69 protein-coding genes and 3 pseudogenes (2 of these 72 only partly in view) are annotated in these 56,394 nt (G+C 33.6%); 19 read left to right on the top strand and 53 right to left on the bottom strand.

The window, feature by feature from the left end; translation table 11 throughout:
• Window positions 1-1,427, top strand: partial view of a MocR-like pyridoxine biosynthesis transcription factor PdxR gene (gene pdxR / locus VF726_RS21190; RefSeq protein ID WP_440171840.1) — the 3' portion only. Its footprint begins 7 nt before the window's first position; 1,427 of the gene's 1,434 nt are visible here — the last part of the coding sequence; its start codon lies beyond the left edge, outside the window; the stop codon is at window positions 1,425-1,427.
• 94 nt (window positions 1,428-1,521) lie between these two features.
• Here pdxR and VF726_RS21185 read toward each other — a convergent pair whose 3' ends face one another.
• On the bottom strand, window positions 1,522-2,448 hold the full coding sequence (locus tag VF726_RS21185) for an NADP-dependent oxidoreductase (RefSeq protein ID WP_440171838.1): 927 nt from the start codon (window positions 2,446-2,448) through the stop codon (window positions 1,522-1,524).
• Window positions 2,449-2,643: 195 nt separating this feature from the next.
• Here VF726_RS21185 and VF726_RS21180 point away from each other — a divergent pair, with 195 nt between their 5' ends.
• Window positions 2,644-3,498, top strand: coding sequence for an alpha/beta fold hydrolase (locus tag VF726_RS21180; protein ID WP_440171836.1), 855 nt, complete (start codon window positions 2,644-2,646; stop codon window positions 3,496-3,498).
• A 120-nt stretch (window positions 3,499-3,618) separates the two neighbouring features.
• Here the strand turns inward: VF726_RS21180 and VF726_RS21175 are convergent, their stop codons facing one another.
• Both VF726_RS21175 and VF726_RS21170 read right to left on the bottom strand, forming a co-directional pair.
• Window positions 3,619-3,954: a hypothetical protein gene (locus VF726_RS21175; RefSeq protein ID WP_061679806.1), complete on the bottom strand. Its 336-nt coding sequence runs from the start codon at window positions 3,952-3,954 to the stop codon at window positions 3,619-3,621.
• Between the two features lie 11 nt (window positions 3,955-3,965).
• Window positions 3,966-5,135, bottom strand: coding sequence for a ParM/StbA family protein (locus VF726_RS21170; RefSeq protein WP_071759329.1), 1,170 nt, complete (start codon window positions 5,133-5,135; stop codon window positions 3,966-3,968).
• A gap of 209 nt (window positions 5,136-5,344) precedes the next feature.
• Here VF726_RS21170 and VF726_RS21165 point away from each other — a divergent pair, with 209 nt between their 5' ends.
• The gene (locus tag VF726_RS21165; RefSeq protein ID WP_440171834.1) at window positions 5,345-5,746 is read left to right on the top strand and encodes a hypothetical protein; all 402 of its coding nucleotides are present in this window, start codon (window positions 5,345-5,347) and stop codon (window positions 5,744-5,746) included.
• Window positions 5,747-5,790: 44 nt separating this feature from the next.
• Here VF726_RS21165 and VF726_RS21160 read toward each other — a convergent pair whose 3' ends face one another.
• From VF726_RS21160 to sleB, 7 genes are all read right to left on the bottom strand, one after another.
• Complete coding sequence (locus VF726_RS21160) at window positions 5,791-6,327, bottom strand: DUF1697 domain-containing protein (protein WP_440171832.1); 537 nt, start codon at window positions 6,325-6,327, stop codon at window positions 5,791-5,793.
• A 120-nt stretch (window positions 6,328-6,447) separates the two neighbouring features.
• Complete coding sequence (locus tag VF726_RS21155; protein ID WP_440171830.1) at window positions 6,448-6,906, bottom strand: GNAT family N-acetyltransferase; 459 nt, start codon at window positions 6,904-6,906, stop codon at window positions 6,448-6,450.
• Window positions 6,907-7,100: 194 nt separating this feature from the next.
• Window positions 7,101-7,598, bottom strand: a complete 498-nt coding sequence (locus VF726_RS21150; RefSeq protein WP_440171828.1) for a GNAT family N-acetyltransferase — start codon at window positions 7,596-7,598, stop codon at window positions 7,101-7,103.
• 24 nt (window positions 7,599-7,622) lie between these two features.
• Window positions 7,623-7,979, bottom strand: coding sequence for a hypothetical protein (locus VF726_RS21145; RefSeq protein WP_440171826.1), 357 nt, complete (start codon window positions 7,977-7,979; stop codon window positions 7,623-7,625).
• 112 nt (window positions 7,980-8,091) lie between these two features.
• Window positions 8,092-8,688 (bottom strand): YhcN/YlaJ family sporulation lipoprotein, encoded by a 597-nt coding sequence (locus VF726_RS21140; RefSeq protein ID WP_440171824.1) that lies wholly within the window; start codon window positions 8,686-8,688, stop codon window positions 8,092-8,094.
• A 26-nt stretch (window positions 8,689-8,714) separates the two neighbouring features.
• A complete protein-coding gene (gene ypeB, locus VF726_RS21135) occupies window positions 8,715-10,055 on the bottom strand; it encodes a germination protein YpeB (protein WP_440171822.1) in 1,341 nt (446 codons plus the stop codon).
• A gap of 15 nt (window positions 10,056-10,070) precedes the next feature.
• Window positions 10,071-10,850, bottom strand: coding sequence for a spore cortex-lytic enzyme (gene sleB / locus VF726_RS21130; protein WP_440171820.1), 780 nt, complete (start codon window positions 10,848-10,850; stop codon window positions 10,071-10,073).
• Window positions 10,851-10,994: 144 nt separating this feature from the next.
• Between sleB and VF726_RS21125 the strand changes: the two genes are divergently transcribed.
• Window positions 10,995-11,327, top strand: a complete 333-nt coding sequence (locus tag VF726_RS21125) for a DUF3889 domain-containing protein (RefSeq protein ID WP_440171818.1) — start codon at window positions 10,995-10,997, stop codon at window positions 11,325-11,327.
• 50 nt (window positions 11,328-11,377) lie between these two features.
• On the opposite strand, the gene VF726_RS21120 is transcribed toward VF726_RS21125, so the two are convergent.
• The 5 genes from VF726_RS21120 to kynU all read right to left on the bottom strand — a co-directional run bounded on the left by VF726_RS21120 (window position 11,378) and on the right by kynU (window position 15,842).
• A complete protein-coding gene (locus tag VF726_RS21120; RefSeq protein WP_440171816.1) occupies window positions 11,378-12,001 on the bottom strand; it encodes a Pr6Pr family membrane protein in 624 nt (207 codons plus the stop codon).
• A 16-nt stretch (window positions 12,002-12,017) separates the two neighbouring features.
• A complete protein-coding gene (locus tag VF726_RS21115; RefSeq protein WP_440171815.1) occupies window positions 12,018-12,935 on the bottom strand; it encodes a serine hydrolase domain-containing protein in 918 nt (305 codons plus the stop codon).
• Between the two features lie 116 nt (window positions 12,936-13,051).
• Window positions 13,052-13,891 carry a tryptophan 2,3-dioxygenase gene (gene kynA / locus VF726_RS21110; protein ID WP_074608709.1) on the bottom strand — a complete coding sequence of 280 codons (840 nt, stop codon included), beginning with the start codon at window positions 13,889-13,891 and terminating at the stop codon, window positions 13,052-13,054.
• 32 nt (window positions 13,892-13,923) lie between these two features.
• Entirely contained in the window at window positions 13,924-14,553 is a 630-nt protein-coding gene (gene kynB / locus VF726_RS21105) for an arylformamidase (RefSeq protein ID WP_440171812.1), read from the bottom strand.
• Between the two features lie 2 nt (window positions 14,554-14,555).
• Entirely contained in the window at window positions 14,556-15,842 is a 1,287-nt protein-coding gene (gene kynU / locus VF726_RS21100; RefSeq protein ID WP_440171810.1) for a kynureninase, read from the bottom strand.
• Window positions 15,843-16,001: 159 nt separating this feature from the next.
• Between kynU and VF726_RS21095 the strand changes: the two genes are divergently transcribed.
• Window positions 16,002-16,613 carry a TetR/AcrR family transcriptional regulator gene (locus VF726_RS21095; RefSeq protein WP_440171808.1) on the top strand — a complete coding sequence of 204 codons (612 nt, stop codon included), beginning with the start codon at window positions 16,002-16,004 and terminating at the stop codon, window positions 16,611-16,613.
• Window positions 16,614-16,648: 35 nt separating this feature from the next.
• Here VF726_RS21095 and VF726_RS21090 read toward each other — a convergent pair.
• Window positions 16,649-17,085: pseudogene (locus tag VF726_RS21090) on the bottom strand (NUDIX domain-containing protein).
• A gap of 96 nt (window positions 17,086-17,181) precedes the next feature.
• Between VF726_RS21090 and VF726_RS21085 the strand changes: the two are divergent.
• Window positions 17,182-17,986 (top strand): annotated as a pseudogene (locus VF726_RS21085) (arylamine N-acetyltransferase).
• A gap of 27 nt (window positions 17,987-18,013) precedes the next feature.
• Here VF726_RS21085 and VF726_RS21080 read toward each other — a convergent pair.
• The 7 genes from VF726_RS21080 to VF726_RS21050 form a co-directional block, all read right to left on the bottom strand.
• On the bottom strand, window positions 18,014-18,472 hold the full coding sequence (locus tag VF726_RS21080; protein ID WP_440171806.1) for an SRPBCC family protein: 459 nt from the start codon (window positions 18,470-18,472) through the stop codon (window positions 18,014-18,016).
• Window positions 18,473-18,621: 149 nt separating this feature from the next.
• Window positions 18,622-18,861 carry a DUF3953 domain-containing protein gene (locus VF726_RS21075; RefSeq protein WP_440171804.1) on the bottom strand — a complete coding sequence of 80 codons (240 nt, stop codon included), beginning with the start codon at window positions 18,859-18,861 and terminating at the stop codon, window positions 18,622-18,624.
• A 137-nt stretch (window positions 18,862-18,998) separates the two neighbouring features.
• Window positions 18,999-19,256: a DUF3977 family protein gene (locus VF726_RS21070; protein WP_103626025.1), complete on the bottom strand. Its 258-nt coding sequence runs from the start codon at window positions 19,254-19,256 to the stop codon at window positions 18,999-19,001.
• 112 nt (window positions 19,257-19,368) lie between these two features.
• A complete protein-coding gene (locus VF726_RS21065; protein WP_440171802.1) occupies window positions 19,369-21,219 on the bottom strand; it encodes a sigma-54-dependent Fis family transcriptional regulator in 1,851 nt (616 codons plus the stop codon).
• Between the two features lie 315 nt (window positions 21,220-21,534).
• The gene (locus VF726_RS21060) at window positions 21,535-21,873 is read right to left on the bottom strand and encodes an NIPSNAP family protein (protein ID WP_103626028.1); all 339 of its coding nucleotides are present in this window, start codon (window positions 21,871-21,873) and stop codon (window positions 21,535-21,537) included.
• Window positions 21,874-21,900: 27 nt separating this feature from the next.
• Window positions 21,901-22,443, bottom strand: coding sequence for an N-acetyltransferase family protein (locus VF726_RS21055; protein ID WP_440171800.1), 543 nt, complete (start codon window positions 22,441-22,443; stop codon window positions 21,901-21,903).
• A gap of 12 nt (window positions 22,444-22,455) precedes the next feature.
• Window positions 22,456-23,226, bottom strand: coding sequence for a DeoR/GlpR family DNA-binding transcription regulator (locus VF726_RS21050; protein WP_440171798.1), 771 nt, complete (start codon window positions 23,224-23,226; stop codon window positions 22,456-22,458).
• Between the two features lie 245 nt (window positions 23,227-23,471).
• Between VF726_RS21050 and VF726_RS21045 the strand changes: the two are divergent.
• A pseudogene (locus VF726_RS21045) lies at window positions 23,472-23,733 on the top strand (hypothetical protein); the annotation flags it as partial.
• A gap of 40 nt (window positions 23,734-23,773) precedes the next feature.
• Here the strand turns inward: VF726_RS21045 and VF726_RS21040 are convergent.
• The gene (locus VF726_RS21040; RefSeq protein ID WP_440171796.1) at window positions 23,774-24,430 is read right to left on the bottom strand and encodes a DUF4085 family protein; all 657 of its coding nucleotides are present in this window, start codon (window positions 24,428-24,430) and stop codon (window positions 23,774-23,776) included.
• A 221-nt stretch (window positions 24,431-24,651) separates the two neighbouring features.
• Here VF726_RS21040 and VF726_RS21035 point away from each other — a divergent pair, with 221 nt between their 5' ends.
• Window positions 24,652-25,248: a hypothetical protein gene (locus VF726_RS21035; RefSeq protein ID WP_000914455.1), complete on the top strand. Its 597-nt coding sequence runs from the start codon at window positions 24,652-24,654 to the stop codon at window positions 25,246-25,248.
• Window positions 25,249-25,330: 82 nt separating this feature from the next.
• Here VF726_RS21035 and lpdA read toward each other — a convergent pair whose 3' ends face one another.
• The 5 genes from lpdA to VF726_RS21010 form a co-directional block, all read right to left on the bottom strand.
• Window positions 25,331-26,710, bottom strand: a complete 1,380-nt coding sequence (gene lpdA, locus VF726_RS21030) for a dihydrolipoyl dehydrogenase (protein WP_098228377.1) — start codon at window positions 26,708-26,710, stop codon at window positions 25,331-25,333.
• 15 nt (window positions 26,711-26,725) lie between these two features.
• Complete coding sequence (locus VF726_RS21025) at window positions 26,726-27,925, bottom strand: dihydrolipoamide acetyltransferase family protein (protein WP_440171794.1); 1,200 nt, start codon at window positions 27,923-27,925, stop codon at window positions 26,726-26,728.
• A gap of 27 nt (window positions 27,926-27,952) precedes the next feature.
• Window positions 27,953-28,987 carry an acetoin:2,6-dichlorophenolindophenol oxidoreductase subunit beta gene (gene acoB, locus VF726_RS21020; RefSeq protein WP_070806207.1) on the bottom strand — a complete coding sequence of 345 codons (1,035 nt, stop codon included), beginning with the start codon at window positions 28,985-28,987 and terminating at the stop codon, window positions 27,953-27,955.
• 17 nt (window positions 28,988-29,004) lie between these two features.
• Window positions 29,005-30,003: an acetoin:2,6-dichlorophenolindophenol oxidoreductase subunit alpha gene (gene acoA, locus VF726_RS21015; RefSeq protein WP_440171791.1), complete on the bottom strand. Its 999-nt coding sequence runs from the start codon at window positions 30,001-30,003 to the stop codon at window positions 29,005-29,007.
• Window positions 30,004-30,172: 169 nt separating this feature from the next.
• On the bottom strand, window positions 30,173-30,652 hold the full coding sequence (locus tag VF726_RS21010; RefSeq protein WP_440171789.1) for a DinB family protein: 480 nt from the start codon (window positions 30,650-30,652) through the stop codon (window positions 30,173-30,175).
• Window positions 30,653-30,840: 188 nt separating this feature from the next.
• Here VF726_RS21010 and VF726_RS21005 point away from each other — a divergent pair, with 188 nt between their 5' ends.
• Together VF726_RS21005 and VF726_RS21000 are read left to right on the top strand one after the other, a co-directional pair.
• A complete protein-coding gene (locus VF726_RS21005) occupies window positions 30,841-31,686 on the top strand; it encodes an oxidoreductase (protein WP_440171787.1) in 846 nt (281 codons plus the stop codon).
• Window positions 31,687-31,713: 27 nt separating this feature from the next.
• The gene (locus VF726_RS21000; RefSeq protein WP_440171785.1) at window positions 31,714-32,232 is read left to right on the top strand and encodes a GrpB family protein; all 519 of its coding nucleotides are present in this window, start codon (window positions 31,714-31,716) and stop codon (window positions 32,230-32,232) included.
• A gap of 72 nt (window positions 32,233-32,304) precedes the next feature.
• On the opposite strand, the gene VF726_RS20995 is transcribed toward VF726_RS21000, so the two are convergent.
• The 6 genes from VF726_RS20995 to VF726_RS20970 all read right to left on the bottom strand — a co-directional run bounded on the left by VF726_RS20995 (window position 32,305) and on the right by VF726_RS20970 (window position 35,135).
• Window positions 32,305-32,685, bottom strand: coding sequence for a DUF4181 domain-containing protein (locus tag VF726_RS20995; protein ID WP_429603485.1), 381 nt, complete (start codon window positions 32,683-32,685; stop codon window positions 32,305-32,307).
• 21 nt (window positions 32,686-32,706) lie between these two features.
• Window positions 32,707-33,147, bottom strand: coding sequence for an NUDIX domain-containing protein (locus tag VF726_RS20990; RefSeq protein WP_440171783.1), 441 nt, complete (start codon window positions 33,145-33,147; stop codon window positions 32,707-32,709).
• Window positions 33,148-33,175: 28 nt separating this feature from the next.
• Window positions 33,176-33,499, bottom strand: coding sequence for a DUF4181 domain-containing protein (locus tag VF726_RS20985; RefSeq protein WP_440172063.1), 324 nt, complete (start codon window positions 33,497-33,499; stop codon window positions 33,176-33,178).
• A gap of 68 nt (window positions 33,500-33,567) precedes the next feature.
• On the bottom strand, window positions 33,568-34,392 hold the full coding sequence (locus VF726_RS20980; protein WP_440171781.1) for a PP2C family serine/threonine-protein phosphatase: 825 nt from the start codon (window positions 34,390-34,392) through the stop codon (window positions 33,568-33,570).
• Window positions 34,376-34,927 carry an HIT family protein gene (locus VF726_RS20975; protein ID WP_440171779.1) on the bottom strand — a complete coding sequence of 184 codons (552 nt, stop codon included), beginning with the start codon at window positions 34,925-34,927 and terminating at the stop codon, window positions 34,376-34,378. Before VF726_RS20975 ends, VF726_RS20980 begins: the two co-directional genes overlap by 17 nt.
• A 40-nt stretch (window positions 34,928-34,967) precedes the next feature.
• Entirely contained in the window at window positions 34,968-35,135 is a 168-nt protein-coding gene (locus VF726_RS20970) for a septum formation initiator (RefSeq protein WP_440171777.1), read from the bottom strand.
• Between the two features lie 216 nt (window positions 35,136-35,351).
• Here VF726_RS20970 and VF726_RS20965 point away from each other — a divergent pair, with 216 nt between their 5' ends.
• The gene (locus tag VF726_RS20965) at window positions 35,352-35,585 is read left to right on the top strand and encodes a hypothetical protein (RefSeq protein ID WP_440171775.1); all 234 of its coding nucleotides are present in this window, start codon (window positions 35,352-35,354) and stop codon (window positions 35,583-35,585) included.
• 47 nt (window positions 35,586-35,632) lie between these two features.
• On the opposite strand, the gene VF726_RS20960 is transcribed toward VF726_RS20965, so the two are convergent.
• Together VF726_RS20960 and VF726_RS20955 are read right to left on the bottom strand one after the other, a co-directional pair.
• Window positions 35,633-36,469: an ABC transporter permease gene (locus VF726_RS20960; protein WP_440171773.1), complete on the bottom strand. Its 837-nt coding sequence runs from the start codon at window positions 36,467-36,469 to the stop codon at window positions 35,633-35,635.
• Complete coding sequence (locus VF726_RS20955) at window positions 36,462-37,667, bottom strand: quaternary amine ABC transporter ATP-binding protein (protein ID WP_097844795.1); 1,206 nt, start codon at window positions 37,665-37,667, stop codon at window positions 36,462-36,464. The genes VF726_RS20960 and VF726_RS20955 overlap by 8 nt, the downstream gene beginning before the upstream one ends.
• 171 nt (window positions 37,668-37,838) lie before the next feature.
• Here VF726_RS20955 and VF726_RS20950 point away from each other — a divergent pair, with 171 nt between their 5' ends.
• Window positions 37,839-38,696, top strand: a complete 858-nt coding sequence (locus tag VF726_RS20950) for a glycine betaine ABC transporter substrate-binding protein (RefSeq protein WP_440171771.1) — start codon at window positions 37,839-37,841, stop codon at window positions 38,694-38,696.
• A 45-nt stretch (window positions 38,697-38,741) separates the two neighbouring features.
• Here the strand turns inward: VF726_RS20950 and clpP are convergent, their stop codons facing one another.
• Window positions 38,742-39,323: an ATP-dependent Clp endopeptidase proteolytic subunit ClpP gene (gene clpP, locus VF726_RS20945; RefSeq protein WP_440171769.1), complete on the bottom strand. Its 582-nt coding sequence runs from the start codon at window positions 39,321-39,323 to the stop codon at window positions 38,742-38,744.
• 21 nt (window positions 39,324-39,344) lie between these two features.
• Entirely contained in the window at window positions 39,345-40,031 is a 687-nt protein-coding gene (locus VF726_RS20940; RefSeq protein WP_440171767.1) for an RNA polymerase subunit sigma-70, read from the bottom strand.
• A 143-nt stretch (window positions 40,032-40,174) separates the two neighbouring features.
• On the opposite strand from VF726_RS20940, the gene VF726_RS20935 reads away from it, so the two are divergent.
• The 3 genes from VF726_RS20935 (at window position 40,175) to VF726_RS20925 (ending at window position 41,703) form a co-directional block, all read left to right on the top strand.
• A complete protein-coding gene (locus VF726_RS20935; RefSeq protein WP_063263086.1) occupies window positions 40,175-40,495 on the top strand; it encodes a 2Fe-2S iron-sulfur cluster-binding protein in 321 nt (106 codons plus the stop codon).
• A 1-nt stretch (window position 40,496) separates the two neighbouring features.
• On the top strand, window positions 40,497-41,162 hold the full coding sequence (gene rpiA, locus VF726_RS20930) for a ribose 5-phosphate isomerase A (RefSeq protein ID WP_440171765.1): 666 nt from the start codon (window positions 40,497-40,499) through the stop codon (window positions 41,160-41,162).
• A gap of 106 nt (window positions 41,163-41,268) precedes the next feature.
• The gene (locus VF726_RS20925) at window positions 41,269-41,703 is read left to right on the top strand and encodes a GNAT family N-acetyltransferase (RefSeq protein WP_440171763.1); all 435 of its coding nucleotides are present in this window, start codon (window positions 41,269-41,271) and stop codon (window positions 41,701-41,703) included.
• Window positions 41,704-41,820: 117 nt separating this feature from the next.
• On the opposite strand, the gene VF726_RS20920 is transcribed toward VF726_RS20925, so the two are convergent.
• The 6 genes from VF726_RS20920 to VF726_RS20895 all read right to left on the bottom strand — a co-directional run bounded on the left by VF726_RS20920 (window position 41,821) and on the right by VF726_RS20895 (window position 46,019).
• On the bottom strand, window positions 41,821-43,188 hold the full coding sequence (locus VF726_RS20920; protein WP_440171761.1) for a lytic polysaccharide monooxygenase: 1,368 nt from the start codon (window positions 43,186-43,188) through the stop codon (window positions 41,821-41,823).
• Window positions 43,189-43,542: 354 nt separating this feature from the next.
• Complete coding sequence (locus VF726_RS20915) at window positions 43,543-44,043, bottom strand: DNA topology modulation protein (RefSeq protein ID WP_440171759.1); 501 nt, start codon at window positions 44,041-44,043, stop codon at window positions 43,543-43,545.
• A gap of 21 nt (window positions 44,044-44,064) precedes the next feature.
• The gene (locus VF726_RS20910; protein ID WP_440171757.1) at window positions 44,065-44,451 is read right to left on the bottom strand and encodes a DUF2809 domain-containing protein; all 387 of its coding nucleotides are present in this window, start codon (window positions 44,449-44,451) and stop codon (window positions 44,065-44,067) included.
• A gap of 65 nt (window positions 44,452-44,516) precedes the next feature.
• Window positions 44,517-45,224, bottom strand: coding sequence for a class I SAM-dependent methyltransferase (locus VF726_RS20905; RefSeq protein ID WP_440171755.1), 708 nt, complete (start codon window positions 45,222-45,224; stop codon window positions 44,517-44,519).
• 21 nt (window positions 45,225-45,245) lie between these two features.
• Window positions 45,246-45,599 carry an MmcQ/YjbR family DNA-binding protein gene (locus tag VF726_RS20900; RefSeq protein WP_440171753.1) on the bottom strand — a complete coding sequence of 118 codons (354 nt, stop codon included), beginning with the start codon at window positions 45,597-45,599 and terminating at the stop codon, window positions 45,246-45,248.
• Window positions 45,600-45,614: 15 nt separating this feature from the next.
• On the bottom strand, window positions 45,615-46,019 hold the full coding sequence (locus tag VF726_RS20895; protein ID WP_440171751.1) for a GNAT family N-acetyltransferase: 405 nt from the start codon (window positions 46,017-46,019) through the stop codon (window positions 45,615-45,617).
• A gap of 306 nt (window positions 46,020-46,325) precedes the next feature.
• On the opposite strand from VF726_RS20895, the gene VF726_RS20890 reads away from it, so the two are divergent.
• Entirely contained in the window at window positions 46,326-47,711 is a 1,386-nt protein-coding gene (locus tag VF726_RS20890) for an S-layer homology domain-containing protein (RefSeq protein WP_440171749.1), read from the top strand.
• Window positions 47,712-47,713: 2 nt separating this feature from the next.
• Window positions 47,714-47,926 carry a DUF3006 domain-containing protein gene (locus VF726_RS20885; RefSeq protein ID WP_440171747.1) on the top strand — a complete coding sequence of 71 codons (213 nt, stop codon included), beginning with the start codon at window positions 47,714-47,716 and terminating at the stop codon, window positions 47,924-47,926.
• A 60-nt stretch (window positions 47,927-47,986) separates the two neighbouring features.
• Here VF726_RS20885 and VF726_RS20880 read toward each other — a convergent pair whose 3' ends face one another.
• From VF726_RS20880 to VF726_RS20855, 6 genes are all read right to left on the bottom strand, one after another.
• Entirely contained in the window at window positions 47,987-48,793 is an 807-nt protein-coding gene (locus tag VF726_RS20880) for an N-acetylmuramoyl-L-alanine amidase C-terminal domain-containing protein (protein ID WP_440171745.1), read from the bottom strand.
• A 283-nt stretch (window positions 48,794-49,076) separates the two neighbouring features.
• Window positions 49,077-49,493, bottom strand: a complete 417-nt coding sequence (locus VF726_RS20875; RefSeq protein ID WP_440171743.1) for a GNAT family N-acetyltransferase — start codon at window positions 49,491-49,493, stop codon at window positions 49,077-49,079.
• Between the two features lie 26 nt (window positions 49,494-49,519).
• Window positions 49,520-49,888, bottom strand: a complete 369-nt coding sequence (locus VF726_RS20870) for a hypothetical protein (protein ID WP_440171741.1) — start codon at window positions 49,886-49,888, stop codon at window positions 49,520-49,522.
• A 161-nt stretch (window positions 49,889-50,049) separates the two neighbouring features.
• Window positions 50,050-50,562, bottom strand: coding sequence for an N-acetyltransferase family protein (locus VF726_RS20865; protein WP_440171739.1), 513 nt, complete (start codon window positions 50,560-50,562; stop codon window positions 50,050-50,052).
• A 29-nt stretch (window positions 50,563-50,591) separates the two neighbouring features.
• Complete coding sequence (locus VF726_RS20860) at window positions 50,592-51,593, bottom strand: HAAS signaling domain-containing protein (protein WP_440171737.1); 1,002 nt, start codon at window positions 51,591-51,593, stop codon at window positions 50,592-50,594.
• Window positions 51,580-51,927 carry a PadR family transcriptional regulator gene (locus tag VF726_RS20855; protein ID WP_071723438.1) on the bottom strand — a complete coding sequence of 116 codons (348 nt, stop codon included), beginning with the start codon at window positions 51,925-51,927 and terminating at the stop codon, window positions 51,580-51,582. The genes VF726_RS20860 and VF726_RS20855 overlap by 14 nt, the downstream gene beginning before the upstream one ends.
• 393 nt (window positions 51,928-52,320) lie before the next feature.
• Between VF726_RS20855 and VF726_RS20850 the strand changes: the two genes are divergently transcribed.
• Window positions 52,321-52,893 carry a DJ-1/PfpI family protein gene (locus VF726_RS20850; protein WP_440171734.1) on the top strand — a complete coding sequence of 191 codons (573 nt, stop codon included), beginning with the start codon at window positions 52,321-52,323 and terminating at the stop codon, window positions 52,891-52,893.
• A 102-nt stretch (window positions 52,894-52,995) separates the two neighbouring features.
• Here the strand turns inward: VF726_RS20850 and VF726_RS20845 are convergent, their stop codons facing one another.
• The gene (locus VF726_RS20845; protein ID WP_440171732.1) at window positions 52,996-53,295 is read right to left on the bottom strand and encodes a DUF952 domain-containing protein; all 300 of its coding nucleotides are present in this window, start codon (window positions 53,293-53,295) and stop codon (window positions 52,996-52,998) included.
• Window positions 53,296-53,377: 82 nt separating this feature from the next.
• Window positions 53,378-55,453: a HelD family protein gene (locus VF726_RS20840; protein ID WP_440171730.1), complete on the bottom strand. Its 2,076-nt coding sequence runs from the start codon at window positions 55,451-55,453 to the stop codon at window positions 53,378-53,380.
• Between the two features lie 354 nt (window positions 55,454-55,807).
• Here VF726_RS20840 and VF726_RS20835 point away from each other — a divergent pair, with 354 nt between their 5' ends.
• Window positions 55,808-56,394, top strand: partial view of a CPBP family glutamic-type intramembrane protease gene (locus tag VF726_RS20835; protein ID WP_440171728.1) — the 5' portion only. Its footprint extends 280 nt past the window's final position; 587 of the gene's 867 nt are visible here — the first part of the coding sequence; its start codon is at window positions 55,808-55,810; the stop codon falls past the right edge of the window.

The raw sequence follows: 56,394 nt of genomic DNA, 5'->3' as shown, positions 1-56,394 counted from the left end.
TTGTCCTTCGTAAAGAATCTAACATACCGTATTATCAGCAAATATATATGCAAATTGTTGAAAGAGTACAAAGTGGTATGCTTTCGCATGGTGACGCACTTCCATCTTTACGCTCTATGGCCGAAGATTTACAGATTAGCTTATTAACTGTTCGTAAAGCATATAAGCAGCTAGAAAAAAAGTCATATATACGTATTGAGCAAGGTAAAGGTGCTTATATACATAAACATGTAAAGAAAGATTTCAAACCAATTCCGTATAAATGGCAACAAGCGAAAACGATTAATGTTATGCGATCTCAATATGCAATAAATCAGCATCGGAAATATTACGATTTTTCACAAGCGATTTTATATCCTCGCTTATTACCAAATCCATTCTTGGCAGACGAAATGCATAAAATACTTAATAAAGACCAGATGATCTTAGCAACTTATGGGCCAATTCAAGGTGATTATGAACTACGTGTTGAGATAGCAAATTACTTACATGAACACCAGCAATTACTGACAGACCCATCTCAATTATTAATTACAAGCGGAGCACAACAAGGAATTGATTTAATTGCTCAAACATTATTAAAGCCTGGAGATATTGTATTAGTGGAAAGTCCTTGTTATAGTGCTGCTCTTGATATTTTCATCAATAAAGGTGCTCAAATTATACCTATTTCTCTTGATAATCATGGAATTCGCTCTGACTTAATCGATGATATTTGTCAAAGTAAAAATCCTGTTTTATTGTATACGAATCCAACTTTCCAGAACCCAACAGGTACAGTAATGAGTAAAGAACGGAGAATGGAACTGATAGAACTAGCAGAGCTATATGAATTTTTTATAATTGAAGATGATTCGTTCGGAGAAATATATTTTGAGGGCGCGACTGTTCCCCCTCCGATTAAAAATTTTGATACAAACGGTCACGTAATATATATAAAAGGATTTAGTAAGACGTTAGCACCAGGACTGCGTATCGCATCACTTATTGCTGATGGACCTATTTTCGAATGGTTACATGCTGTAAAAGGTTCAATGGATATCGGTAGCCCTTTATTAACACAAAAAGCACTTTTACCTTTTTTACGTGCAGAACGTATGAAAAATCATTTAGAAAAATTACGTACAGCTTTACAAATTAGACGTGATATAACGATTGATATATTATCACCACTTAAAGAAATAAGCTTTGAAATACCAAATGGTGGATTTAATTTATGGATTACACTCCCTGATTCGATAGACCCCTTTACCTTATTACAAAAAGTAAATGAATTGGATGTCTCCTTTTTACCAGGAACAGCTTGTTTATTAAATAACGATATAAATAATAACCAATTAAGGATTAGCTATTCTATGTTAAATGAAAAAGATATGTTGATTGGTTTAGAAAAATTACATGATACAATACGAAATTATACGCTTTAGAAGCATATGCACAATATCTTTAAGCTAATAAGTAAATACCCCAAAATATTTTTGTTTGGGGTATAATGACTTTTCGGAAGTTACTTTATTATTTTTATTCCAATTTCATTACAATCTTACCTCTTACATGTTGACCTTCACTCAAAATATGAGCTTCTCTAACCCCTGCTTCATTAAACGGTACAACTTTACTTATGATTGGTTTAATTTTTCCACGTGCAATTAAATCAGATAATTCTTCAAGTTGCTTTCCATTTGGTTTTAGCCATAAAAATCCTGATTTTATCCCATTTACTTTTTGAATTGGTTCATGGACAATCGATACTAAAACACCACCAGGTTTTATTATTTGAAAACTTTTTTCTTGTACTTCCCCACCTATTGTATCTAATACAATATCAAAATCTGATAGTAGTTCTTCAAATTTATCTTTTCTATAATTAATAACGAGATCTGCTCCTAAAGACTTTACAAACTCTTCATTCTTACTACTCGTAGTTGTCGCAACAAAAGCTCCAAATGATTTTGCAATTTGGATTGCCAAATTTCCAACTCCACCAGCTCCCGCATGAATGAGTACTCGGTCATGTTCTTTTATTTCTGCATAATCTACAAGACTTTGCCACGCTGTAAGTCCTGCAAGAGGAATAGAAGCTGCCTCCTCGAAACTTAGATTAGTAGGCATATAGGATACTAAATCCGATTTTACTGTAATGAATTCAGCATAAGAGCCCTGTCCTATATTTTCAGGTTTCGTAAACACCTTATCTCCTATTTTGAATTCCTCTACTTCTACCCCAATTTCTTCAATAACTCCAGCTGCATCTAACCCTAAAATGATTGGAAATGAAAATCGTAACTGCTCTTGTAAGTCTCCCTTTCTAATTTTCCAATCAACAGGATTAACAGATGTTGCGAAAATACGTATTAATACCTCGTTATCTTGAACAACCGGTTTTAAAACTTGTCTTTCTTTTAATTCTTCAACATTACCATATTGATCTATAACAATCGCTTTCATTTCCTCTCCTCCTTGCTGTTTATTTTAATAACATACAAATATTTCTCAAAATTTTTTGCCTTGAATTATCATAAACTTATTTTTGGGGGTAATTATGTAAGAGGCATTATACATTCCAAAACGATACTTGCACACACCTTAGAATCTTTCAAAACTGTATTTTCAATTTAATTCAAAAGAAATGGAGAGAACGCTATGACTGAAAAGATATTTAAAGTAAACGGGATTGATATATGTACAGAAAGCTTTGGGAACCCTAAAAACCCAGCTATTTTATTAATTATGGGGGCTACGTGTTCAATGGTGTATTGGGATGAAGAATTTTGTGAGCAGTTGGCTAACACAGGGAAATTTATTATTCGTTTTGATAACCGTGATGTAGGACGATCTGTTGCATATGAACCTGGTACTTCCAATTATACAGTTACAAATATGGCTGAAGATGCAATTGGTGTACTAGATGCTTATCATATTGATAAAGCGCATCTATTTGGTATGTCTTTAGGTGGTATGATCGCTCAAATTGCTGCTGTAAAACATCCTGAAAGAATTTTATCGTTAACATTACTCGCTACAAGCGTAATAGGCTCTGACGATAACACGCGTGATTTACCTCCGATGGATGAAAGAATTTTAACACATCACGCAAATGGCACACATTTAGATTGGACAAATGATAAAGTTGTAGCAGAATATTTAGTTTCCGGATCTCGCCTATTATGCGGGTCCAAACGAACATTTGATGAAAATAGAGTCTATAAACAAGTAATACAAGAAATTGAACGAGCTAACAATTTATTAAGCATGTTTAATCATGCATTACTTCAAGGAGATGATGCATATGAAGGTGTGCTTCACTCCATACAGGCACCTACATTAGTTATTCATGGAACAGACGATACTGCACTTCCTTTCGAACATGGTCTCGCACTAATTGATGAAATTCCTAACGCTGTTCTATTAACCCTTAAAGGTGCCGGACATGAAATTCATCCAGATGACTGGGAAGACATAATCTATGCTGTTACTGAACATACATCTAAATTATAAATAAATAACGAATAGAAGGGGCATAAAATATGGTGCGCCCCTTCTATTCGTTACATGTAAAAAAGGCCCATCACCGTATCCATATGTATAGTGATGGGCAATACTTATATTTTTCTATGTTTAAAAAAATGGACAATCTAATTGATCAACAGATTCCCATGATTTTTTTTTTATATTTTCGGTGGATTTATTAGCTTCTAGTGGTACGTTTTTAAAAGGGTTTACTTCAACCTTTAATATGGAAGATGGCTCTACGTATAATGAGAAAACATGGCTACTTGGTATAGCTTTTGACACATCAATATCTCCTACTTGTTTAAAAAGTTGCTGCGCCGCAAAGAAAAAGAAATTTGTTGGGTTGGATTGTTTATTTAGCCATGCAAGCATTTCAGGTGATACTGACTTATGAATATTGATTTTCACTCGATCACCACGTTTATATCGCCTAGATCGCATGCTTCCACCAACTAACTTATCGTTAAGTTTGTAAATCCTAACTCTTTTTGCTTATGCTCTCTATATTTTGGTGAACAAGTGTAGACTAATAATCCACGTGCATTTGTAAATAAAGGATTATCTACAAAGATTACATTTGTTAGTCGTCCTTTTTGTTTTAAAATCATCTTTAAACTATTTTTAATAATTACTGCGCCCCCACCATAAATAAACACGTATGGATCGTCCTTCATATCATCAATTTTATTTATGATATCCGTTGCGACACGCGCTGCTAATCCTAATAATGCTGGTTGTGATTCCTCAACTAATAACGCATTTCTAGGGTGCTTTTCATTTAAATAAATTTGGTTAAACTCTGTAATGCTATCAATCGTCTTTGTTGGATATTTCCGGTTCCATCTTGTAATAATTTGTAGTAACGTTTCTTTCACACCATATGATAAACCCTTACTTAATTGTGGTCTAAAGTTAACACCTAATGAAACTACTTCTTCTGTCGTCCCAGCGCCTATATCAAAAGATAAGAGTGTTTTATCAACAAAATCAATTTCTGATACTTGATTTTGTTCACATTCTATTTTATGTTTCACAACATTTCCTTCTTCATCATATACAATGCCCCACGTCCCAGAAGCGCCCTCAGGTAGGCATTTACAATATTCGATTGAAATATTAATTGTCACATCACGCCCGTTAGGATAATGGAACACAACCTTATGATTACCCATATAACGTTTTGCATTTTCCGCAGCTATTTCTTGTGTAATGAGCTGCATAGGAAGAGCAACAGATAAATCATATCGAATATTAATATGGCTAGAAGTTGGACTTTGACGCATAGCACTTACCGCTAAACCAGATAAAATTGTAATAACCATTAACTCATCAGTTGACTTATTTGATTTCTTCTCAACCTCAGTACCTTTTAATTGATCTTGAATGACCTTTTCTCCAACGATATACCGCACATTATTTAACATTAACGATGGAGAACTAATGGTCACGTCAATGTGATTTTCTAACTCAGATAACGAAACATCTCCCTCATCTAACAATCCAGTAGGCTCTCCTATATATAAAGCATATATACTCGGAATAAAAATAGGATCTTGCCCTTTCACCATTAACTTCAAACCGTTATTTCCTGCATCAGCACCAGCTTTTAATAGAATAGACATAACTACCCCCTAAATTAATCTGACATCCCTTCCAAATATATGCGAGCCCATTCTTTTACATTCAAATGTAATGTAATTTTTTATTTATCGTAAAAACAAAATATCGTATTCTTGCCCCTTTATGTAAAAAGTATTTGACATAAAACCTTTCCAATTTTATACTATGAGTGTAAATAGTTTTTTACATTTTAGGAGGTGTTATTTCTAAATTGAATCATAAAAAAATCATTTTCATAATCATCGTTATATCATTACTCGGAATCCTCTTACATGGCGCATATAAATATATAACGGAAGGTTCAATTGTAGGCGGAACAATATTCGGTTTTTCGTTAATACTTAGTAATTTAATTAATCAAATTACTTGGGGAGATCCAAACGGCGTGTCGGAAGAAAGCCAAGATGAAATGGGACAGCAAATTACATATAAAAGCTTTAAAATTGCTTATTTTGTACTTATATGCCTTATGTTTTTTATTTTAATATTATCAGAAGGATTTGCATTCCTATTACTCGATGAAATAAAGAATCTTCCACTTTTTATTGCTCTTTGCTCTTCATTCTTTATTTATCCTATTGTCGAACTTATAATCGCAAAACAATATAAATAAAAAGGTGAGATTTTCTCTATACAGAAAATCTCACCTTTTTATATTTACATACCCTCAACTATCGTTTTTAATTTATTCACAATCCGCCAATTCCTTACTGTAGCTGGTATATGTAACTTCTGAAACTGGTTCATTAATTTAGAGTTTCGAATGCTACTTTTGAAAAACAAAAACACTACCTTTTCATCTATATAACAATCTTCAGTCTCATTTTTTTGCATAAGCAGCTGATTTTTTTCTATTTCAGAAAGTTCATTTGCTAAGAAAGCAACATGTATACTTTCCCCTTCTAACAATGAATCAGCTTCATAAGGACACCTTTTTATCATATTTATAAATTCCTCATTTGTTCTTAACATGACAGGCACATCAAAACTAAAAACGTTTTGAATTTCCGATTGTATTCGTTTATTTAGAAAATCAATATCTTTTTCAGATTCAAACACGATATTACCGCTTTGAATATATGTTTTTACTTGTTTTAACTCTATTAATTCAAACATTTGCTTTAAATCAGACATTTTGATTATCTTATGCCCTCCTACATTGATTCCTCTTAGTAATGCGATATAAATTGTCATATCATTTCTCCTCGTATAAATGTGTTACCCAATTGATGTAAAGTGATTTAATTTTAATATAAACTACAAGAACCTTGCTACATTGTATTGAAGTAAGGTTCTTATAATTGTTTAATTTCGTTATAGATCCGTTGACTTTTTAAACAAAGGTATATACCCTCCACTAGGTCCATAAGCAACTCCAATCTTTTCCCATCCATATTTTTCATAATAGTCTTTAAGATCTGAAGTAAGATAAAGAAATTGGTACCCTCTCTTTGCAGCTTCTAGCAGTCCATGATTCAACAATTTTGCTCCTACAGAATCGCCCCTAAATTTCTCATTTACAAACAAACATGCTAGCCAAGGAATCAAATCCTGACGACTATTTAAATCATTGCGAATTAATGCATACGTTCCAATGATCTCATCATCTACTTTTGCAATGTAAAAACTCGGTATGTCATTTGGATCAGTTAGAGCATTAATCATACAATCTTCATAGAATGCACGCCCACCTTCCTCACCCCATTCTTTCCAAAAAACATCTATGGCCTTATTAAATAAGTCATCCTTCTTTAGTAATTGAATGATTTCCATAAAACTTATACCTCCCAAAAGTATTAATTAATGATTGTATAACTATAAAAACTAAATGTATTTCAAGTAACTTTATTTTTTATGTAACTATCTACAATTTCTTTACTCTTAAATATAGCCTATTAATATGTATTCTCTTATTGTCTACATAAAAAAACTTACTACTTTGTTATGCAAGAGTAAGTTTTTTCTCGTTATTTCATGATAGGTAAATGCATTATTATTTGTTGACCAATCGGTCCCATTCTTCTAAAACCTTTATCTTGGAAGCCGACTTTTTCGTATAAATTTTGTGCAGGAATATTTTTTTCATTTACAGCAAGTACAACCTCATTTTTTATCGGGAAATAGCATTTTACAAACCCTTGTAATAATGCCAATGACTTTTCAGCATATCCTTTTCTTTGTCTATTGTGATTTATAGAAAACGATGTTAAAAGTAAAGCATCCTGATTGTCTGTGAACTCCTGTACTCTATCTCCTGTTTGCAATGCAAAAAGACCAACAGGTACCCCGTTGTAATCTAAAATAACAATTACATTTTTTGTGCGATCACTCTTAGCTTTCTCCAGCAATTCACTTGGATCTAATGTGAATCGAACTTGTTCACTTGGTAAAGTAAATGTTTGTATAACTTCTTTATATTTTTCTTTAAACGGAACTAATTGTATTTCCCCTGTATGTATGTTCATGCGAAACTCTCCCATTTTTACTTATTAACTTAAACCTTGCTGCACTTTAGAGTGTACTTTTCCATCTAAAAAGGTAATTTCAACTAATGCAGTCGAATCGCTTCCTTTCCAAGCAAAAATTTGTTTAATTTGTGTAGAATCTTCTACCCCTTCTTCTATAAGTAAATTACCATCAAAACCAATTACATCTTTCACTTCTGTATAAGTCATTCCTTCATTTATATTCGAGAAATGATTTATATTAATAGATTCTTTCTTCTCCCTTTCCATCACAGTAGAAGAAGTTGCTGTTTGTTTTTTCACTTCTTTCTTCTGTTCACACGCTGTCATACTGAAACCTAAGCATAAACTAAAAAATATTAATGCGCCTTTTTTCATCATAACAGTTGTCCCTCCCATACTAATTAAACCATATATTCCCTTAAAAATAAACTGAATATTTAATATTATATTGAAAAACCCTGCACAATTCAGTACAGGGTAAAAGTTAATTTTATTTATTTAAATGATTATTTGATTGGTCATTCTGCTCTTTTCTTAGTTCTTGTTCTTCATCTTTTGGTAATTGTTTATCATTATCTTTAACTGGATTCGTTTCTCGATTTTCAATCATGTCATTTGGAACTTGTGGCATTACTCGGCCAACGATTGCTGCTAACTCATCAAGAATACCTTCGCCTGTTTTTCCTTTTTTAATTTGCTTTCCAATTTGTTTTAGTCGTTCATACGTATCAACATCTGCTACAACGACTGCATTAGCACCATCCGGATCGTTTTTTAAACTTTCTGCAACAGAGTATTTAATAGACTCAACACGAGTGCGATCGAGTTTCGCTTTTACATCTATACCTACAATAGCATATTTACCAACCACTACCGCTGTTGCATCATTTACACCTGGCACACTTGCGGCTAAAGATGCTAAATGGTCCGCTGCTTTTTCATTTGGCTTATTGGATTTGTTCGCATAATTAACATTTTTCGTCGAAACATTTTTTTGCTCTGGTTTTTCGTTTGGATTGTCCTTTTTTCCAATACTACATCCAGTTATAAAAAAGCAAAGCATTAACATATATATTAGGATTTTCATTATTCTCACCACTTTACTATTAAAGTTTAATCATAAATTTTTTCAACAGCTTGCATTTTCTTCACTTTTTCCTCTGCACCGCTATTTGCATTAATGAAAATTTGGTACGTATCTTTCCCTAAAGTACCTATAAATTCATAGCAAAGTACTTCATTATGCAAATCATTTACTACGACAGCTTTGCGTTCTTCCATAACTTTAACATCTGGATTGATTTTCTTTTTTGCTTCTGCTGCAGTTAGCTTTGCTGATGGAACTGTTCGTTTTTGATGTGATGCTAAATATTCTTTAGCGGAGAATCCAACGATTGAACCGTCATCTAAAGCGATTTTCATTTGGATTGCCTCTGGATAAATTCGTATGCCATTTTCATTTACTACATACGTAAATACTCCAACATTATCATATTGTGAGCTATCATAAAGCTCCATATTATTAAACTTATGGTCCTTTAAGAATTTCAAACCTTTACTTCCTGCATCGTTTAAACTAATTTTTTGTTCTTTAATTTCTCGATTATTCATTACCCAAATTGGATATCCACCTTTTCCGGTAATATCCATATAAAACTCATTATTCGTTGCGGAATCTTTAATTTTCACACTATAGAAAGATTCTTTTGCACCTTTTCCACTTTTCTCAACATCTACTTTTTCATTTCCTTTTAAATTCAAAAACGATTTTGCAATTTTCGCTGCTTCATCTTTAGAAATTGCTTTTCCTTCTGCTTCAAATCCGCCTTTTTTATTTTTTTGCGCACTTGTAAAGGTCGGTCCGAAGTTTGTAGACGAATACGATGTTACATTTTTCTCTACTGTCTTTAATCCGTCAATAATTGTATTGTCTGCAGGATCACGATTTGATGCGAGTGCCATCTCAACATCCATCCAGCGTAAATTATTTTTCAATACAAGATGTTGTACTTTTCGTAGTTCATCTTGAATGTTACCTGCGTTTGAATATAACGTTTGCAACGTTTTATATTCTTGATCATTTAGCGGTTCTTTTTCTAAATCACGAATAGCTGCACGATAACTAAAATCACCGATATTTGCTAAAAATTCTTCCGTTTTATTAAAAGGCATTAATGTTAAAGGAAGTTGTCCTACATCCGAACGAGCTTCCGATGTTAATCTCCATACGTCTGCTAATGCAGGTGATAAAGATGCACGTGAATTCATCGCAAGCGTTGTTCCAATTTTGTCGTGCAATAAATCTACCTCGTATGCTAAATCATGAAACGCACGTTGATAGCTATTTTCTGCTCGAATTAATACTGCATTCTTCTCTTGATGCTCTTTATAACCCCAATAACCTGTTCCAACTACACCGACTGTTAATAATACGATTATAATACCTCGTAACATAGTTCCACCTCCGCTCTATTTACAGAAAATATGTTTCCCAATCTTTTTAATTTGTGGACGAGTCCAAATCCATTTACTTGTTGCTGTATCTGGATTGAAATAATACAATGCGTTTCCTGTTGGATCCCATCCATTTAGCGCATCTAATACAGCTTTTTTCGCTGTTTCATTTGGTGTTAAATATATTTGGCCATCCGCAACTGCCGTAAAGGCTCTCGGCTCAAATATTACTCCTGATACAGTATTTGGGAACGATGCACTTGTAACACGATTTATAATAACCGCAGCTACTGCAACTTGTCCTAAGTATGGCTCACCACGAGATTCTCCATATACTGCGTTTGCCATGAGCTGAATATCATTTTGAGAATAACCATTTGGAACATTTGTCCCTTTATTTTGAGGTGGTTTATTTTCCTGTGCAGTACCACCACTATTTCCTTTATTCGTTGTCGTTCCTTTATTAGCAGTTGACTTGTCATACTTCGTTGCTTTTACTAGCATTTGTTTCGTTTTAGTTCCAGCTAAACCATCAACAGGTAATCCGAATTTCTCTTGAAAATTTCGAAGTGCCCAGTATGTACCCCATCCGAAAACACCATCCACTTTTCCCGTATAAAATCCGTTATATTTCAAACGAGACTGCAGTTCAATGACATCTTCGCCAGATGCCCCTCTTTGAATGACTTGATTAGAAAAGGCTTCTACATTCTTTAGTTGTATACTACTGACCATTAAAGACAGTCCTATGAACGCAAGTAAAACTGCTATTTTAAAAATAGCTTTTTGGCGCATAATTTTCCCTCCTTAATTATGTAAATGATTTCTTGGTTATGTTTTGTAAAAGCCTCGCTTTTATGTAAAGAAGACAAAAAAATCCAAACTCATATCGTTGAAAAAATATGTAAACAATATAAAAAAAGATAAAAGGAGTTAATCATGAAGAAATTGTTAATGCGTGTCGCACTCGTCATTCTTTTCATAACAACATGTTCAAATATATATACCAGCTCATCAATTGTTCATGCGCAGCCACCTTATGCGAAATGGGGTAAACTTGCTGTAGAAAAGACGAAAGAACAATACCCAAAAGCAGAAATTGTCGATTATCTTCATATAGGTAGAAAACCAAAAACCGTTCAAATAACAGTTGAAAAATTTAAATTGTGGCTACGTGAAGATGGAGAAGAATATGGTGTTTTTGTTGATGTAGAATTTGAAACGAAGACGGAGAAATTTATAAAGATGTCGTTCCAGAAGACAAGTCGATAAAATGAAAGAACCCCACTGTTTACATTTTTAACAGTGGGATTCTTTCATTTCTAAAATTCATTTTTTAAATTTCGATTCCCTAAAAACCTTACCAATATACAAATAGCACCAATCACAACTGCTATCCCAATACTGTATAAAAATAGTCTACCATATCCACCTATTCTCGGATCTAAAAACGGATAAGGGTACCAATTCACAAGTGGACCACGCATTAAGCTATATACAACGTAAAAACACGGGAATAAGAGCCAACTTGCAGTTTGTTTCCAAGTGATTTTCTTACTAGGTGGATTTAGAATCCAATCTAAAAGCATTGCAATCGGCATGATATAATGTAGCACCGTATTTACCCATGGTATTGCGGTTTGAAGTGATTCTTCTAAACCTCTTAATAATAAAAAATAAATGAGTCCAGTCGTAAGTATGTATACAGTTGCCGCACCACGAAGTATACCAAACTGTTCTGAACGACCAAATGTAGCTGTTCCAATACTACTTAAAAGGAGAATACATGCAACTAAAATATTACTTTCAATTGTAAAGAAACTAAAGAAATTAACTGGATTAAACGGTTTCACTTGTGCCCTTATTAGAAATTGCGTAATAAGGGCGCTAAATGCTAAAAGGCTTAAACATAGTCTAAATAAAGATAACGTTTTTACACCTTTCATACATTCTCTCCTCTCCTTATATAAACTTATAATTCTCTTGTACATGCTCAATAAATAACTTTAATGGAACGAGCCCACGTTTAGGCATATGACTACTTATTACAGCTACGACTTCTAACTGCGGCATGATAACGATATATTGCCCGCCATATCCCATAGCAAAGTACATACAATACGGTATGTGAAATCTTTCGTTATTCAATACCCACCAGTGATATCCATATGCCCCGACATGTTCATACGTTTCAAATAGAGCCGTACTTGATTCTTCTAACCATTTCGATGATACGATTTCATTCCCCTGCCAATATCCATTCTGTAAACATAATATTCCTAACTTTAATAAATCTTTAGACTTCATTTTCATACCGAAGCCGCCAACATGTACTCCTTGCGGGTCTTGCTGCCACTCATATTCGGTAATTTCTAATGGATCAAATAAATATCTTTTCGCAAACTGCTCTGTCGACATTCCAGTAGCTTTTTGGATAATGTAGCTAAGCAAATGCGAAGACCCTGAGTTATAATTCGTTTTTGTAGCGGGTTCTTCAATTATTGGTTTTTCTAATATGTACTGCACCCAGTTATCCGATTCTACAAAATCATTTGGGAACACTACTCCATTTCCAAATTCTTTCCAATCCTCACCTGTAGTCATCGTTAATAAATGATAAAGAGCCAAATCCCGCTTTTCATTAGATACATTTTCAATCCACTCTGTAATCGGTGTATGTATATCATTTATATATCCTTTATCCATTGCAATACCTATTAATATAGATACAATGCTTTTTGTAATCGAATTTATTTTATATAAATTACTTGCACATTCGGGTGTTTTATAATACTCAGTTGTTAATTCCCCTTTTTGATAAACAAGAAATGTATTTACTTTTTTCTTTTCAAATTTATTTTCTAGCTGCTTGAAATCCAATACTTTACCTCCAATTAATTCATTACCTAATTTATTATATCTTGTAGCTTTAATTAAAACATACTTGTGTTCAAATAAAAAACAAACCTGCCAGTAATGAACTGACAGGTTTGTTTTTATAATTTCGTGCGCACATTCCAAAGCTCTGGGAAGAAACGTTGATCAAGTACTCGTTTTAAATAAGATACACCAGAAGAGCCGCCTGTTCCCATTTTATGTCCGATAATTCGTTCTACCGTTTTCATATGACGGAAACGCCATTGTTGTAGCCAATCTTCAATATCAATTAGTTTTTCAGCAAGTTGGTATAAGTTCCAATATTTTTTCACATCGGCATACACTTCAAGCCATGCCGCTTCTACTGTTGCGTCTTCTTCATAAGGCTGTGTAATATCACGATTCAACACATCTTTATGAATAGGGAATCCTTCTTTTACAAGTGCTTGAATTGCGACGTCATATAAACTTGGTGCATGTAGCGCCGTATGAAGTCGAGCGTGTAATTCTGGATCTTTTTCATAAATTTTTAATGCATGTGGCGTTTTATAACCAAGCGCATACTCAATCATACGATATTGATACGATTGAAAACCTGAAGCTTGACCGAGCGAGTCACGAAACTCAATGTACTCGGATGGTGTTAATGTCGCAAGAATATCCCAAGATTGAATAATTTGAGACTGAATTTTTGATACACGTGCTAACATTTTAAAAGCTGGTTGCAATTTATCTTGTTTAATAGATTCAATTGCTGCATGTAACTCATGTAAAATGAGCTTCATCCAAAGTTCACTTGCTTGGTGAATAACGATGAATAACATTTCATCATGGTGGTCTGATAATCTCTTTTGAGAAGATAGTAAACTATCTAATTGTAAATATTCCCCGTACGTCATATTCTCTTTAAAGTCCGTATGAATCCCTTTTTCCATAATTACCTTTTCATTTTCTTTCATATTAGCCAAACGCCCCTTTTATATATTTCTACTTATATTGGTCTAATAACTGCTCGAACTGGACTTCCATCTGCCTCTGTTAAGGCAAGTGGTAATGCGATCAATTCATAATCGCCGTCTGCTACGTGATCTAGTACGACATTTTCTAAAATGTGTATGCCATGTTTAAACAATTGATGATGCGCTTCTAATTCTTTATCATCTAATGGATCAACTGACGGTACATCCACCCCGATTAAACGTATACCTTTCTCTGAAAGAAACGGTGCTATATCCGCACGTAAATGCGGGATTACATCTGGGAATTCATTCGCTTTACCATGTGAAGATGTGCGTAACAACAAGCGTTCTACTCCTTCTAAATGAAAGTTTTCTAATTCCTTTTTCCCGATGCTTTCAAGATTAGAAACGTCAATGATTCGCGTAGGTCCGACATAAACTTGAATATCTAAATCTAACACTTTCTTTCCATCATTATCAAAATGAAACGGTGCATCAATATGAGTACCTGTATGAATACTCATCGTTAACTTTCCAACATTTACTGAACCACTCTCTTCTTTTGACCATGATACTTCATACGAGAACGGTGTGTCTCCTGGCCAAGTAGCAATATCATTATTTAGCGGTTGTGAAATATCAATCCACTCTGATGTTTTCATACTTATGCCACAACCTCTCGCTTATTTTCAAACTGTTTATACTCTTCATCTTTCATGATTTTCTTTAATATTTGTACAGATTTCCAGACTTCTTCGTATGTGTTATATAAAGCGACTGGAGCAAGTCTTACTCCATTAGGTGCACGGAAATCAGGAATAACTCCATTTGCTTTTAACGCTTTACATATGCGCGCTGCTTCTGCATGCTCTAAATAAATATGCCCGCCTCGTTTTTCATCCTCTAATGGATTTCCAATTGTAAATCCGAAATCTTTTAATTCATGCCCAATTAATTCAAGCATGTATCTTGTAATATGTAGGGATTTTTCACGTAAACGTTCTATACCAGCATCTTTAAATATTTCAAGTGAACCGATTAAAGGTGCAGTACTTAATACGTGCGGTGTACCAATTTGATACGCACCTGCATGATCAGCAGCTGTTAATGTATGTTCCATATCAAACTGCTTATCTTTTCTAGAACTAAACCAACCAGACAATCCTGGAAGTCTATTAAAATGTTTATTATTTATATAAAGGCCCCCAACACCGCCAGGTCCTGCATTTAAATATTTATAATTACACCATACAGCGAAATCAACATCCCACTCTTTGAAATGATGTGGAATAGATCCTATTGAATGACATAAATCAAATCCGATATGAATACCACGCTTATGTGCTTCCGCTGTTAAACGTTTCATATCAAGAACTTGGCCACTTCTATATAGTACAGAAGGTAATAAAATTAACGCGATATCATCTGTCATTGCATGAATAATATCATCTTCAGAAAGTGTTCTACCATCTCGGCTCTTCACTCGTACTAAATGCTCATCTGGATCTAATCCTTTTAAACGAATTTGACTTTGAAGTGCATATATATCGGACGGGAATGTCAACTCATCCGCAAGGATTTTTGTGCGAATTCCTTTCGGCTCATAGAAAGTTGCGATTACTTGATGAATATTCGTTGTCGTGGAACCGGTTACAATAGTTTCTTCTGGTAAAGCTCCAATAAGAGGTGCAGTCAATTCACCTAATTTCTCCGAAAGGAAAAACCACGGATGCTCACCCTCGGTCCAGCCGTCAATACCGTACTCTTTCCATGAATCTAGCAAAGTAAGTAACGATTTCTCTGCTCTTTTTGAAAGTAGCCCTAATGAGTTTCCATCTAAATATATTGTTCCTTCTTTTTTATAAAATTCAGTTTGAAAATCTTTCAGTTCATCATGTTTATCACATTCAAGCGCATACTCATAAGTTGGTTGAAATGGTTCTTTATACATGGTGTCACCTTCTCTTAATTTTCTTTTTATTCTAACTAATTGAAATATATCACCTTAGTTGATATAACGTCAATGATATTATGTCAGTTGACTTTATATATGAATTTCTTTTACAATACAGTTATATTTTCAGATATTTCAGTATAAAGAGGTGATTCTTTGAAAAACAGTACTCTTTCATCAAGAAAACACCGCTCCTTAGAGACAAAGAAAAAACTATTACACTCTGGTTACACTATTTTTATACGTAACGGATTTCAAAAAACAACAATTACACAAATTATAAAACATGCAGAAACTGGTTACGGAACGGCATATGTATACTTTAAAAACAAAGATGATCTCCTAATTAGTTTAATGGAAGATGTTATGAATCGTTTTTATAATATCGCTGAACGCTCTTTTTCTCCACAAACAAAAAAGGAAGCACGTATAATGATCAAAAATCAAGTTAGAGCATTCCTGCAATTAGCAGATGAAGAACGCGCTATTTTACAAGTTGTAGAAGAAGCAATAGGATTATCAAGAGAAATACGGCAAAAATGGGAGGAGATTCGGGAACGTTTTATAAAAAGCATTAAACAGGATATTACATACTCTCAAGAAAGTGGATTAGCACAACCTAATTTAAATAAAGAGATTGTAGCACGCGGTTGGTTCGCGATGAATGAATCGTTTCTTTGGACTATTACGCAAAATGACAAAAAGATTAACTTAGAGGAAATTGTGTATACGTTAACGGAGATGTATACGACGGGGTTATATAAATAGCACACCTGCAATAAATACGGTGTGCTATTTTACAACTATAAAAATATTTTATCTGGGTATGGCAATGCTAAAAGGGGCTTTTCAGATAAAGGGAAGTATTTTAGTTTTAACGATTCACCATCTATCAATTTCAACTCGCCACCGCTAATTTCACACTCAAATACAACAACAATATATTCTACCTTATCTCCATTTGCATATGTATAACGAAACTCTTCCCCTCCAAATACCCCTTTTTGTTTTTTACTTGTACTTTCAATCCTGTTTCTTCCCATACTTCCCGAATTACTGCTTCTTCTGGAGCTTCTCCAGGTTCAATTGCTCCAGCTGGCAAACCCCAGTCTTCTCCACCAGGATATTGAAACAAGATTTTCCCTTGCTCATTTTTAATAACAGCAGCTACACTCGGTATTAGAATTAGTTCATGGCCTAATTTCTCACGGATTTTTTTATAATATAGCGACATCGACATATAATTCTCTCCCACTCCATTAATAAATAACTGTATTTTCTGAAACTCATTGTATAATAATACCAATAACAATTTCTATATAGAAAGGATAAGAAAATGACCCAAGTACAACTAGTAAATAGCTTTCTATCATTTTTAGGTACGACAAAACAGCCTACTAGCTTAAAGTTTTTAAATGAGCTTATTAAAGCTCATCAAGAAAAAATAAAATGGGAAACCCTTACTAAAATAATTGACTGGGAAAAGGGTAATGAAACAGGTAATTATTTTCCTTCCATTGAGACATACATAAACCGTATTACAACAAAAGGTCTCGGGGGTACTTGTTGGACGCACTCAATTGGATTCCATTGGTTATTATCAAATCTTGGTTTTAATGTTCATTATATGTATATGGATCCCGGACATTTATGCTTACAGGTTAACTTAGACCAACCTTATTATGTTGATGTTGGTTATTGTGCACCTTTATTCCAAGCTTACCCACTTTATGAATCATTTCAAGTAAGTAATGTAAGAGAAACTTTCACTTATGAAGTCTCAAATAATAGGATTAAAATTGCTAGAAATCCAGGTCCAGCAAAAATCTTACATACAGAGCCAATACATTTATCAAGTATGAAAGAACTCATTACAAAGTCTAACGATTGGCATACATCTCCTGTATTAAAGAAAATTCAGATTTTCGGTTATATCGATGGTATTCCAACTTCTATTAATGATAATGTTTTAAAACGATATTTCCAAGGTAAGAAAAGAGAACAAATCATTACATCTTCTGAACTTAATTATTGGATAACAGAAAGATTTTGTGTTGATAAAGAAATATATGAAAAAGCTATTGAGATTTTCAATAAAAAAATCTTCAAACAGTAAAAGCGTTACTCACGAGATTGAGTAACGCTTTTACCTTAATATATGTTTAATATTAAACTTCTTGATGATAAGCAGCTTCTACACATTCTGCTAGACGCTCCATTTGTTCCATTGCTAAACCTCGTGAAATCCAGCCTGTTAACTTATACATAATTTTATAATAAAAATTACTAGGTTCATATTCTGAAATTAATGTTAGTGCTGTACCTTCCTCATCTTCTTCTAACATATAAGTCATCGCTGAATAACCTTGCTTCATTTCACTACCTAGTGAAATAATATGTGGTGCATCGTATTCAAGAATTTCTACTTCTGCCTCAAATATTTTCTTACCTACTTTTTGAACAGAAATATATTTATCTCCTATACGTGGATTCTCTTTATCTACATTTGAAGGATAGCGATTTTCTATTATAAACGTATTCCATTCTTTTATTTTTTCATCTTCTATTATGTAGTCACATACAACATCCATTGATGCTTTTATTACTATTTCTATTGCAAAACTCATTATACTGCCCCTCTCAAATACCCTATCCATTTCTATTTTAACTCAATCATTATGCCATATTTTATATAGTGAAATACAAGTAGAATTTTAACTTTTTATTGTGAGGGGGGGTCAATAAATAATCATTTTTTATTAATTTAAAAACTTATTCATACAAAATATTTTATTAAAGCTACAACAATTAAAAACAAAGCCACAAGTAGTAAAGCAATTCCTATACTTATTTTTTCTTTTTCGTTATTTTTTAAATTTTGCACCCCTAAACTAACTAACAGAAACCCTAAAAGCGTTTGTAAAATTAGCATACTTAGTTCCGAAGTATCATTCCAACTATAAATGGAATACCCCATTATAATAATTGCAAGTAAAACAGTTACGATCCTATTCATATGCAAATCCCTCCTTTTTAAAAAGAAACCGCTAAGTTTCCTTAGCGGTTTTTATTAACAATTAATATTTAGTAAAAGTGCTTTTCATGAATTGGATATAAGTCAAAAGAATTTCCTGGTCAATATAACTATGCGTGCTAGCCCATTTTTTCTTTATCTAGTCTACTTACAATTCCAACTATAAATTTATATTCAACCCTCCTCTTCTTAACCTTTTTAAACCCTTCTTTCGTATCAAAAATTAAACACGTTTTCCGAAACCACATTCGTACGTATAGTGACTCAAAATAAATAGGTTTTATAATCCCTCTTTCTTCAAATTCAGTTCCATCTTTATTTTCGGTTTCTGTTCGAACAAACCACTTATTTCCGATGCCAATTTCAATATACTTCACATAAGTCCTCCTTCTGGAAATTAATTTCTAACTATTCTATTATTTCCCCGGTAAGCGCACATTCCGACAGAACATGAGCCCACAAAGAAAAAGTAGATTACAAAAATCTACTTTATAACTTATATTTTTGCATTCGTTTATAAAATGTACTTCGAGGTACATCTAAAAGTTTTGCAGCTAATGAAACATTTCCATTTGTCTTTTCTAACGCTTCAATCATGCTATCACGCTGTATTTTTTCACGGAAATTTAATGTGTTCTCTGTTTTATTTTCTGCTTGCAATTCAAATTGAGGTTGATTTCCCATCATTGTTTGTAATAAAAAAGAGATTTGTTTTTCGCATATTTCTCGTCCTTGCGACAAAATGTAAATGCGTTCTAATACATTTAATAATTCTCGAATATTTCCGGGCCATGTATGCTGAGAAAATTGATTACAAATACTTTTTGGAAATACAACATTCCAATTCTTTCGTTTGCAAAAATGTTTTATGAAGTACGGAATATCCTCTTTTCTTTCTATTAACGATGGGACATATAGTGGATAAACATGTAAACGATAATATAAATCTTGACGGAATTTCCCTTCTTCTACTAATCGCAATAAATCTTTATGTGTCGCAGTAATAATACGAATATTTACTGGCACCTCTTTTGAACTGCCAATTGGGGTTACTGTTCGTTCTTGTAAAACACGCAATAATGCGACTTGCATCTCTGGAGGCACTTCACCAATTTCATCTAAAAATATTGTTCCTCCGTCTGCTTGTTCGAATTTCCCTTTATATCCTTGGCGCCGTGCACCTGTAAACGCTCCTTCAGCATAACCGAACAATTCACTTTCCATTAATTCTTTCGGTAATGAACCGCAGTTAACAGCTATAAAAGGACCATTTTTTCTTGGACTATTTTCATGAATCGCTCTCGCAACATATTCTTTTCCTACACCTGTTCCACCACAAACATATACACTTGCGTCAGTTGGTGATACAAGCTTAATTTCTTCTAATGTATGTTGAAATGCACTACTTGTCCCAATCACTCCAGGAAAAGTGATGCCATTTATAAATGGGGACGTTGAAAATGATTTTACTTGTTTATTTTCCTTTACATAAATACATTTCCCAATCATTCTATTATTACTGTATACTGGAACTTCTAATTTAGTTTTCAATCCATAGTGCATTAAATCTGCAAGTTTCATTCGTGACCAATTACATACTCGTTCCCGAACCCTCTTGCTTGCAGAAACGATAACATCACGATGATTACAAATTACAACTTGTTCATCACTATCAATTACATCTAAAAAACGATGGATTAAATGCAGTTCATTTTGATGTACTCGAATACTACATTCACGTTCAATCGCATGTGCAATCGAAGTTACCATTCCGAGCATATATGGATGCGAAAATTCAATTGGACAGGAGAAATCTAGAACGCCAATTAATTTCCCATCATCGTTATGAATGGGAGCGGCCGCACAGCTCCAGCTATGAGATGCGACAGAATAATGCTCCGTACCACTTATCATAATAGCCTCTTCAATCTCAAGCGCGGTTCCTATCGCATTTGTACCAACAGCTGCTTCCGTCCATTTCACACCTTCAATGAAATTTATATGTTTCGCTCGTTTCAACGTTTGTTCATTTCCACTTAACGATAGAACGTAACCGTCTGGATCAATTAATAATGCCATCATTTGCAGTTCATCAATGGTTTTTCTCATATTTTGTATTTGAGGGATTGCGATATCTAGGAAGATTTCACTCTTTTTCTTTTGGTCTTGAAAAATATTAGAAGACAAAATTTTCTGACCTTTATTCATATGAGGATTCACATTTGCTTGTTTACATCGATGCCATGACTCTGAAATTCTTTCATTTATACGGTTCGAATCAAGGACTCCTTCATCAACAAACTTTTTCCATGTATGTAAGTAAAACGGTGAAGCTAGCATTGTATCATCTCCCTATTCATTGTTTTGGAGATCTGTAAAAAACATACTTTTATTATAAAACTGAATAAAAGCGTTTTCAACAAAACTAGAAAGACGACACAAATATGTTAATAATTTGAATATCTTAATGCACTTCTTTATTCTTTTTTAGTAGCACTATATTTTGTATAATGGAAGCAAAGAAAATACATAACCAAAACCACTTTTGTGGATTGCCATTTATAAAGAAAACAATCACGGCTATTGCAAATAAAATTGTGGATGCTACACTAAAATATAATTTTATTTTCATTCCCATTATCCCTCACCTCTCTATCACTTTACAGTACACACTAACTCTTCATTTTTCATCTCTACTATGTACTCCTGTAAAACATATTGTTTCCCTCCATGTTTTTCATACCATTCATGTATTTTTTTAGTATGCTTCTCATCACTTCTAATTTTTGATTCTATTTCTTTATACTGTTCATAACTATCATATTCCCATATGGCAAACACTTCAGTCGTGCCATTCTTATTATCTTTCATCCAGCGCCCTATTAGCCTAGATCCATACTTTAGCTGATTAGGTAAGTTCGTGTTATTGAAATGATCATTAAAAATTTTAACAAATTCATTTTTTACTATATAGTACTTTCTTCTATAAAACATACATTTCCACCTCTTTAATGAACAGACTCAAATACACCTTCCCATTAAAACCGTATTATAATACTTTTCATCTGACAGTTTTTTATCATTTTTCAAAATTCCTTCTATTTCAAAGCCTAATTTTTTATAAAGCTGAATGGCTTTTTCGTTTGTCTCTAATACTTGTAATGATATCTTTTTAATCTCATTTTCATCAGCCCAATGAATAGATTGTTGCAAGAGACTCTTACCAATTCCGTATCCCCAAAACTCTCTTAAAATACAAACGCCAAACTCTACTTTATGTGATAATCTTTTCAAATTTGACCCTTCACATCTTGAAAACCCTACGATTCGGTTGTGCACTTCTACAACTAAAAAGAGATTCTTTATTTCTTCACTATCTGTTTTTATTATTTTTTGGAACCCAATCTTATCTATAAATCCCTCGCCTGCTTCTCTATCCATATTTTCAGTTTCGCCATCGATCTGAACTCTAATTTTCGATAACTGCTCCGCATCCGTTTCAACCGCAGAACGAATTGTATAAATTAATCCATTAATATGAAACTCTTGTCCTTTTATAATCATTGTAAACTCCTTTTAAATGGGATCAATTGACGCTATTACAATTTCTTTACCTTGTTCCTCAAATTGTTGAATCATTTCTTTACTAGCTTCTTCGTCTGTTATAATAAGGTCAATTTCTATTAGTGACTCTCCTTTTATAAAGCAGTCTATTCCGAGTATATTATGAGGAGCTAAACAAATATTTCTTCTAGCAATTTTACTTACTGTTTTTCCAAAATAAGCAACTTCCGGCGTTGCAGTACTTATACCATCCAATGAAATACCACCACCTGTAGAGAAATACAGATCAATAGATAATCTATGGATCATTTCAGAGGCAATTGTATCTGTCATATTTCCTGATGGTTTCACCTTTCCACCAATTAAATACGTTTCTACATTCTTATACTCCCGTAACTTACTAGCAATTTCTAAAGCATTCGTAATAACTGTAAATGATGTTTCAGGTAAATATTTTAACATAGCATAATGAATAGAAGCCCCACCAATAAAAACGGAATCTCCTTCTTGTATATAAGAAGCTGCAATTTTTGCAATTGCGCCTTCATATATAGAACCATTACTATAACGCTCAAATGGCTCGGCAGCTAAATTCCTTACTCTAGCAAGCTCAATTGCACCTCCATGCGTTCTTTTTAACAAGCCATCTTTCTCCATAATAGACAAATCTCTCCTTATAGAATCAATAGACATATCGAAGCTTTCAGCTAGACTCTTTGCAATTACTCTTCCATCTTTCTTCAGTAACTCTAAAATTTTCTCTCTACGCTCTTCAGTAAACATGTTCGCACCACCATTATTGAAGATTCAGAAAATTAATCTATATTTCAATTATATGCATGTTTTTTCTGTTTTACAATATTTTCAATACTTCTTTATTCAACTCTATACAGGTTTTCTCCCTTTTTCTATCCTATTAACTTGACAACTAAATAAATGCATATTTTTATATTACGCAATTACCATTTTATTCCCCCTTCTATTAATGTAAAATCATTCCTATGTTTATCTTTTTAATACAGAAAGGTACTACACCAAAACAAGAAAAAAGCACTCTTGAAAAGAATGTAATGCACTATGAAGAAATATTTAAAAAAGAATACTATAGAGCAACTGTTGAAAATGCAAAATGCTAAAAAGGCTCCATCTGAGTTTTCTTTCACTACCGACATTGAATTTAATATGAAAACTTTACCAAAAGATTTAAATAATATGTATCTATACATAGATAGCAAAGTTGCTTCATTAACAGATACATATTGGAAGCTTGATAATTTAGCAACTAAATAAAAAACAGTCAAATAAGACTGTTTTTTGTTTGTAAAGTTTACTAGTTACCTATCTTAAGCAATACATCTTTTGCACAAATCGTCACTTCTTCAAATGGGCAATCAAATAAAACACCCAATTCGAATCCTTCATGAATAAGATCTATTTCATGACATAACCACCAAGCACCTTCAAAATTTTCCGGAATAGAACATTTCGTTACGCCTGTAAAAGTTATTTGTAGTTTATCAAATTCACTGAAAGTACCACTGCAATCTAAAGTTATAATTAGCGTATCTTCTGACCTTCTCTCTACTGATTTGACTACACTATCATGTAGTGAGTATTCATGTAGTTGAACGACATTCTGCGGGAGCTTTTCTTTTATACTAGTATAATTATCTATACAAGTTTGTTCTAAGTTATTCATTCTTTTTTCATAATCTTCATTCCACTCAAGCATAAGTTTCTTTAACTTTGCTGATGGGTATTCTGAATTAATTGTATTATCATGAATGTACGGATGTAGTGACTTAGGTAGAAACTTTAATAAATCTTCTTTCTTTTCTTCCACGTCTTCTCTTAAACTTTGCTTATAATCCATTCCTACCTTTTCGCTCTCTCGCAACATCTCTTCCCATTCTTCTACTGTTTCTGGGAAATTTAAAAAACCAGATACTTGCATTTCTTTATACCAATCTTTATTAAAATACTTCAAAGACTTTCCCCCTAAAACATTTTAAGATCCAACAAAAGCGATATATCTATTTATTATATCATTCCAATAACTATTTTTTCTAAAGAAAAAATGCAAAACTGTAAATATTCCGCCTTTTATTTCTAAAACTTCAGAATATTTACAATAGTTTATAATTAGAATACATTTTACTAGTACAAATATTCACCTGTACAAAAATCTAAACAAAAAGGGATGGTTATATGTTGAAGAAATTAGTAGCAGGTACATTAGTAGCGGGATTTGCATTAACTGGAGGACTAGGAGTAGCAAGTGCTGAAGAAAAAAGTAACACAATTAAGTCTTTTGATTATTTAAAAGTGGATGAACAGAATGTTAATTCACTTACAAAATTAAGTGATCAAGATAAGAAAGACATCCAAATTACTATGGTATTACCAGAGCAAAATGAAAATGGAGATTGGTTAGCTTACGGTTTTACTAGTAGAGAAACATTAGATGCTTATATTGAAAAGGATAAAAAAGTACTTAAAAATAAAATTAATCCTTTAGGTAGCGGTGCTGGTAGTACTGATTTTTATGAACATAAAGATAAAGGTGGTCAATATATTTACTGGAGCAGCGGCTTTAAAAACTTACCATCTAGCTGGAACGACAGAATTTCCTCTGTAAGTACAGCATCACCTTCTGCAAGTTATTCAACGACACTTTGGGAGCATACTTCTACACAAGGATATGGAAAAGGTGTTATATTTAAACACGCTGATTGGTACGGTAAAACTGCTAATCTAGCTGCTGATTGGAACGATATTACTTCAGCGATTGACGTAAAAAAATAATAGGATATTCAATTTCTTCTGTAAAAATTCAAACCACTATTCTCTCATACATTTAGAGAATAGTGGTTTATTATAATTCCATTTAAGCATGTACAGCATGTCCTACCGCTTGCAATAGCGCTTCATGAATCGCTTCAGATAAAGTTGGGTGTGCCGCAATATAATCTCTCATAATATCAGCGGTAACTTCTGTATGAATCATTACAGTTCCTTGTCCAATCAGTTCAGTTGCATGTGGACCAATAATAGAAATCCCTACAATTTCTTGATATTTTGGTTCCACAATAACTTTTACTTTACCTGTTTGTTCGCCAATAATAAGCGCTTTTCCGTTTGCTGTAAAAGGAAATTCTCCAATTTGTATGTCACCGTACTTCTCTCTTGCATCTTTTTCTGTTAAACCGACACTAGCAATTTCTGGAGCTGTATATATACAGCGAGGTACAGCATGGTAGTTTACTTTTACATCTTCTCCACTCGCGTGTAATGCTGCCGTAGTTCCTTCATGGAAGGCAACGTGAGCAAGCTGGATTCCACCAATCACATCTCCTGCTGCATAAATATGTGATACATTGGTTTGCATATGTTCATTCACAGAAATTCCTTTATTTGAATATTGAATGCCTGCTTTTTCTAAATCTAATTGTTGTACACGTGGTTTTCGGCCGACAGAAACGAGAACAAATTCTGGATTAACTTCTTGGATACTTCCTTCATATTCAAATGAAGCCTGCTTCTTATAATTATTTAATCCTTTTAAAGCTGCTCCTGTAAATATTTCTACACCATCATTTTCTAGTTTCCCTCTTAAAATGTGTGCGATATCTTCATCTTCACCTGGTAATAATTGCGGTGCCATTTCAACAATCGTAACTTTTGTTCCAAGACGACTATAAATACTTGCAAACTCGCATCCTATTACACCACCGCCAACAATTAATAATGATTTTGGTATATAATCTATGGACATTGCATGGCTACTATTTAAAATCCACTTTCCGTCAAATGGAGCAAAGGGTAATGCAGTCGGTTCTGAACCTGCCGCTATAATGAACTGTTCTCCATCTACTACATCTTCTTTATCACCGTATATAACTCGCACACGATGATCCGTTTCAAAGTTCGCTTTACCTTGTATAACTTTAATTTTATTTTTCTTCATTAAATATTGAATTCCTTGGACAAGCTGCGTTACGATTTGTGATTTCCTCGCCTGCATTTGCTTCCAATCAATTGATATACTTCCATTGTTAAGTGTGACTCCATAATGATTCGCTTTTCTCACAATATCATGCACTTCTGCACTTTCTAACAATGATTTTGTAGGCATGCACCCAACATTTAAACAAGTCCCGCCAAGATCAGCTTCATCAATAAGAGTGACATCTTTTCCATTTTGAGCCGCGGTAATTGCCGCTACATAGCCAGCAGGTCCGCCACCAATAACGACTAGTTTACTCATTCTCTCACCTTCTCTTTATAAAAGAATTGTTACAGGTTCTTCTAAATAACGTTTAATTGTGCGTAAAAATGCAGCTGCTGGTGCACCATCTAATACACGATGATCAAATGTTAAACTTAAAGGTAACATACTGCCTTTTTTTATTTTCTTTCCTTTATATACTGGAACATGTTCAATTGCACCTACGCCTAAAATACCAGTTTCCGGCGTATTTAATACTGGCGTAAAATATTCAATTCCAAAGCTCCCTAAATTACTAATTGTAAAGGTTGTACCTTGCATATCATCACTACTTAAACTACCTTCTCTTGCTTTTTGTGCAACGTTTTTAATTTGTTTAGATAACTCTACTAAAGATAAATTATTAGCAAAGCGAATAGCTGGAACGACTAATCCTTTTTCTAATGCGACTGCCATACCTAAATGAACATGTTCAAATTGATGAATAGTATCATTTATATAAGTACTGTTCATTTCTTTATGCTCTCCAAGCGCTAATACAACAGCATGAGAAACGAAATCCGTAATGGTTAGTTTGTTATCGTATCGTTTTTGCACAACGTCCGCTATCTCTTTATGTAAAGCAACTAAATCTGTAACATCTACTTTCATCGTTAATGTTAATTGCGCACTATTTTGTAAGCTTGCATGCATACGGTTTGCGATTGCTTTCCGCATACCGGTAACAGGAATTACTTTACTTTCTTCTTGTTCAAGTACTTCTGGAACTGCTACTCTTTCTTCAAGCGCCTTTAATACATCTACCTTTGTAATTCTTCCACCGGGACCAGTACCAAGTAATGATATAATATCAAGATTTTCAGTTTTTGCAATTTTCTTCGCTACTGGAGATATTTTAACTCTTTGCTTCGTCACATCTATCACATAAGGGTCTGGATGTGGGACCTTTTTAGGTTCTGGATTAGATGTTTTTTCTTCTACAACATTTGTACTTTCATAGACTTCTACTTTTTCATTCGACTTACCGATATAGCAAATTACAGTGCCAGGTGGAACTCCCTCATCTTCACTAACAGCTATATCAAGAACAGTTCCATCAGCTGGTGCTTCTATTTCCGTTTCGATTTTTTCCGAGTTAATACTAGCAATTAGTTCACCTTTTGCTACATTATCACCTGTTTTAATATTCCAGCTCGTAATAATACCTTCTTTCATCGCCATACCTAACTTCGGCATTACAACTTCTACAGCCATACTTATCTCTCCCTTCTCATCGTTTTATTACACATGTAATAAAGATTGGTCTCCGATCATTTCTGATACAGTTTCAATTACTTTTTCTGGCGTTGGCAAATACAACTTTTCAAGAGGTGGCGAGAACGGAACAGGTGTATGTGGTGCTGTAATTCGTTTAATAGGTGCATCTAACAAATCAAATCCTTTATCCGCTACAATTGCCGCTATATCTGTTGCGATACTACATCTTGGGTTTGCTTCGTCAATGACGATAAGACGATTTGTTTTTTCAACAGATGCTAAAATCGTATCTTCATCCAGTGGTGATAAAGAACGTGGATCAATTACTTCTACTTCAAGTCCTTTTTTCGATAATTGCTCAGCAGCTACAAGTGCTGTATGAACTTGTTTTCCAATGGCGACGATTGTTACATCAGAACCTTCTCGTTTAATATCTGCTTTACCTAATGGAATTGTATAATACCCTTCCGGCACTTCACCTTTCATATTGTAAAGTGTTTTATCTTCAAAGAAGATTACTGGGTCATCATCTTCAATTGCCGCTAATAATAAGCCTTTTGCGTCATATGGAGTAGAAGGAACGACAACTTTTATACCTGGAATGCTTGTAAATAACGCATACAAACTTTGTGAATGTTGTGCAGCTGCGCTAAAACCTGCACCATGCATCGTACGTACTGTAACTGGCACTTTCGCTTTACCACCGAACATATAGCGGAACTTTGCACCTTGGTTTAATACTTGATCAAGACAACTACCGATAAAATCATTAAACATTAATTCAGCAATCGGACGTAATCCCGTTGCCGCAGCTGCCATTGCTGCTCCCATATAACCAGCTTCAGAAATTGGAGTATCTAAAATACGATTCCGGCCAAATTCTTGCACAAGCCCTTTCGTAACACCGAGTACACCGCCCCACGCTTCATCATCTTGCAAGTGATCCACTTGCGCACCACCTGCAACATCTTCTCCGATTAAAATTACATTTTCATCACGACGCATTGATATTTTCATCGCTTCATTAATTGCAGTTGACATACTTACTGTTCTAGTCATTATTTTTCACCCTCCTCTTATTTGTAAGAAACGTATACATCTTTTAATAATTCTTCATCCTCTGGATATGGACTATTTTCACTAAATTCAATTGATTTTTGTACTGCTTCATCTACTGCCTTTTCCATATCCACAAGTTCAGATTCAGTTAATAAAGCTTCATGAATTAAATGCTTACGGAAATTCACAATCGCATCTTTTTCATTTAAATGTTCTTCTTTTTCTTCTGAAGTTTTATATGTTTGCGCTTCACCTTCGAAATGACCGTAATTTCGATATGTCATACATTCAATTATTGTTGGACCACCGCCATTACGTGCGCGCTCCACCGCTTCTTCCGCCGCTTTATATACTGCGAGTAAATCTTTTCCATCTACTTGGACACTTGGAATATTGTAAGCTTTCGCGCGATCTGCAATGGAATCACAACTTGAAGCATATTCAAATGTAGTTGCCTCACCATAACCGTTATTTTCTGCGATAAAAATAACTGGTAACTTCCAAATCGCCGCTAAATTAACCCCTTCGTGAAATGTCCCTTCATTATTTGCTCCGTCACCGAAGAAACAAACACTTATATCTTTCGTTCCTTTATATTTAGCTGTCAATGCTGAGCCGCAAGCAAGTGGAAAACCTCCGCCTACAATCCCATTTGCACCAAGCATTCCTTTATTTAAATCGGCAATATGCATGGAACCGCCTTTACCTTTACATAATCCTGTCGCTTTTCCAAAAAGTTCAGCCATCATACCGTTTAAATCACAGCCTTTTGCGATACAATGTCCATGTCCTCTATGCGTACTTGTAATACTGTCACGATCCGTTAAGTGGGCACATACACCAACTGCTACCGCTTCTTCACCTGCGTATAAATGAACGAAACCTGGTAGAACGCCTTGCGCGAATAATTCATGTACCTTATCTTCAAACTTACGAATCTCTAACATTTTTTCATACATCCAACGAGCTTGTTCTTTCGTAATTTCATTCCCTTTACTTTCAGTTGTTTTTAACATGTCCAGCCCTCCTATTTTCTTGTTCATCTTTTATATTGCAAATACTGTGCCAAATTCTAATCCTTGATTTCATAGGTTTTCTCTATTCTTTCAAAATAAAAAAGTGGACAAAATGAGACACTTGTCTCGTTTTGTCCACTTTTGTTCACCTAATTTGAGAATTATGATCTTATTCATGATCAAAACTCTTCTGTAACTTTCGGATATAAATAATTTGACCAATATGATAAGCATTATGAGTTGTTACATTCGCTAGTACTTCCCACCACTTTGCAGAAACAGGAAATCCAACTACATCACTTTCAACCTTTTCTTCATTTATAAGGTTTTGCCATTGTAATAGTTTCTCTAGTAGTTTTTCTCTTAACTCATCGAAAGATTGATTATCTGAAAGCATAAAACTTTTGTTATTATCACCAATAGCAGGTACAGCATTAACATTTGATTCTTTGTACCTAGTTTGCCACGTTGAGTTCCAATACAATAAATGTTGTACAATTTCAGCTATACTATTACTCTCTTCATTCGGTTTCCAGAAAGCTTCTCTCTCAGGAAGATCTTTCACTGCATCTGAAAATGGAATATACCAACTAGGATCGTTTGCATTCGCCAACAATTGATCTGCTAATACATCTTTCACATGGGCCATTTTTATTCCCTCATTTCATTAACGTATTCATACTCACTTCTCTATATACGATAAGTCCGTATAATTCCCTCTTTTAAAAAAATTATAGAATATAGAATTAACATGAATAGCACTCAAAGAAAATGTAAGAATAATAGATTTTCTTATCATAACTCGTTATGATAAAAGTAAAAGAAAGCTGGCAGAAAATGAATAAAAAAATCGCAATCATTACAGGAGCTTCAAGTGGATTTGGACTATTAACTACACTCGAACTTGCAAAAAAAGATTATTTAGTTATCGCTACCATGAGGAACCTTGAAAAACAAGGAAACTTAATATCTCAAGCTACTCAACTCAACTTGCAGCAGAACATAACAGTTCAACAATTAGATGTAACCGATCAAAACTCTATACATAACTTTCAATTATATATAAAGGAAATAAACAGAGTAGACATACTTATTAATAACGCAGGATATGCGAATGGGGGCTTTGTAGAAGAAATTCCAGTAGAGGAATACCGTAAACAATTTGAAACGAACCTTTTTGGAGCTATATCAATTACACAGCTTGTTTTACCTTATATGAGAGAACAAAAAAGTGGAAAAATTATTAATATAAGCAGCATTAGTGGTCAAGTTGGATTCCCTGGTCTATCCCCTTACGTTTCTTCAAAATATGCATTAGAAGGCTGGAGTGAATCCCTTCGTTTAGAAGGAAAACCTTTCGGAATAGATGTCGCTTTAATTGAACCTGGTTCTTATAACACGAATATATGGGAAGTTGGTAAAAAACTAGCTACAAACCAATCTGATACTACTTCTCCTTACAAAGAATCTATGGATAAAATACAAAAACATATTAATAGAGGCAGTGATACATTTGATAATCCAATAGATGTTGCTAATAAAATCGTAGAGATTGCTGAATCTAAGCGTACGAATTTACGATATCCGATTGGAAAAGGTGTAAAATTTATGATCTTTGCGAAGAAGATCCTTCCTTGGAGATTGTGGGAATACCTTGTTTTGAGAAGCTTTAAGAAAATGTAATAGACTTTTGAAAGAGGTGCGAATTAAATGTTAGGTTTACCGTATGGAAAAATATTTTTAGTTCCGTGGACTGAAGAGTGGGAAATTGAGTTTATGAAAGAGAAGCAACTCATTGAGAAACAAATTGGCGAACATATTTTAGCGATACACCATATTGGTAGTACTTCTATTCCACATTTAAGTGCAAAGCCAATTATTGATATTGCAATCGAATTAGAAGATTATACGGACGGTTTAACATGTATTGAAAAGTTAGAACCGCTAAACTATAAATACAGAAAAGATGTACTACCTGAGCGATATTATTTTAATAAAGGCGAACCACGAACTCATCAAATTCATATGTATGAACAAGGAAATACATATTTAATAGAGCAATTACAATTCAGAGATTACTTAATAAACAACAAAGCTTCTCGTATACAGTATGAACAGTTAAAGATGCAACTTTCAAAAGCTAATCCTAATGATAAACATCAATATGCAGAGGATAAAACGAATTTCATTACATCCATATTAGCCAAAATACATGATGAATTTAAATAAGAAACCATTTAGTAGTAAATGGTTTCTTATTTATTAGTTAACTCTTTATTTGTACCATTAATAATCACCTTATTATGCAGCAGGTGGAACGAAATAAACTAGTATTGAGAGCATCAATATACATGTAACCATTCCCGTTATCGACAGTATATATTCTTTTGATTCTCTATCATACTTCCATTCCATCCATGCTCTTAAAGTCGATGATATCCCTAAATAAATGAACATGACATAAGCCATTTTAGAGTTTTCAAATTTAAACATATAATAACAACTACCTATTATATAAATAATAATAAGCCCTATTTCTAATTTTACATGTAAACTATTCACATGCTTATATCCAAAGAAGCCCCTTATCTCCATATTCAATTTTCTTCTTAAAAACTGTTCTAAGAAATATCCACCAATACCCAGTCCAATAATAATAATCAAAATTGTAGAGGTACTCATTGTTGTTCCCCTCCTATTACTTTATTTATTTTTAGAAATAAAGTGGACTATATTTCGGTTATTCTCTTCTAAATAACTTACAATACTTTTAGGATATGTGGGCTTCTCCATTAATTCATTTATACTTTTCCAAGTTAATTTAATATCTTCATATTCTTTATGTCTTATTTCATTTGTAATTATCTCTTCAACAGTTCCCCAATGTAGCAATGTACAGTGATGTCCTTTTCCGTTGTTCCACTCGAAAATATCCTCATTTACAACAGCTAACTCTTGAACGTCAATCTTCAAATCGTATTCTTCCATTAATTCTCGCTTTATTGCTTCTTTTGCTGTTTCACCAAATTCAATAGAACCACCTGGAAAACGATAAAATGTTTTACTTACATCACATTGTACAAGTACTTCAGAATGATCTTCATTTAAAATCATCACTTCCGCACGTAATTTAGGTATTTTCATTTTGTCACTCCGTTCATTCCACATATGATTAAATCCAATAACTATAAAAGAAGAGATTAAACATAATCCCTGTTATGATTAATAATGGAACTGTTCCTAAAGAAATGACATATTCCCTCGATTCTTTATCATATTTCCACTCCATATATGATTGAAAGCAGTATAAAGTTATCAAAAATAGTATGGGTAAATTACTAATATAAATAGGATTTATAGTGGCACATATCATCGTAACAATTATATAAGAAATGATAAGAGCCCTAATTCCCCATTTATGAGCGTTGTTTACATATTTACTATTCCAGTCAGTTTGTTTCGGTATATTTAATTTTTTTCTCACTACTTTTTCCAAAACAACTAAAAATATGATCCATAATATTAATAAAATTCCTTTCACAAAAAACAGTGATGTCTCCTCCTTTACCTTTTCTCCGGCTGATCACTCGGATACGTAGTATTTCTTTTATTTTCAACATCCCAACTAATAATTGTCGCACTATCTCGTCCGCATTGATGATGAACGTGCTCTAATACATGACGAACACTTTCTTCAAGGTCTATTATATTTCTGTTCATATCGTTATACAGATTTAATGGTGTTTCATAGTGTCGTTCCCCGCATTCTAATACTCCATCTGTAACCATTATAATTCGATTCTTTCCAGTACGTAATTCACGAATGCCTGTTGAATAGCAAGGGACTGGTAAATTAAATGTGTTTACATTTCCAATCCATTCGTAAAAATGACGTTGATTTAATGCATATTGTCCTAACTTATGTAACTCTTCATGAAATACATAAATAAGGCAATCACCAATAGATAACCACCATATGTAGTTTTCTTTTCTTACACATATTAAGCACGCTGTTTCACCTTTTACTCTTTTGCACTTTTCTTTAAATGAGGGGGATTGAAAGATTGTAAGTAGATGATTTTCAACAGATCGAAATACTGTATCAATCGATTCATTCATCATTACTTTTATATTTTCATATTCTTTTTGGATTGTATTTACTACTAAATCAACACTTTCCGCACTATTATGTCCATCTAAAATAGCTGTAAATTCCCAATCACCATTTGACCAAACTAACGCACCATCTTCGTTCTTTTTTGCTCCGGCGCTTATATTCCCACCGTATTTTCCAAGTACAATGTCACCATATTGTTTAACTGAAATTTCTCCTAAGCACATTTCTGTATTTCCAACCCATGAATATTGTCTATTATTTGTTATATGCATATTCACTCACCATATACTTTCGTATTCTTTCGCATAGTTTTTTGATTTTCTCTGCGTCACCATATGGCGCACCAGTCCATTTCGCTACTTCAGTCGGTGACCAAAACTCTTTGGGTGTATTTGGATAACGAGGTATGATGTGCATATGCATATGTGGTACACCATTCCCTGAAACAAAAGCATAAATATGTTCTGCTCCCTCACTTTCTTTTAACGCTTTACTTACCCTACTTGTTATAAGTCCGAACGTTTTCGCTTCTTCATCTGTTAATTCAGCAAGGCCAATTACATGTCTTTTTATATCTATCATTACATAACCAAGGTATGTTTCTTCACTATCCCAATGGACATGTCCCACGTAAACGAGTTCATCTTCGTAAATAGCTCCACCTGGAACTGTAATGTTTCCTCTATGTTTTTCACAAATAAAGCATTTTGGTTCTACTTGATTGTTTGTTGACATATCCTTCACCATCCTTTTTATTAATAATATCATAAAAAAAGGAAAAACAGGATTTATATTCCGAAAATTCATTCTTTTAACGAATCATTTTTAGAAATAAATTTACACCTCATTATTTCTTCAAAATTGCAACCCCAATTACAATTCCTATGACAATTCCGATTACTAAATTATTAGTAAAAAAACCTTGAAACACACCGATCACAACCCCTATACCGATACCTATTGCCAAGGCATCATTTCTTTTATTATTTTTAGCCAAAATTGCATCTCCTCCCATCTTGTCTCCTTAAATAACATACATTTACTTGAATGTATTACTATATTCACTATCTCACTTGAACATTTCCAAAAAATGTACTTTTACTTCACATATAATCTTTTCCATTTTCTGTACATACTCCTTTTATAATCAAAAAATTCAAGTAACCATTGAATATATATAGGCATTTACTATAAGAAAGACCAGTAATTTATTGAAGGAGGAAAGATTCAAATGCATCCTCATTGGAATCCAAATTTAAATCAACAATATGTGTATTCCCCCCATCCTGTAAGGAATACGTTGCATCAAGATTCACAATATATGATGCAGCGTATCGCAAGTCTTGAAAGTCAATTAGCGAAATTAATCTCATTAATCGAAGAAAATAATCATTTAATTAAATCGATGGAACAACATAACCAAGTTTGTGCCCCAGCTGGTGGTTCTGTCATTGTTCGTATGTAATCTTTTCAAACAAAAACACACTTTGTATAATAAAGTGTGTTTTTGGTTTATCTTCTTTTTTGATGAAAGCCTTGCGTAATACGGTCTAATATAATCGCAATGACAACAATAGCTAGACCTGCTTCAAATCCCATTCCGATATTTACTTGTGTTACAGATCGGTATACATCAACCCCAAGACCTGGTGCCCCTACAAGAGATGCTGTTACTACCATTGATAAAGAGAGCATAATACTTTGGTTCACACCAGCCATGATTGTTCCCGTTGCGAGTGGTAATTGTACTTTAAATAATTTTTGTGATGCGGTAGAGCCAAACGCATTCGCTGCTTCTATTAAATCTTCTGGAACTTGTCTAATTCCTAAATCAGTAAATCGGATTGTCGGCGGCATTGCAAAGATTACTGATGCTATAATCCCAGGTACTACACCTACTCCGAAAAATGTAATCGCAGGAATAAGATATACGAAAGCCGGCATTGTTTGCATAAAATCTAATGTCGGTTTTAAAAATTTTGAGAAGCGCTCATTTTGAGATGCTAAAATACCAATTGGAATCCCGACAATGATTGAAATAATAACAGATGTAAGTACGAGCGCTAATGTTTGCATCGTTTGTGCCCAGTAGTTAATATTCAAAATAAATAATAATCCGATGAGTGTAAACATAACTAAAGATACTTTTCTCGTTGTGTACCAAATGAGGAAACAAAGGATAATAATCATCAATATAGCTGGTATTATTATTAAAAAATTAGTGAGTAAATCAACGAATCCGCCAATAATATAAGAGAATCCTCGGAATAAGCCTTCAAAGTGCTCATATAAACTTGCAACAAATGAGTCGACCCATTCGCCTAATGGAATACGCGGTATATTATTCATCGTCTTTCACCTCTTCCTCAATGTTACCTGCAAGAGCTTGAATGACACTTTCACGTTTAATAATTCCTCTTAGCCTTTTCTTCTCATCAATTACTGGCAACGGATATTTCATCTCCGCCATTTTCGCATACGTTTCTTCCAGTAAAGTATCTAAATACACGTGCGGGATATCGTTAAGCAATAAATCAGCAATTGGCCATTGCTTTTGTACTGCTTTACTCGCATCATCTGCCGTTAATATTCCTAAAAACTCATACTTTTTGTTAACAACATATACAGTAGAAACACCTGCATTCCTCATAATTTGAAGTGCTACACGTGGTCCACGGTCAATTAATAAAGTTTCAGGTCGTTTTAATATAGATTCCGCCGTTATTACTTTTCCTAAATTTACATCCGCCACGAATTTCTCTACAAATTCATTCGCAGGACTCATCATAATTTCTTCTGGCGTTCCAATTTGGACAACTTCTCCATCTTTCATTAACGCGATTCGATCACCAATTCGAAGGGCTTCATCTAAATCATGCGTAATAAAAATAATTGTTTTTTCCATTTTATCTTGTAATTCTAACAGTTCATCTTGCATTTCTTTTCGAATCAGTGGATCTAATGCACTAAATGACTCATCCATAAGTAAAACATCCGGATCATTCGTAAGCGCTCTTGCAATGCCAACACGTTGCTGCATACCACCACTAAGTTGACTTGGATAATTATCTTTATGATGGTCTAATCCAACTAACTTCAAGGACTCTAACGCTTTTCTCTCTCGTTCCTCTACTGGAACTCCTTGTATTTCTAATCCATATGCAACGTTTTGCAAAACGGTACGATGAGGGAAGAGAGCGAATTTCTGAAACACCATGCTCATCTTCGTTCTTCTCACTCTTCGCAACTCTTCTTTTCCCATCGTTGCGATATCTTCACCATCTATGTATATATGCCCTGCTGTTGGTCTAATCAGTTGGTTTAACATGCGAACTAACGTCGATTTCCCGCTACCAGACAACCCCATAATAACGAAAATTTCTCCCGTATATACTTCGAACGTTGCCTTTTTTACGCCAACGTTCATTCCTGTCTCTTTCAAAATTTCCGATTTGCTTTTTCCTTCTTTTAATAAGGTAAGCGCTTTTTGCGGGTGTTTCCCAAATACTTTTGTTACGTTTTCAACACGCACCTTTGTATTATCCATGTCACTACTCCTTTTCTACCCATCTATTCACATAGTGTTGCGATTTTGCAAAGAAATATTACATAAAAATAACATTTATAAGATTTCTTTAAAATTCTCGTTTCCGTTCATAATAAGAATGCTTACTTATACATTTATTTAAAAAGGCAAACGTTTCTTAGGAGGTTTTCAATGAGAAAGAAAATATGGCTTATATGCCTTGCATTATTTATTACTATGATTTTCTCTTCATGTAATGCAACAAATGCAAATTCGAAAGGAAAAATTAAACTAGGTGTAACAAGTTGGAAAGAAAACATTGCAACAGCAAACATGTGGAAAGTTCTATTAGAAGAAAAAGGCTATAAAGTTGAACTCATGTACTTAGAAAAAGCGGCAATTTGGACTGGTGTCGCTCGCGGTGATGTTGATGCTAATTTAGAAGTGTGGCTACCCGTTACAGATAAACCGTTAAACGATCGTTATAAGGATGATATTGTCTTAAAATCAAAATGGTATGAAGGTACTGGTCTTGGCCTCGTCGTCCCTTCTTATATGAAAAACATTAACAGTATTGAGGATTTAAACGCGCATAAAGATGAGCTAGATAACAAAATTGTCGGAATCGAACCCGGAAGTAGTCTTATGAATTTAACGAACAAAACAATGAAGGAATATGATATTAAACTAAAACTTGTCCAATCTTCTGAGGCTGCAATGATGAGTGAATTAAAGAAAGCATATACGAAAAAGAAACCAATCGCTGTTACGCTTTGGAATCCGCACTGGGGCTTTTCAGAATTTGACTTAAAATATTTAAAAGACCCTAAGAAAGTATATGGTGAAAAAGATGACATTTATTACTCTGTTCGTAAAGGTTTCGAAAAAGATCATCCGGATATCATAAAATACTTTGACAAATGGAAAATGAACGATGAACAGCTTGGTACATTAATGGTCGAATTAAATAAAACGAAAGATCCTGAAGACGCGGCGCGAAAATGGATTAAAAAGAATCAAGCGCTAGTTGATGAATGGGTAAATGATTAATAAAACAGGCTAGTGGATTAACATATCCGCTAGCCTGTTTTCATCTTATTTTTTCGTAACAACATCATCTACTATCCCATATGCCTTCGCTTCTTCTGCAGTCATAAAATAATCTCTTTCTGTATCGTGTGCTACTCTTTCAATTGGTTGCCCCGTTTTTTCTGCAATCATTTTATTAATATCATGCTTTAACTTCAATATCCTTTTTGCTGTAATTTCAATTTCTGTTGCCTGACCTTGCGCACCACCAAGCGGTTGATGAATCATAATTTCACTGTTAGGGAGTGCAAACCGTTTTCCTTTTGCACCTGATAATAATAACAATGCACCAAATGACGCCGCAAACCCCATACAAAGTGTTTGCACATCCGGTTTAATTAAATTCATCGTATCTAATATCGCAAAACCTGCTGTCGTTGAACCACCAGGACTATTAATATACAGGAATATGTCTTTCTCCGCATCTTCGGCTTCTAAAAATAATAATTGAGCCACTACACTACTCGCTACTTGATCGTTAATTTCTGAACCGATCATTATAATACGGTCTTTTAATAACCTTGAATATATATCATAGGAACGTTCTCCTAATTTTGTTTGTTCTACGACGTATGGAATTGTATTCATTTTTAATCCCTCCAATAATTGTTATGCCGCGCAAAGCGTACAACTGTAGGCAGAAGGTTTTTTCACACCAAATAATAAGACTGGCTGTTTAGATGGTAACTTAGTAAAATCTATTGTTGGAAGAAGTTTTGTTAACAATTCCGGCTTTTCCTCACGAATAGACGTTACAACAATGTCAATATCATCTGTGAATTCGACTATCTCAATCCCTTCTTCACTTACAGTTTTCAGCCTATTTCTACTCCGAAATAAAGAAGCTTTTACTGCCCCTTCCGATATGGAACATACTTTAGCAATTTCAGCGATACTATATTGAAAAACATCCTTTAATAATAAAATTACGGATTGTTGTACATTTAATGAAGATAATACTTTCCCTACCATTTCATGCAAATCTGCAATGTTCTCTTGTGGTTCTTCAAAAGTAATTTGTTCTTTTATTTTTTCATGAACCGATTTCAACTTCATTTGGTCTAACCAACGATTTCTAGCTATTTTATATAACAGCGTCATACAAATATCTTTATTTTTATATTTTTGAAGAACTTTACAAACTGTTTCTTGGGCGAGATCTTCTCCGTCCCATTTGTTTTTCGTTAAAAATGTACAGTACCTTTTCAATTCTCCGTATTGCTCAATTAAAAAATTTATATTTGAATGATTCATATCGATATGATTTTTAAAAATATGAGTTACTTTTGTGCACAAAATAACCACTCCTTTTCAGCGCTTACTTAATTAACGATTCAACAAATAAAAAAGTTACGGGGCATATAAAAAAATTATGTTTATGTTTAATAATTCGCGGTCATAAATATGTTATGTACAATTTTACGTGAGGAGGAACAAATTTGCCAAAATTAACAATTGAAGGTGCGGGAACTTTTGATGTAAAAGAAGGCACAAAGTTAGTATTAGCGATTGAAGATAACGGTGTACACATTCTCCATCGCTGCGGCGGGAAAGCACGCTGCACAACTTGTAGAGTAGAAATTATAGCAGGTGAGTTTTGTGAAGCGAATTCTAATGAAAAAAATGCGATTACGGAAAAAGGAATTGAAGATCACTTACGTTTATCATGCCAAATGCACGTACATAAAGATATAGTCGTTCGCCCTATACTTACAGTAGAAAATTCAGGTCTTGATGCAGGCCCGCGTCCAGCAGAATAATATGCTAAATTTAAAACAGCTCGCTGGTGAATATGCTGCTAATTTTGTAAAAGATGGGATGATAGTTGGACTAGGCACAGGTTCTACTGTATATTGGACGATCCAAAAATTAGGTGAGCGTGTAAAAGAAGGATTATCATTTCAAGCTGTACCAACGTCAAAAGAAACAGAAACTTTAGCTAAACAACTGTCCATTCCATTAATCTCCTTAAATGAAATGGATATACTTGATCTCACAATCGATGGTGCTGATGAAATTGATTCAAATTTACAGCTTATAAAAGGCGGTGGTGGCGCATTACTTCGTGAAAAAATCGTTGCCACTTCCTCTAAAGAACTAATTATCATTGCTGATGAATCGAAACTCGTAACGCATTTAGGTATTTTTCCATTACCTGTTGAAATTACACCTTTTTCATGGAAACAAACTGAAAGGAAAATTCAATCTTTAGGTTGTCATACAACGTTACGTTTAAAAAATAATGAAACGTTTATTACCGATAACAATAACGTAATTATTGATTGTGTATTCCCTCATAACATAACGAATCCTGCCAATTTACACACGCAATTAAAAATGATTACAGGTGTAGTTGAAACAGGATTGTTTATTAATATGACTAATAAGGCGATTATTGGAACAAAAAATGGGATAAAGGAATTATAATGAAGGCTGACTCTTACAGTCAGCTTTTTATAATTTCTCTTTATTGCGTATCATTATGATATACTATGAAAACAAAAGCATATCACACTAGAAAGGGCTGAACAATTTGCACTCCAAACTCATAATAGAACTTACTGATTTAGAAACTGCCTTTCATATTCGAAAAGAAGTATTTGTAAAAGAACAAAATGTCCCTCTTGAAGATGAATTTGATACATTCGATGAAATCGGTGAGGCATGTAAACATATTTTAGTTTATTATAATGAACTTCCTGTAGGTACAGGTCGTATACGATTTGTTGACGGCGCAGGAAAATTAGAGCGCATCTGTATTTTAAAAGACTATCGTAAATACGGATTAGGAAAAGTAATAATCAAGGCGTTAGAAGAAGTTGCTCGTGACAAAGAAGCTACAAAAGTAAAACTACACGGTCAAACACAAGCTGAAGGATTTTATAAAAAACTAGGTTATCAAACTTCTTCAGATGTATTTATGGAAGATGGTATTCCGCACGTTCTTATGACGAGAGTATTATCATAATAAAAAGGGTAGTATATGAATTCATATACTACCCTTTTTCATTAATAGAAAAGTGAATTCTCAAGATTTCCTTTTGCATCAAAGCCCATCATCTCTTAGTTCATACCTAGGTAAAGCTTACACTGTTTTCCATAATGATAAGGCATAGATCCAGTTTGTATCCCCATTTCCTTTATAACTCTGGACTGCTTCATATACTTTTCCCTCGTGTAGAACTCTATCTCCCTTCTCATATACTTTCTTTGCATCCCACTCTTCATATAAAGCGCTTTCAGTTTTTGTAGTAATTGTGAATATATCACTCTGTACAGATTCATTTCCAGCTACATCAACAGCTTTCACTACATATTTATAAGTAGTATTAGGAAGTAAATTTTTATCCATATAAGAAGTCGTATTAGATGTTGCAATCTTTTTCATTGATCCTTCTGTTTCTCTATAAATATCATAATGGTCTACACCAATATTATCGTCAGATGGACTCCACATTAAATCTACACTAGATGCTGTCGTTCCCATACTATGTAATCCTTTTGGTTGTGTTGGTGCTTCTGTATCAGGAGCCTCAACTGTTGTTTTTACTGTAAGTGCTGCACTTTCTTTCGAAACATTTCCAGCTGCGTCAATTGCTTTTATAGTATAAGAGTATTCTGTACTTGGTTGCAATTTTTTATCAATAAAATGAGTTCCTGGTACTGTATCAATCATCACTCCGTTACGGAAGATTTGATACCCTTTTACCCCTACATTATCCGTAGAAACGTTCCATGCTAGTTCTATACTATTCGCTGTTACTTTTTGTGCCTGAATTCCATTTGGACTACTTGGAGCTTCTATATCTGGTTTCACATCATTGATAAGATTAACATCGATTACATTATAGAATGCATTTGCTGTATCAGCTACATCCCATACTGCTAAAATCACATGGTATCCACTTCTATCAGTAGGTACATTAACTTTGTGAGTTAAATGATTTAAAGCTGCAGAACCATCATGTTGTACAGTTCCAATTGGTTCAAAATCCGCTCTTGTAAGAGCTTTATTTGGGTTCCATCCTTTTTTGGTAATATAGTAATGCCATTTACTCGTTAAGTGAGGCGCTGTATATTTCCAAGTAAAACTATTTTCTCCGCCTGTGATTGTATTTTTAAACCAACGATTTTCAGTTTGTTGATCTAAAATACCGCCAAATTTTCCGCCTGCAGAAGCGATTTGTCCATCAATTGGGCCACCTTGCGGGAATCCTTTTGGTGCTTCTAAGCTTTGCGGTTCATACATAACACTTCCGCAGTTTACATTTAGTGCACCATAAGTTGGACTACATAAAGCAGATCGACTGCCAGGCTTTTCAACAAAACCGTGCGCGTATGCATTTTGAGGAATAAGTGTCGTGCCAATAATTCCGGCTGTTAATGCTACAGCTCCTAGACTTTTTTTGTTCATTTTCATGTTTTGTAGTTGTTTTAATAATCGATTATTCATGTTCCTGTCCCCTTCTTGTTATACTTTGTAGTGTAATGTGGGCTTCGATGTAAAAGAATAACAAGAGACAAACTTGTAACGATGTATATGTTCGTTATGTATACACCGCAGTGAAAATATATTTCATGACATGTGAAATAATTCACTTGATGAATATATCATGACATAGAAATCATCAAAGTATGTGCAGAAGTTGTGCAGAAATGATGAAAGCATTAGTAACACGTAAAACTATGGTCCGAATTTATAAAACAGAATATTTAACATTTCAAAACAACGAATTCTCCGCTTCATATAAAAGAAGAGTGTCTATATCATTTCATATAGACACTCTTCTCATGTATAATTTTCTATTTACTTCTCTAAAAATAGTCTTACTTCATTTGGAGATTTTAAAATAATAACATCTTTATCCTGACTCGATTGATTTAACCTTTTTAAAATTGAAGGTCGTTTCGTTTTAGGATATTCCCATATCCATTTGAAAAATTGCAAGTCAAACCTTTCTTCACATCCAGCACCCATATCCGGTCTTGTTTTATTCCGATATTGTACAATCCTTTTAAAAGCACGATAAACACATATTGTTCTATGAATATCAAGAAAGATAATTGTATCAGCTGCGTTAATTCTTATGTCCATTGTCCCGCCATAATTCCCATCAATAATCCACTCATCTTCTTTAACTAATTCATTTTGAACCTTTCTTTGCTCTTCTTTCGGTACACCTTCCCAATTCGGTTTCCAAAATAACGCATCCAGATGATGCACTTTAATATTTAATTTATTACCTAACTGTTTTGCTAATGTAGATTTTCCTGAACCACCAGAACCTATTAATATTATTTTTTTCATAAATACCCCTTTTTAAATCTTTTATTTTTTTCGTAACATAAACTCACAAAACATTCCAGTCCCAACACCAATTGTATAAACCACTATATCACTCCACAAAAATCCGTAACCTAATACGAGTCCACCTAAAGTCGTTGCACGAATGCTATCTATCCATTCAGCATGATACAATTGGCTCACTTCAATCCCGTAACAAAATAACAAACTAATAAAAGCGACTCTCTTCGTTTCTATTTTAGGAAATAAAAATCCGAACCCTGTAAAAATCATGAGTGCCCATAAAGCATCACCTAAGTACTCATTTAGTAAATGAGGTAAAGCAAATGCTAATTTTCTAGAACAAAGACCTAAAATAATTATAACTATAGAAAATAGCGCATATAATAATCTATTTCGTTGCGTTTTCATTACAAGATCTCCTAATATGTATTTTGAAATTGCAAATAGGTAATTAAATACAATTCTTTTACTACCTATTTTTTAATGGCTTTTATAATAAGAAAATGCGGACTTGTATTTAGGTAATGATATGATTTTTCGTGTACTTCTCTCATCTTTTCAACCGGCCTCGGTTCCACCATTTTTTCTATCACAAAACAATTTATTGTTTCATTAATTACGTCTTGGAGTGACCTTCTAAAAAAGCTAACTTCTATTGTAATATTTGGTTTAACCCAAATATCTACTAATAATTGTTTTTTGAAATAATTTTCACTAGTAAACTTTGTAAAATCCATAAAAGGATGATGAATGGAGTATATAAATTCGCCACCTGGCTTCAATACGCGATGAAACTCCTGAAATACTTGATTCCAATTTTCTAAGTAATGAAGCGTTAACGAACTTACAATAACATCAAAAGTATTATCTTCAAATGGTAATACTTCTTGCAAGTCATGACAAAGAAATGTTGCTTTTTTGCCCATACTTTCCTTTGCATATTTCACCATTTCAGAACTTACGTCAATCGCAGTAACATTTGCTCCTCTTTCTACAAATTGAGAAGTATACCACCCAGCTGCACATCCAGCATCTAATATACTCTTCCCTTCTAAATTCTCTGGAATCATCTCCATCATCGCTGGCCTTTCGTAATAGCTGTTAAATGGATTGGCCACATCTAGGTTTTCTTTATACGTACTCGCTAATTTATCATATGTAACTTTGACCCTGTCTTTCAAATCATACACCCCTTATACATACTAATCTAATAACTCTTGCTGCTTTTTCTTTGAAAATGATTGTAGAACTAAATCATATGACCAATCAATCATCTTATTAATTTGCTCCTGCTCTACATCTTTATGTATATACACTGTATTCCAATGTTTTTTATTCATATGATACCCCGGAATGATTGTATCTGAATACTCTTCTCTTAATCTAAGTGCAAGTTCTGGATCACATTTTAATGTAATCGCAGCTTTTTCTCCATCTTCATGGTTTACTATCGCAAATATTTTATTATTAATCCTCATACACGTTGCATTCCAACCATCAGGAGAATCTTCAGTCGCTTTTCTTTTTGATAAACAATATGTTCTAGTTGCATTCATTTTAATTCGCACCTCTTATTCTTTCACGATTTGATTACGATGCATTACAATTTGCTTTGTTGCTTGAAATTGCTGTTCGCCGTAAAACTTTATTAATTTCTCTCCGCAAAATAGACTAACTATATGAACATGAGATATTTCTTGAAGTAATATTGTAAGCATCTTCCCTCCAATACCTTTATTTCTTACATTCTCATGTACGACAACATCTTCTATGTACGCTCGAAAAACACCGTCAGAAACAACTCTAGCAAATCCGATTAATGCATTTTCTTCCCATACCCCAATCGCTACACTATTCTTTAACATTTTTTGAATATCGATTTCTTTTCTTTCTGACCACCAACCGACAGAGTCAAAAAGCTTTTTTATTTGTTCTACGCAGATTGGTTGTTCATGTTGCAATTTATACGTGTACATTTTCTTTCCCCCATCAAATTGCTCATTATATTTATTTTGTCCTATTTTTCTTTCTCCAATATAAAACTATAGAATCCCGCCTGTTATTAAAACCTTCATAAAATTAATTTATAATATCAATATTACATTTGCAATCGTTACTCTCTCCCTTTAACATCCTTTAAATTAAATATAAAGAATTAAAGGGGATTAGTGAATATAATACCAAAAACAGTTCTCATATACTATTTAACTATTAAAACTTGAATTTCTTTCAAGAACTGGTAAAGTTAATTAGGTGAAAAATAAATAAAGTGAGGCGATTTTTTGAAAAAGTTTAGTTTATTACTAACAGCATTTGTCATAATCTTAACGTTATTCATCCCTAATTTTACAAGTGCTAAAACTTTTCCTGATGTCCAATCTAATCATTGGGCAATTAAAGAAATTAATTATTTATCGGATAAAGGTATTATTAATGGTACGCCAGAAGGATATTTTAAGCCAAGTGATAATGTAACGCGTGGGCAAATGGCCTTAATGCTAGATTTATCCTTAAAATTAGAAAAGCCATCTAATTATAATCATATTTTTTCTGATGTAACTAAAGGTATCTATTATTACGATTCTGTACATAAGTTAGCACACAACAACATTGTACAACGTGAAACAAACTACTTCCCGGATCGCTCATTATCACGTGCAGAAATGGCAGTAGTTCTTGTTAAAACTTTTGATTTGAAACCTACAGGTGCCGACGTGAATTTCCCTGATGTTCCATCTAATCACTGGGGTTACAATTATGTCAAAATTTTAGCTCAAAATAATATCACTGCTGGATTTCCTGATGGTACATTTGGTCCAGATATAAAAGTAACTCGTGAGCAATTCGCTGCATTCTTAGCTCGTGTTTTAGAACCAAATTTCCGTCCAGCTCTTCCTAAGCCTAAAGGAAACTTAGAGGTTCATTATATTGATGTCGGACAAGGTGATGCTACTTTTATTAAATCCCCAAGTGGAGAAACCATCCTTATTGACGCTGGTAACAACGGAAAAGGTAAAGTAGTAGCAACTTATCTAAAAGGATTAGGATACCAATCTATTGATTATATGATCGCTACTCATCCTGATGCTGATCATGTAGGTGGATTAGATGAAGTACTTTATGCTATGAATGTAAAAAACGTATATGCACCTAAAGTAAGTCATACAACTCAAACGTTTAAAGACTTTCTAACTGCAGTAGCTAACAAAGGATTAACAATTAAAGAAGCAAAATATGGAGTAACTTTACCAATCAACGGTTTAAACTCACAATTTTTAGCTCCCGTGAAAGAATACGGTAACGATCTAAATGAATGGAGTGCTGTATTAAAAGTAACACATGGAAGCAAATCTTTCTTATTTACTGGAGATGCTGAATCTAAAAGTGAGAAAGATATGGTTGCAACACATGGTTCTAGCCTAAAATCTGATGTATTAAAACCTGGTCACCATGGAAGTAAGACATCTTCTTCTCAGCCATTTTTAGATGCAGTGAAACCAAGTATTGCTGTGATCAGTGCTGGTGCAGGTAACCGCTATGGTCATCCTACACAGGAAACTTTATCAAAGTTAAATGCTATGTCTATTAATGTATATAGAACTGATTTAAATGGAACTGTAATTATTAATAGTGATGGTTCAGACATTTCTGTAAGAACGGAGAGATAATTATGAAAAGAGGTATTATTGACCGTTTTGAAGGCGAACTAGCAGTTATTGAAATAAATGACGTAACAATTGATGTTCCTAAATCGAAACTCCCCTCTTCTGCAAAAGAAGGTGATGTTCTTATAATCGAGGATGATACGTATACAATTGATAAGAACGAAACAGATAAAAGAAGACGTGAAATCCAAGATTTAATGAATAAGCTATTTGAATAGAAAAAAGAGCCCTCCTGTTGGATGGCTCTTTTTTTGCACACTTAAGCTAGTTATTGTTTATTATTTAACTTCATACCACCAACCTTTCCGATCAAGCCAAGCTTTCATAGCGTTTAATTGTGTATCACTAGTTGGATCGGAAATAAAATATGTTAAGCCATCTGATTGTAAAATGAAGGTAGCAGTCATTTTTAAAGAAGTTAATGCTCCCATAACATCTGGAGTTTCATAAGGTGAAAAGGCTCCCGTTTGAATGATATTTTGTTTAGAAACTTGTGCTTGTATATTTTCTTGTTTTGGTACCGATTCAGTAAACCAAGAAAGGGGTTTATTTCCAATTAATTGGTTTAAATCACATTTACCGATCCCTGGTACATTACCCGTCTCAGTGTATTGCCAAATATCACAAGGATATGCTGGTCTATTACCACCATATCTAGGAATCCATACAAAATCACTTTTTACGTTTGCCATACCGAAAGGTCCATACATATGATGGCCTACATATAATCCAACTTTTTTAGCACCTAGTCGGCGTAATTCATCGATAAATGCTTGGGTACCAGATTTCATATCATCCATTGTTTTCACTTCTACATCAGCAACCCAAACTGTAGCTCTCTTATCACCGCGATTCCAGAAATCTTGTGCTTCCTTCTTCGCATCAGCAATTGAAATAAAGCGGCAAAATGCATAGTTACCGAAAGGAATATTTCTAGTTTTCATTGCTTGGGCGTAATCTTTATATAAAGGGTCTACATAATTTGAACCATCCTGTACTCTAGCGATTACGAAATCTAGTTGTGGAGCTGCTACATCCCAGTTAATGTTACCGTTCCATTTCGAAATATCTACAATATAACCCATTGCATAACACCTCCTTTATCATTATTATATTCAGAGCTCGTCTTCTTGCTCTTCCCCTTCTAAAAATTCAACGGTTATTGTTAGTTCATATAGTAAATACGACAATTGTCTTCTACAAAGACAGTAACTCATTTCCAGAAAAAAAGAAAATGAATGTTATACGAATCGTACTTTTCATTCCCACCATTGCATCAAAATGATTAGTTACTATAAATTAAAAAAGCAACACCTTGTTGGTGATGCCTTTAAAATCCACTTATCTTGTAGAACAGGAATACGACTACTATAACCTCTTCTCTAAAAAGTGTTGACTATGTCCTTTAGGATGATCTTCAACAATACCGTATTCTCGGTAGCCGTGCTTTTTATAAAAGTCTGGTGCTTGAAAACTAAATGAATCTAATAATATTAATCTACAACCTTTTTCCTTCGCAATGTCTTCGATTTTATGTAACAGTTGACTACCATAACCATCATGACGAACTGTTTCATCAACCCATAAAAAATCTATATGAAGATGGTAAAAATACATCGTTCCTGTTACCCCGCCAAAGATTTTCCCATTCTCATCTTTCACTACAAAACTTACTTGTTCCATCGGCTGTTTTACTTCATCTGTTAAAATAGACATGTTATATTGAATTACTTTATTTTTTATGTATTCTCCTTCAGCTCGAGTACCATTTTCTATTTGTTTCATATAATTCTTCCTTTCAACTTAGTAAGCTATCTTTTTTTCTTTTTTAATATACTAATAAATACGAAACCACCATAAGTAACAAAGCATGAAAAGCCAATTATACCTGGTACAGAAACATAGCCTATTCTTATATAACTTATAACTGCAAAACAAGCGATAGACATAATAATAGATGGCCAAAATATAAGAGCTGTTTTCCTTCGACTCTCTTTCAATATACTTACTTTCTCTTCAGAAACACGTGTGCCAAAAAGCAATACAATACAAATAATTATTGCTGCAAAGTAAATTGTATGTAGTGACAAATTATGATCGTAAATCGCAATTCCAACTTCCAAAGCAATAATTGTTAAAATCAATATAATGATTGTTGAAGTTTTTAAGTTTCGTTTCAATTTTCGTACCTCTTTTTATATTGTTTTATCATCTTCTCAAAATTCGATATAGAATATTAAAAACCTTTTTGTTACATGATATTGATGCGTACAATAAAAAAGATAGCATGAAATTCCTCCATGCTACCTTTATAAAATAAATATTACCATAACACAAACATCTACTCTTCCATAGGCTTTTTAGGACCATTAAGCTCCAATTGATAAAAAGCTAAATCTAACCACCTATTAAACTTATAACCAGCCTTTTTGATTGTCCCTGCATGAACAAATCCATAGTTTTCATGTAAGGCAATACTTTTCTCATTATGCGCATCAATTCCAGCAATTAAAGTCATATATTCCCTTTCTTTTGCCATAGTAATCAATGCTTTCATTAATGAAGTTCCTATCCCACTCTTTCTATATTCCTTATGAACGTACACAGAATGCTCAATTGAATATTTATAAGCAGGCCAAGCTCTAAACGGACCAAATGTCGCAAATCCTACTATTTTATTATCTAGTTCATATACTAAAATTGGATAACCTTCAGCCTTTTTTTGTTCATACCAGTCTATTCTATTTTCAAGGGTTACAGGTTTATACGTATATACGGCTGTTGTATACAATATAGCATCATTATAAATATCTAAAATGTATATTACATCTTGTTTCCTTGCTTCCCTTATCATCACTTTCTTCCTTTCCTCTAATTTCACTCCTACATACGAATACGAGCTTTTCGGAAACCATCAAATATATTTAACGCAGCAGACAAAATGTAAATGATAATACCTCCACCAATTAACCACTTTTTAACTTCCTCTGGAGAAGTAGTAAACACATTTGCCATATACGTAATAAATCCTTCATTAAATAAATGCGGATTTACTACAATTACAATGAATACTATTGTTCCAACTATTTGAAGAATAGCATTCCCAATTGCCAGCTTTTTCGTCCATTGTCCTTGTACTAACTTATAAAGAGATATACCTATTTCAAACACAATCATAATTACAACGATTGGCCAATACTGAAGTAACACATCTTGATTAAAAGTTGGCGCGACAAACTTCAATCCGCTTTCTGTACCATGATATACACCTACAAGATGGTTCGCATAAAAATAAAGTGTTGCCCATATTGCCGTCCACATTAACCCGCCAAATACTTCGAACTTTGAGATCGACTTTTTCTTTGGAACATACGAAGTATTTTTCAAATCATCAGGCGTCCATTTTTTTAAACTTGTCGTCAACGGTTGAGTACCTTTGTCTTTATCTGTTCTTTCTAAAATTGCAAATACAAGTGTCAACCAGAAAAATACATGGAGGCTTACTTCGATAATTTCCCCAATTCCTTTACCTATCACATTTAAAATAACATTTAATATCGCTTGCTCACCATCATACCCTACAAAATTTTCTGCAACCATTGCAATGAGTGCGATAACAGCTGCGATCGGTATGATCATTTTTAATAATGTCGTATATACATCAAAATAACGTGGTCCAATTAAATGCATCGGCCTATCCAAGTACCCATTTGCCAATGAAACTGGACTCCCCAATTTTTCAAGAACTCTTTTTTCATCATCTTCATTATAATCATCAGGTAACATATCCTCGATTGTTGACCGTAGTTCAAGAATAATATCTTCACGATTTTTTTCAGGTAATCTCTTCGCTACTTCCTCAACATAAATATCAATCAAATTCATTCTTGTCCTCCTCCTTTAATAATTTATAAAGTTCTTTCGAATCCTTTATCCATTCCTTTTTCAACTGCAAAAATATCTCTAATCCGTATTCACTTAATACATAATACTTACGCGGTCTACTCTCTGTTTTGTCCCAACTGCTCGTCACTAGCTCCTGCTTTTCTAATCGACGTAGTAGTGGATATAACGTACTTTGATCGATTGTAATCCCCGATTTCTCCAATAATTGGACAAGTGAATACCCATACTGTGGTGTTCTTAACTGGCTTAAAACCGCTAATGTTAATGTACCTCTTCTTAGTTCAGTAATTAACGAATTTAATAAAGCATCCATTCACTCACCTCGTTTTCATTACTATATGTCATACAGTATGCGTTTTATACTATGTATCATACAGTATTATTGTGATAAAAACAATAATTAATTACCAAAAAATAGATAATAAAAAAAGCACAAACTATATAATTTCTGCTTTTTAGCTAACTACTTCAGGCGTGTGCTGGCATATGTTGCTGTAATTCTTCAGAAATCGATGAAACCTTATCAAAAACGTTACACTTCCTATATATCTCTACAAAAAATAGTGTTTTTTTCATTTTACACATACATTTTTTAACTTGATGCGATGGAGCGATACCCATTTATTAAAAATTTTATTCTCGATACCGCCAGTTGAAATTGTTATAATTATAATGTTTTAAATATTATAATTACAGGGTGAGGAAAATGAAAATTGCAATAGTCTGTTTCGATAACTTTACTGATATAGATGTTTTTCTACCGTGGGATTTATTAAATCGTGTACGTTTAGTTGGCGGTATTTCTGATTGGAATGTCCAACTATTAGGAACGAAAAAAACTCATATATCCATGTCTGGCTTACGTATTCCCATGACAGGAAGTATATCTGACATCCCTTATGCTGACGCTGTAATATTTGCAAGTGGTAAGGGTGTACAAGATTTATATAAAAATCAAGAGTATATAAATAGCATTCATGTAGATCCTCAAAAACAATTAATAGGAGCTATGTGTTCTGGGTCACTACTACTAGGAGCTAAAAAATTGTTAACCGGAAAAAAAGCAACTACATATCCATCCGTAGTAGAACAGCTTAAAAAATTTGATGTAGTTGTTATTGAACAAAGTTTCGTAAACGAAGGAAATATCTCAACTGCTGCGGGTTGTTTTGCTGCTAAAGAACTCTCAGCTTGGATCATAAGAACCCTAATTAATGAGGAAATGGTTGATACTGTGCTAGAAACTGTTCAGCCAGTAGGCAAAGGTTTATATTTTTAATTTCAAATCAGGTAATAGGATTAGTTGCTCCCCAAAACGAAAAAATGAGCTTTTTTTGTTTTGGGGAGCATAAAATTTCGTTCTGGGGTATTTTAAAAAATTTTATTTCGATGGCAATGAGGCAACATCAACAATTGCCTCAATATGAATTACACCATATACATGCGGATATTCTTGACCGTTAGAAGCAAGTTCATATTTTATTTCTGCTTTTATTAAGGATGGATCAATTGTCAGTAATAAAACATCTTCTTCATGACTAAAATGTTTTTCAGCGACTTTTAAAGCTTGTTCAAAAAACGAACAATGAATAAATCCCTCTTCTTTTAATGAGGCTTCATTAATTTCTCCATTTACCTTTGCGATTTCCCAATTTCTTTTCGTTATTACCTTTGTAATCATATTTATTCTCTCCCCATACCATTATATAGAAAAACAAGAGGTTCTTCTTTTTGTTACTAGAAAAGCCTCTTGCGTTTCATTTTTATTTTAATCCGTTAATTAAAGGCGATGCTTCTCCGCTATGGAAAATCCATAAATCATGAAGCGACCTTGTACATCCAACGTACAATAACTTCGCATCGTGTTTTGTATTTTTGTAATGTTCTTCATCAACGTCAATTAGTAGAACCGCATCAAATTCTAGCCCTTTCGCCAAGTATACAGGTACTACTGAAATACCACCTTCATATTTACTTTGATCTGCTTCTATGACGTTTACAGCCAGTCCTGCATTTGTTAATTTCTCATATATATCACGGCATTCATCGTCTGTTCTTCCTATTACCGCAATTGTTTTCACATCTTCATTTTGTAGATGCTTTAACGTCTTCATAATCTCATTAAATTGATCTTCTGTATGGATTACTTTAACATCTTCACCACTACGAAAAACTGGTGTTGCGAGCCCAACTGGAATTTCTGCATTTTTAATAATCTCGTTCGCAAATTCAATAATTTCTTTTGTAGAGCGATAACTTCTCGTCAGTTCATAATAACCTGTTTCTTGGAATACTTCCTTAAAAGCACCCCAATCTTCAATCCCTTGATAATCATAAATTGCTTGAGATAAATCACCTAATATAGTGAAAGAATTACCTAGTGTAATTTCTTTTAATACATAAACTTGGAATGGCGAAAAATCTTGCGCTTCATCAATAACAACGTGATGGAATTTCTGTCCGATTTCAATACCTGTTATGCGGTGATGTATGTAAATTAAAGCTGGTAAATCTTCTATATACACTTCTTTTTTACGACAACTCTTTTCAGTTTCTTTCACAAGTTCTTCAGGCAATACTTCGAATATTTCTTTACTTTTCAATATAGAACTATAAATTGAAAGTGAGCTCATTTTCGGCCAAAACTTCATATAGGTGTTCAATCTCTTTGTCGCTTCTTTTTTTAGTAATTTCTTCTCGTTTGTTTCTCCATACTTTTTCAGTTCAATTTCAATCCAGCGCTTCATTCGGCCGACTAATCTTTCTCTTCTTTTCTTTAATGGATAATGTTTATATTCCACTTGCATCCATTTTTTTATGTCTTTCACTGGAATAATGGCTTTGTCCCATGCTTCAAAATCACTTGTTGGTACTAATTCTTTTTCAAATTGAACCATTCTCTCTTCAATAAAGGACTTAAATTCCAGTGTACCTTTCAATTTACCAAGCATAACCTTTTCTTCGTCACGATTAATAGAAAACGCTTCTTTCAATTTTTCTTCTGTCTGCTTTAGTTTCACCGAATCATCTAACGTTCGTAATGCCCAATCTGGAAATGTTGTTTGACTAATATTCCCTACACCTAATTCAGGAAGTACACTCGAAATATAATCTAAAAACAGACTATTTGGAGCGAATACAATCATTCTCTCAGCTTCTAGCTGCTCACGATATTCATAAATTAAAAAAGCAAGGCGATGTAAAGCGATAGTTGTTTTTCCGCTCCCTGCAACCCCTTGAATAAGTAGTGGTAAGTTTCTTTCCGCACGAATAATATCATTTTGCTCCGATTGTATCGTCGAAACAATATCCTTCAGTTTATTATCTTTATTCTCACCTAATCGATATAGAAGAAAATCATCGGCATGCGAGACATCTTCATTTCCTTTTACATATGTATCAACAACACGTTCTAGTTCTCTTTTTCGAATAGAGATATTTCGCTTTAAATACACATCACCTTCTACTAATCCATCTGGTGATTGATAAAATGCTAATTCTTCTCCACCGGTAAATGAATAAAACATACTTGCGACAGGTGCCCGCCAATCAATTACAATTGGTTTCATTGTATCTTTATGTGAAACACCTACTTTACCGATGTAAATCGGCATCACACCTTCCTTGCCATCCTCCTGAAAATCTAATCTTCCAAAGTACGGTTCTTGTACACCAATACGTAAATTTTGCCTATTAGATTCTCTCATACTTTCTAGAATTTGTTCTTTAAAATCATCTCCATAATAAACCGGAATGTTTTCAAGCTGTTCTAATTGATCATCCATCGTACGTAATGTATCTTTCATCTTTTGTAACTCTTCTTCAAAAATATTGTTCATTTGATGATTCCCTCCTGTCCGTTCTAATTTTTCAGTCGAAATATAATTGTATTAAAAATCCATTTATAAAGTCAATAGTTTCAATTTAAATTTTCCGAAAAAACTCACTTTTCATCTTTCTAATTTTGAAATCTTATCATTATTTTTACATTATAAGAATAAAAAACCTCTAAATTACAACACTGTACATATAATAAAATAATGCGTACAAATGCTATTAATTTCTTTTAATAGCATTTGTACACTAACTTACTAAACTCTCATCTACCTTTCTATCGATTTCCTCCTTTCACTTGTAAAATAATGAGAAGTGTCAATAAGTAAATACAAAAAATAAAAAGGAGTTTATACGAAATGACTACAACCAATAGAAAGCATGTAAAGTTACATTTAATTATTTTTGTGTTAATTGTGCTAGCAAGTGGTTGGATCGGTGTATTTCTTGATTCCCTTCTAACAGATCAGCCTGAAGGAAATTCTTTAGGTATGGGCTTATGGCTTATACTTCCTTTCTTCGTCAGCATATTACTTAGAGTTCTTAGCCGAGATTGGCATGATTTTGGTATCAAACCAAATTTAAAAGGAAGCTTTAAATGGTATTTCGTAGCAATACTTATTTATCCATTCGTTACACTAATAACTATAAGCTTAGCTCTATTTTTCGGAGTCGTTAACATAACTAACTTTGAGATGTCCTCATTATGCTCACTCATACTCATTTCTACTATAGGTAATTTTATTAAAAATATTTTCGAAGAGTTCTCTTGGCGTGGTTATTTAACCCCAAAGCTTATTGAATTAAAGTTAAACGATTGGCTAATTTATTTAGTTTCTGGTTTAATTTGGGCTCTTTGGCATGCTGCTTATTATATAGTCTTTTTACCAAATGAGTATTTCGAATCCATTTCAAGATTAAATATGCTTTTAGCAGGCTGTATACT

The organism is Bacillus sp. Brlt_9, from assembly GCF_051948935.1.
In the GTDB taxonomy this organism is placed as follows: domain Bacteria; phylum Bacillota; class Bacilli; order Bacillales; family Bacillaceae_G; genus Bacillus_A.
The sequence above is the reverse complement of the archived record's forward strand: the minus strand, read 5'-3'. Positions and strand labels throughout refer to the sequence as shown.

What these genes read in the sequence shown, in the direction of transcription:
- VF726_RS21185 (WP_440171838.1), bottom strand. Translation starts at nt 2,448, where the DNA reads ATGAAAGCGATTGTTATAGATCAATATGGTAATGTTGAAGAATTAAAA.
- VF726_RS21180 (WP_440171836.1), top strand. Translation starts at nt 2,644, where the DNA reads ATGACTGAAAAGATATTTAAAGTAAACGGGATTGATATATGTACAGAA.
- VF726_RS21175 (WP_061679806.1), bottom strand. Translation starts at nt 3,954, where the DNA reads ATGCGATCTAGGCGATATAAACGTGGTGATCGAGTGAAAATCAATATT.
- VF726_RS21170 (WP_071759329.1), bottom strand. Translation starts at nt 5,135, where the DNA reads ATGTCTATTCTATTAAAAGCTGGTGCTGATGCAGGAAATAACGGTTTG.
- VF726_RS21160 (WP_440171832.1), bottom strand. Translation starts at nt 6,327, where the DNA reads ATGACAATTTATATCGCATTACTAAGAGGAATCAATGTAGGAGGGCAT.
- VF726_RS21155 (WP_440171830.1), bottom strand. Translation starts at nt 6,906, where the DNA reads ATGGAAATCATTCAATTACTAAAGAAGGATGACTTATTTAATAAGGCC.
- VF726_RS21150 (WP_440171828.1), bottom strand. Translation starts at nt 7,598, where the DNA reads ATGAACATACATACAGGGGAAATACAATTAGTTCCGTTTAAAGAAAAA.
- VF726_RS21145 (WP_440171826.1), bottom strand. Translation starts at nt 7,979, where the DNA reads ATGATGAAAAAAGGCGCATTAATATTTTTTAGTTTATGCTTAGGTTTC.
- VF726_RS21140 (WP_440171824.1), bottom strand. Translation starts at nt 8,688, where the DNA reads ATGAAAATCCTAATATATATGTTAATGCTTTGCTTTTTTATAACTGGA.
- ypeB (WP_440171822.1), bottom strand. Translation starts at nt 10,055, where the DNA reads ATGTTACGAGGTATTATAATCGTATTATTAACAGTCGGTGTAGTTGGA.
- sleB (WP_440171820.1), bottom strand. Translation starts at nt 10,850, where the DNA reads ATGCGCCAAAAAGCTATTTTTAAAATAGCAGTTTTACTTGCGTTCATA.
- VF726_RS21125 (WP_440171818.1), top strand. Translation starts at nt 10,995, where the DNA reads ATGAAGAAATTGTTAATGCGTGTCGCACTCGTCATTCTTTTCATAACA.
- VF726_RS21120 (WP_440171816.1), bottom strand. Translation starts at nt 12,001, where the DNA reads ATGAAAGGTGTAAAAACGTTATCTTTATTTAGACTATGTTTAAGCCTT.
- kynA (WP_074608709.1), bottom strand. Translation starts at nt 13,891, where the DNA reads ATGAAAGAAAATGAAAAGGTAATTATGGAAAAAGGGATTCATACGGAC.
- kynB (WP_440171812.1), bottom strand. Translation starts at nt 14,553, where the DNA reads ATGAAAACATCAGAGTGGATTGATATTTCACAACCGCTAAATAATGAT.
- kynU (WP_440171810.1), bottom strand. Translation starts at nt 15,842, where the DNA reads ATGTATAAAGAACCATTTCAACCAACTTATGAGTATGCGCTTGAATGT.
- VF726_RS21080 (WP_440171806.1), bottom strand. Translation starts at nt 18,472, where the DNA reads ATGAGTTTTGCAATAGAAATAGTAATAAAAGCATCAATGGATGTTGTA.
- VF726_RS21075 (WP_440171804.1), bottom strand. Translation starts at nt 18,861, where the DNA reads ATGAATAGGATCGTAACTGTTTTACTTGCAATTATTATAATGGGGTAT.
- VF726_RS21065 (WP_440171802.1), bottom strand. Translation starts at nt 21,219, where the DNA reads ATGCTAGCTTCACCGTTTTACTTACATACATGGAAAAAGTTTGTTGAT.
- VF726_RS21060 (WP_103626028.1), bottom strand. Translation starts at nt 21,873, where the DNA reads ATGTTTTATAGAAGAAAGTACTATATAGTAAAAAATGAATTTGTTAAA.
- VF726_RS21055 (WP_440171800.1), bottom strand. Translation starts at nt 22,443, where the DNA reads ATGATTATAAAAGGACAAGAGTTTCATATTAATGGATTAATTTATACA.
- VF726_RS21050 (WP_440171798.1), bottom strand. Translation starts at nt 23,226, where the DNA reads ATGTTTACTGAAGAGCGTAGAGAGAAAATTTTAGAGTTACTGAAGAAA.
- VF726_RS21035 (WP_000914455.1), top strand. Translation starts at nt 24,652, where the DNA reads ATGTTGAAGAAATTAGTAGCAGGTACATTAGTAGCGGGATTTGCATTA.
- lpdA (WP_098228377.1), bottom strand. Translation starts at nt 26,710, where the DNA reads ATGAGTAAACTAGTCGTTATTGGTGGCGGACCTGCTGGCTATGTAGCG.
- VF726_RS21025 (WP_440171794.1), bottom strand. Translation starts at nt 27,925, where the DNA reads ATGGCTGTAGAAGTTGTAATGCCGAAGTTAGGTATGGCGATGAAAGAA.
- acoB (WP_070806207.1), bottom strand. Translation starts at nt 28,987, where the DNA reads ATGACTAGAACAGTAAGTATGTCAACTGCAATTAATGAAGCGATGAAA.
- acoA (WP_440171791.1), bottom strand. Translation starts at nt 30,003, where the DNA reads ATGTTAAAAACAACTGAAAGTAAAGGGAATGAAATTACGAAAGAACAA.
- VF726_RS21010 (WP_440171789.1), bottom strand. Translation starts at nt 30,652, where the DNA reads ATGGCCCATGTGAAAGATGTATTAGCAGATCAATTGTTGGCGAATGCA.
- VF726_RS21005 (WP_440171787.1), top strand. Translation starts at nt 30,841, where the DNA reads ATGAATAAAAAAATCGCAATCATTACAGGAGCTTCAAGTGGATTTGGA.
- VF726_RS21000 (WP_440171785.1), top strand. Translation starts at nt 31,714, where the DNA reads ATGTTAGGTTTACCGTATGGAAAAATATTTTTAGTTCCGTGGACTGAA.
- VF726_RS20995 (WP_429603485.1), bottom strand. Translation starts at nt 32,685, where the DNA reads ATGAGTACCTCTACAATTTTGATTATTATTATTGGACTGGGTATTGGT.
- VF726_RS20990 (WP_440171783.1), bottom strand. Translation starts at nt 33,147, where the DNA reads ATGAAAATACCTAAATTACGTGCGGAAGTGATGATTTTAAATGAAGAT.
- VF726_RS20980 (WP_440171781.1), bottom strand. Translation starts at nt 34,392, where the DNA reads ATGCATATAACAAATAATAGACAATATTCATGGGTTGGAAATACAGAA.
- VF726_RS20975 (WP_440171779.1), bottom strand. Translation starts at nt 34,927, where the DNA reads ATGAATTTTCGGAATATAAATCCTGTTTTTCCTTTTTTTATGATATTA.
- VF726_RS20970 (WP_440171777.1), bottom strand. Translation starts at nt 35,135, where the DNA reads ATGGGAGGAGATGCAATTTTGGCTAAAAATAATAAAAGAAATGATGCC.
- VF726_RS20965 (WP_440171775.1), top strand. Translation starts at nt 35,352, where the DNA reads ATGCATCCTCATTGGAATCCAAATTTAAATCAACAATATGTGTATTCC.
- VF726_RS20960 (WP_440171773.1), bottom strand. Translation starts at nt 36,469, where the DNA reads ATGAATAATATACCGCGTATTCCATTAGGCGAATGGGTCGACTCATTT.
- VF726_RS20955 (WP_097844795.1), bottom strand. Translation starts at nt 37,667, where the DNA reads ATGGATAATACAAAGGTGCGTGTTGAAAACGTAACAAAAGTATTTGGG.
- VF726_RS20950 (WP_440171771.1), top strand. Translation starts at nt 37,839, where the DNA reads ATGAGAAAGAAAATATGGCTTATATGCCTTGCATTATTTATTACTATG.
- clpP (WP_440171769.1), bottom strand. Translation starts at nt 39,323, where the DNA reads ATGAATACAATTCCATACGTCGTAGAACAAACAAAATTAGGAGAACGT.
- rpiA (WP_440171765.1), top strand. Translation starts at nt 40,497, where the DNA reads ATGCTAAATTTAAAACAGCTCGCTGGTGAATATGCTGCTAATTTTGTA.
- VF726_RS20920 (WP_440171761.1), bottom strand. Translation starts at nt 43,188, where the DNA reads ATGAATAATCGATTATTAAAACAACTACAAAACATGAAAATGAACAAA.
- VF726_RS20915 (WP_440171759.1), bottom strand. Translation starts at nt 44,043, where the DNA reads ATGAAAAAAATAATATTAATAGGTTCTGGTGGTTCAGGAAAATCTACA.
- VF726_RS20910 (WP_440171757.1), bottom strand. Translation starts at nt 44,451, where the DNA reads ATGAAAACGCAACGAAATAGATTATTATATGCGCTATTTTCTATAGTT.
- VF726_RS20900 (WP_440171753.1), bottom strand. Translation starts at nt 45,599, where the DNA reads ATGAATGCAACTAGAACATATTGTTTATCAAAAAGAAAAGCGACTGAA.
- VF726_RS20895 (WP_440171751.1), bottom strand. Translation starts at nt 46,019, where the DNA reads ATGTACACGTATAAATTGCAACATGAACAACCAATCTGCGTAGAACAA.
- VF726_RS20885 (WP_440171747.1), top strand. Translation starts at nt 47,714, where the DNA reads ATGAAAAGAGGTATTATTGACCGTTTTGAAGGCGAACTAGCAGTTATT.
- VF726_RS20880 (WP_440171745.1), bottom strand. Translation starts at nt 48,793, where the DNA reads ATGGGTTATATTGTAGATATTTCGAAATGGAACGGTAACATTAACTGG.
- VF726_RS20875 (WP_440171743.1), bottom strand. Translation starts at nt 49,493, where the DNA reads ATGAAACAAATAGAAAATGGTACTCGAGCTGAAGGAGAATACATAAAA.
- VF726_RS20865 (WP_440171739.1), bottom strand. Translation starts at nt 50,562, where the DNA reads ATGATAAGGGAAGCAAGGAAACAAGATGTAATATACATTTTAGATATT.
- VF726_RS20860 (WP_440171737.1), bottom strand. Translation starts at nt 51,593, where the DNA reads ATGAATTTGATTGATATTTATGTTGAGGAAGTAGCGAAGAGATTACCT.
- VF726_RS20855 (WP_071723438.1), bottom strand. Translation starts at nt 51,927, where the DNA reads ATGGATGCTTTATTAAATTCGTTAATTACTGAACTAAGAAGAGGTACA.
- VF726_RS20850 (WP_440171734.1), top strand. Translation starts at nt 52,321, where the DNA reads ATGAAAATTGCAATAGTCTGTTTCGATAACTTTACTGATATAGATGTT.
- VF726_RS20845 (WP_440171732.1), bottom strand. Translation starts at nt 53,295, where the DNA reads ATGATTACAAAGGTAATAACGAAAAGAAATTGGGAAATCGCAAAGGTA.
- VF726_RS20840 (WP_440171730.1), bottom strand. Translation starts at nt 55,453, where the DNA reads ATGAACAATATTTTTGAAGAAGAGTTACAAAAGATGAAAGATACATTA.